The sequence below is a fragment of the uncultured Brachyspira sp. genome (assembly GCF_934747485.1).
Classification (GTDB): domain Bacteria; phylum Spirochaetota; class Brachyspiria; order Brachyspirales; family Brachyspiraceae; genus Brachyspira.
Window position 1 is genome coordinate 1 of sequence record NZ_CAKVGN010000019.1, and the last position, 42,639, is coordinate 42,639.

Annotated in this window: 34 protein-coding genes and 1 pseudogene; 12 read left to right on the forward strand and 23 right to left on the reverse strand. The window is 27.4% G+C overall.

The features are described 5' to 3' along the window. Nucleotides 1–151: 151 nt before the first annotated feature. On the forward strand, nucleotides 152–895 hold the full coding sequence (locus Q0H31_RS05060) for a PilZ domain-containing protein (RefSeq protein ID WP_295296150.1): 744 nt from the start codon (nucleotides 152–154) through the stop codon (nucleotides 893–895). An 11-nt stretch (nucleotides 896–906) separates the two neighbouring features. Further along, a complete protein-coding gene (locus Q0H31_RS05065; RefSeq protein ID WP_295296151.1) occupies nucleotides 907–1,488 on the forward strand; it encodes a 5-formyltetrahydrofolate cyclo-ligase in 582 nt (193 codons plus the stop codon). Here Q0H31_RS05065 and Q0H31_RS05070 read toward each other — a convergent pair. Continuing rightward, entirely contained in the window at nucleotides 1,485–1,994 is a 510-nt protein-coding gene (locus Q0H31_RS05070) for a chemotaxis protein CheW (protein ID WP_295296152.1), read from the reverse strand. The genes Q0H31_RS05065 and Q0H31_RS05070 overlap by 4 nt on opposite strands. A 315-nt stretch (nucleotides 1,995–2,309) precedes the next feature. On the opposite strand from Q0H31_RS05070, the gene Q0H31_RS05075 reads away from it, so the two are divergent. Next, entirely contained in the window at nucleotides 2,310–4,586 is a 2,277-nt protein-coding gene (locus tag Q0H31_RS05075) for a heavy metal translocating P-type ATPase (RefSeq protein WP_295296153.1), read from the forward strand. A 495-nt stretch (nucleotides 4,587–5,081) separates the two neighbouring features. After that, the gene (locus Q0H31_RS05080) at nucleotides 5,082–5,732 is read left to right on the forward strand and encodes a DUF4405 domain-containing protein (protein ID WP_295296154.1); all 651 of its coding nucleotides are present in this window, start codon (nucleotides 5,082–5,084) and stop codon (nucleotides 5,730–5,732) included. A 218-nt stretch (nucleotides 5,733–5,950) separates the two neighbouring features. Here the strand turns inward: Q0H31_RS05080 and Q0H31_RS05085 are convergent, their stop codons facing one another. The 6 genes from Q0H31_RS05085 to uxaC form a co-directional block, all read right to left on the reverse strand. Beyond that, nucleotides 5,951–7,846 (reverse strand): tetratricopeptide repeat protein, encoded by a 1,896-nt coding sequence (locus tag Q0H31_RS05085; RefSeq protein ID WP_295296155.1) that lies wholly within the window; start codon nucleotides 7,844–7,846, stop codon nucleotides 5,951–5,953. After that, nucleotides 7,818–8,345 (reverse strand): transcription antitermination factor NusB, encoded by a 528-nt coding sequence (gene nusB / locus Q0H31_RS05090; RefSeq protein ID WP_295296156.1) that lies wholly within the window; start codon nucleotides 8,343–8,345, stop codon nucleotides 7,818–7,820. The genes Q0H31_RS05085 and nusB overlap by 29 nt, the downstream gene beginning before the upstream one ends. A 323-nt stretch (nucleotides 8,346–8,668) precedes the next feature. Then, nucleotides 8,669–10,432, reverse strand: coding sequence for an RNA polymerase sigma factor RpoD (gene rpoD / locus Q0H31_RS05095; RefSeq protein ID WP_295296157.1), 1,764 nt, complete (start codon nucleotides 10,430–10,432; stop codon nucleotides 8,669–8,671). Then, nucleotides 10,422–12,236: a DNA primase gene (gene dnaG / locus Q0H31_RS05100; protein ID WP_295296158.1), complete on the reverse strand. Its 1,815-nt coding sequence runs from the start codon at nucleotides 12,234–12,236 to the stop codon at nucleotides 10,422–10,424. Before dnaG ends, rpoD begins: the two co-directional genes overlap by 11 nt. A 201-nt stretch (nucleotides 12,237–12,437) precedes the next feature. Beyond that, a complete protein-coding gene (locus Q0H31_RS05105) occupies nucleotides 12,438–13,070 on the reverse strand; it encodes a bifunctional 4-hydroxy-2-oxoglutarate aldolase/2-dehydro-3-deoxy-phosphogluconate aldolase (protein ID WP_295296159.1) in 633 nt (210 codons plus the stop codon). Nucleotides 13,071–13,175: 105 nt separating this feature from the next. Continuing rightward, the gene (gene uxaC, locus Q0H31_RS05110; RefSeq protein ID WP_295296160.1) at nucleotides 13,176–14,582 is read right to left on the reverse strand and encodes a glucuronate isomerase; all 1,407 of its coding nucleotides are present in this window, start codon (nucleotides 14,580–14,582) and stop codon (nucleotides 13,176–13,178) included. A gap of 214 nt (nucleotides 14,583–14,796) precedes the next feature. On the opposite strand from uxaC, the gene flgG reads away from it, so the two are divergent. Beyond that, nucleotides 14,797–15,591, forward strand: a complete 795-nt coding sequence (gene flgG / locus Q0H31_RS05115) for a flagellar basal-body rod protein FlgG (protein ID WP_295296161.1) — start codon at nucleotides 14,797–14,799, stop codon at nucleotides 15,589–15,591. Nucleotides 15,592–15,642: 51 nt separating this feature from the next. Here flgG and Q0H31_RS05120 read toward each other — a convergent pair whose 3' ends face one another. Continuing rightward, complete coding sequence (locus tag Q0H31_RS05120) at nucleotides 15,643–16,200, reverse strand: lytic transglycosylase domain-containing protein (protein WP_295296162.1); 558 nt, start codon at nucleotides 16,198–16,200, stop codon at nucleotides 15,643–15,645. A gap of 217 nt (nucleotides 16,201–16,417) precedes the next feature. Between Q0H31_RS05120 and Q0H31_RS05125 the strand changes: the two genes are divergently transcribed. Then, complete coding sequence (locus tag Q0H31_RS05125) at nucleotides 16,418–18,661, forward strand: tetratricopeptide repeat protein (RefSeq protein WP_295296163.1); 2,244 nt, start codon at nucleotides 16,418–16,420, stop codon at nucleotides 18,659–18,661. 5 nt (nucleotides 18,662–18,666) lie between these two features. Here Q0H31_RS05125 and Q0H31_RS05130 read toward each other — a convergent pair whose 3' ends face one another. From Q0H31_RS05130 to Q0H31_RS05145, 4 genes are all read right to left on the reverse strand, one after another. Then, nucleotides 18,667–21,258: an ABC transporter substrate-binding protein gene (locus Q0H31_RS05130; protein WP_295296164.1), complete on the reverse strand. Its 2,592-nt coding sequence runs from the start codon at nucleotides 21,256–21,258 to the stop codon at nucleotides 18,667–18,669. A gap of 293 nt (nucleotides 21,259–21,551) precedes the next feature. Further along, nucleotides 21,552–22,625: a mannonate dehydratase gene (gene uxuA / locus Q0H31_RS05135; protein WP_295296165.1), complete on the reverse strand. Its 1,074-nt coding sequence runs from the start codon at nucleotides 22,623–22,625 to the stop codon at nucleotides 21,552–21,554. 20 nt (nucleotides 22,626–22,645) lie between these two features. Then, the gene (locus Q0H31_RS05140; RefSeq protein ID WP_295296166.1) at nucleotides 22,646–24,274 is read right to left on the reverse strand and encodes a mannitol dehydrogenase family protein; all 1,629 of its coding nucleotides are present in this window, start codon (nucleotides 24,272–24,274) and stop codon (nucleotides 22,646–22,648) included. Between the two features lie 210 nt (nucleotides 24,275–24,484). Further along, nucleotides 24,485–24,946 carry a hypothetical protein gene (locus Q0H31_RS05145; protein ID WP_295296167.1) on the reverse strand — a complete coding sequence of 154 codons (462 nt, stop codon included), beginning with the start codon at nucleotides 24,944–24,946 and terminating at the stop codon, nucleotides 24,485–24,487. Nucleotides 24,947–25,217: 271 nt separating this feature from the next. On the opposite strand from Q0H31_RS05145, the pseudogene Q0H31_RS05150 reads away from it, so the two are divergent. Beyond that, nucleotides 25,218–25,922: pseudogene (locus Q0H31_RS05150) on the forward strand (B3/4 domain-containing protein). A gap of 108 nt (nucleotides 25,923–26,030) precedes the next feature. Here Q0H31_RS05150 and Q0H31_RS05155 read toward each other — a convergent pair. The 7 genes from Q0H31_RS05155 to Q0H31_RS05185 all read right to left on the reverse strand — a co-directional run bounded on the left by Q0H31_RS05155 (nucleotide 26,031) and on the right by Q0H31_RS05185 (nucleotide 31,617). Continuing rightward, a complete protein-coding gene (locus Q0H31_RS05155; protein ID WP_288685116.1) occupies nucleotides 26,031–27,044 on the reverse strand; it encodes an SIS domain-containing protein in 1,014 nt (337 codons plus the stop codon). A 27-nt stretch (nucleotides 27,045–27,071) separates the two neighbouring features. After that, complete coding sequence (locus Q0H31_RS05160; protein WP_295296169.1) at nucleotides 27,072–28,139, reverse strand: SIS domain-containing protein; 1,068 nt, start codon at nucleotides 28,137–28,139, stop codon at nucleotides 27,072–27,074. A gap of 13 nt (nucleotides 28,140–28,152) precedes the next feature. After that, a complete protein-coding gene (locus Q0H31_RS05165) occupies nucleotides 28,153–28,974 on the reverse strand; it encodes a PTS system mannose/fructose/sorbose family transporter subunit IID (protein ID WP_295296170.1) in 822 nt (273 codons plus the stop codon). Between the two features lie 25 nt (nucleotides 28,975–28,999). Next, on the reverse strand, nucleotides 29,000–29,776 hold the full coding sequence (locus Q0H31_RS05170) for a PTS sugar transporter subunit IIC (RefSeq protein ID WP_288685119.1): 777 nt from the start codon (nucleotides 29,774–29,776) through the stop codon (nucleotides 29,000–29,002). Nucleotides 29,777–29,779: 3 nt separating this feature from the next. Then, nucleotides 29,780–30,262 (reverse strand): PTS sugar transporter subunit IIB, encoded by a 483-nt coding sequence (locus Q0H31_RS05175; RefSeq protein ID WP_295296171.1) that lies wholly within the window; start codon nucleotides 30,260–30,262, stop codon nucleotides 29,780–29,782. 11 nt (nucleotides 30,263–30,273) lie between these two features. Then, nucleotides 30,274–30,693 carry a PTS sugar transporter subunit IIA gene (locus Q0H31_RS05180; protein ID WP_295296172.1) on the reverse strand — a complete coding sequence of 140 codons (420 nt, stop codon included), beginning with the start codon at nucleotides 30,691–30,693 and terminating at the stop codon, nucleotides 30,274–30,276. A 186-nt stretch (nucleotides 30,694–30,879) separates the two neighbouring features. Next, entirely contained in the window at nucleotides 30,880–31,617 is a 738-nt protein-coding gene (locus tag Q0H31_RS05185; protein WP_295296173.1) for a GntR family transcriptional regulator, read from the reverse strand. Nucleotides 31,618–31,748: 131 nt separating this feature from the next. Here Q0H31_RS05185 and Q0H31_RS05190 point away from each other — a divergent pair, with 131 nt between their 5' ends. Continuing rightward, the gene (locus tag Q0H31_RS05190; RefSeq protein WP_295296174.1) at nucleotides 31,749–32,717 is read left to right on the forward strand and encodes an SIS domain-containing protein; all 969 of its coding nucleotides are present in this window, start codon (nucleotides 31,749–31,751) and stop codon (nucleotides 32,715–32,717) included. Between the two features lie 143 nt (nucleotides 32,718–32,860). Then, the gene (locus Q0H31_RS05195) at nucleotides 32,861–35,272 is read left to right on the forward strand and encodes a TIGR03960 family B12-binding radical SAM protein (protein ID WP_295296175.1); all 2,412 of its coding nucleotides are present in this window, start codon (nucleotides 32,861–32,863) and stop codon (nucleotides 35,270–35,272) included. Between the two features lie 359 nt (nucleotides 35,273–35,631). Here the strand turns inward: Q0H31_RS05195 and Q0H31_RS05200 are convergent, their stop codons facing one another. Continuing rightward, nucleotides 35,632–36,267, reverse strand: coding sequence for a class I SAM-dependent methyltransferase (locus tag Q0H31_RS05200; protein ID WP_295296176.1), 636 nt, complete (start codon nucleotides 36,265–36,267; stop codon nucleotides 35,632–35,634). Between the two features lie 45 nt (nucleotides 36,268–36,312). Beyond that, nucleotides 36,313–37,311, reverse strand: a complete 999-nt coding sequence (locus tag Q0H31_RS05205) for an aldose epimerase family protein (protein ID WP_295296177.1) — start codon at nucleotides 37,309–37,311, stop codon at nucleotides 36,313–36,315. A 153-nt stretch (nucleotides 37,312–37,464) separates the two neighbouring features. On the opposite strand from Q0H31_RS05205, the gene glyS reads away from it, so the two are divergent. Beyond that, the gene (glyS, locus tag Q0H31_RS05210; protein WP_295296178.1) at nucleotides 37,465–39,552 is read left to right on the forward strand and encodes a glycine--tRNA ligase subunit beta; all 2,088 of its coding nucleotides are present in this window, start codon (nucleotides 37,465–37,467) and stop codon (nucleotides 39,550–39,552) included. A gap of 248 nt (nucleotides 39,553–39,800) precedes the next feature. Here glyS and Q0H31_RS05215 read toward each other — a convergent pair whose 3' ends face one another. Both Q0H31_RS05215 and Q0H31_RS05220 read right to left on the reverse strand, forming a co-directional pair. Further along, nucleotides 39,801–40,460, reverse strand: coding sequence for a DUF6198 family protein (locus Q0H31_RS05215; RefSeq protein WP_295296179.1), 660 nt, complete (start codon nucleotides 40,458–40,460; stop codon nucleotides 39,801–39,803). A gap of 3 nt (nucleotides 40,461–40,463) precedes the next feature. After that, nucleotides 40,464–40,856: a MarR family transcriptional regulator gene (locus Q0H31_RS05220; protein ID WP_295296180.1), complete on the reverse strand. Its 393-nt coding sequence runs from the start codon at nucleotides 40,854–40,856 to the stop codon at nucleotides 40,464–40,466. A gap of 334 nt (nucleotides 40,857–41,190) precedes the next feature. Here Q0H31_RS05220 and Q0H31_RS05225 point away from each other — a divergent pair, with 334 nt between their 5' ends. Both Q0H31_RS05225 and Q0H31_RS05230 read left to right on the forward strand, forming a co-directional pair. Then, a complete protein-coding gene (locus Q0H31_RS05225) occupies nucleotides 41,191–41,625 on the forward strand; it encodes a PepSY-like domain-containing protein (RefSeq protein WP_295296181.1) in 435 nt (144 codons plus the stop codon). Between the two features lie 137 nt (nucleotides 41,626–41,762). Further along, entirely contained in the window at nucleotides 41,763–42,497 is a 735-nt protein-coding gene (locus tag Q0H31_RS05230; protein WP_295296182.1) for a hypothetical protein, read from the forward strand. Nucleotides 42,498–42,639 lie beyond the last annotated feature (142 nt).

Sequence of the window (42,639 nt, forward strand, 5' to 3'; positions counted from 1 at the left end):
TTTAGTTAATTAAATTATAAGGAATACCTGCTTTTTTTAAACTAAAAAACGTGCAATATGTATGGCTCCTAAACAAATATTTTACTATAATAGTATTGTATAAATATTTAAATATGTTATAGTTAATTTAGATGTATATAAGGAGCAAAGAATGGATAAAGTAAAGGCTGTATTAATAGAAAGCGATTCTAATATTATAGAAAAATATAAAAATGGGCTTTCAGCATCTTTTGATATAAGCACTTTTAAAGATACTCATTCATCTATGTCATATATTATAAAAAATAATGTAGATATTTATTTCTATATGATTAGATATAATGAAAAAGATGAAAATAGTATTAGTTTTTTTGCTGATAAAATAAAAGATATTAATCCTCAAATAAAGTTAGTTATTATAGAAACAGAAGATAATTTTAATAAAGATAAATATCCTTATGCTATAGTTTTTAATAATAAATCAGAAATGGCTCATATTAATGATATCCTTTTACAGTATGTCAATAATAATGACAGCTCGCAGAGAAGACAATATTCAAGAGTAAATTGGCCTCTAAATGTTATAATAGCATATAAAGACAAAATGCGTGGAACTATGGAAAGAAATATATTATCTATAAGCGGTAATGGAGCATATATTCGTTCTGATATTAATATTCCAAGTAAAGGCGAGATGCTTGGCCTTACCATTTCTTTTAGAGATTTTAAATTGTTTACAGAAGCTAAGGTAGTTTTTATTAATAATGGTACAGAAAGACCTAATTTCCCTAAGGGGTTTGCTGTACAATTTATTGATATAGGAATGGCTTCTCAGAAGATTATAGACCAAATTATAAGAGATAAATTATTACAAGAAATATTGATAGAATATGAAGATGAACATTTCTCATCATAATTAAAATTAAAGTGGCTATAGAAGAAGAGAAACGAATTTTAAGAAAATCATTAAAACTTATACGAAGTAAGTTAGACAGCAAATTTATAGAGAGTAGGGCTATAGCAATTACTAATAAATTCTTTAGCATAGTGGATATAAATAAATTTAGAGAAGTTTGTTTATATATAGATTTTGCAAACGAAGTTCCCACAAAAAATATTATAGAAAAACTGCTGAATAAAAATATTAAAGTGTCAGTTCCTTATATAATAGATGACCATAATATGAAATTGAAATACATAGAAGATTATAATAAGGATATTAATTTTAATACAAAGTTTGGCAATGGGGAGCCTTTTTTACATTGTAAAGATTGTAATATAGAAGAGATATCTATGTTTATAATACCAGCTTTAGGTTTTGATGAACATTGTAACAGAATAGGCTTTGGAAGAGGGTATTATGATAATATTTTAAAAGAAAATAGAAACGCCTTAAGAATAGGGCTTTCTTATGATTATCAAATACTGCCAATATTGCCTAAAGATGATAATGATGAAATATTAGATATTATAATAAGTGAAAATAAAGTAATAACAGCAATATTTTAATTTTCTATATTTTCTTCTGTGTCGTCATCGTCTCCGACTATTAATTTCTCTAAGTCAAGAACAACTAATAATTTATCTTCTAATTTAGCAACGCCTTTAATGTACTTTTGACCTATTCCGGATAACATAGGAGGAGGAGGCTGTATATTAGAAGTAGCAATAGATACTACTTTAGAAATTGCATCTATAATAATTCCCATATCTACATCATCTATTTTTACGATAATGATGCCGGTATTTTTTTCTCCCTCATTTTCATCTAAATTAAATCTCTTTTTTAGATCGACTATTGGTATAATATTTCCTCTAAGGTTAATAACGCCTTCAACATAATCTGGAGCATTAGGTATAAGCGTGATTTTTTCCATTTTAATAATTTCTTTAGCCTGCATAATGTCTATAGCATATTCATTATTGCCTAATTTAAAAGTAACTAGGTTAATACTATTTTCTACATCAACCTTATTTTCATTATTTTCAACAGGTTGTTGTTCTATTTCAGCCATATATAACGCCTCCATATAATTTTTGCAGTTATTAGATTATCGGAAATATATTTGCAAAATTAATAAATATTGTTTTTATCATTGGTAGCATATTTTATTATGTTTTTATTAAAAAGTCAATGAATATACATGTAGATATAGTTGCTGTATATTTGTATATGGTTTTTAATAAAAATAAATTAAAACTTATTCTGTAAATATACCCCCCTATACCATACTTGAATTTTATTTTAAATATATTATAATTATATTGTTAGATTATTGTAACATTTTATAAAAAATAGTAAAATATGTTTTATATAGAGGTTTATATATATGAAAATGACATTAAAAATAGGAGGCATGCACTGTGCTGCATGTTCAAGAGCTGTAGAGAGGGCATTAAAAAAAACAGATGGTATTGAAGAAGCCAATGTTAATATAGCTACAGAAAAAGCTGTGTTTAGCTATAATGAAAAGAAGATTAAATATGATGATATAGTTAATGTTATTGTAAAAGCAGGATATCAGGTTTTGGGCAAAGAGGAAGACCCAGCCGTTGTAAAAGCAAGAGAAATAAAGGAACAGAAAATAAGGCTTATAGTTTCAGCAATATTTTCTATACCTTTATTTTATATATCAATGGCTCCTATGGTGAGTTTTGTTAAGTTTCCAATACCTAATTTTTTGGTGCATCATCTTAATCCGCAAGTTTTTTCTATAGTTGCGATATTTTTATGTGTACCTGTTATGATATCAGGTTATAAATTTTACACATTAGGTTTCCCAGCACTTTTTAGAGGAAGCCCTAATATGGACTCACTTGTGGCAATAGGAACAACTGCGGCATTTACTTATAGTATTTATTCTACTGTTTTGGCATTTATGGGGCTTAATCCTCATGGGGACAATCTTTATTATGAATCAGCTGCTGTTATAATCACATTAGTTCAGTTTGGAAAATATTTAGAAGCAAGAAGCAAAGGAAAGACAGGAGAAGCTATTAAAAAACTTATGGGGCTTCAGCCTAAAACTGCTACTATAATAAAAGATGGAGAAGAAAAAGAGATAAAAATTTCAGAAGTAAAAGTTGATGATATAATATTAGTTCGTCCGGGAGAGAAGATTCCGGTTGATGGTGAAATAATAGAAGGTTATAGCAGTGTTGATGAATCAATGCTTACAGGGGAGAGCATACCTGTTGAAAAGAGTGTAGGCGATAAAGTAGTTGGTGCTTCTATAAATAAAACAGGAAGTTTCAAATTTAAAGCTCAAAAAGTAGGGGCTGATACTGCATTAGCTCAAATTATCAAACTTGTAGAAGATGCTCAAGGTTCAAAAGCTCCTATTGCACATATTGCCGATGTTGTGTCATCATATTTTGTGCCTGCTGTAATAACTATAGCATTAATATCTGGTATAATTTGGTTTATAGCTCTTCACAATTTTGTATTTTCTTTAACCGTATTTGTATCTGTGCTTGTTATAGCTTGTCCTTGTGCTTTGGGGCTTGCTACTCCTACTGCAATAATGGTTGGTACTGGAAAAGGTGCTGAACTTGGAATACTTTTTAAAAATGCTGAAGCTTTAGAAGTTTCAGGTAAAATAAATGCTGTAATGTTTGACAAAACAGGTACTCTTACAGAGGGAAAGCCTTATGTTACAGATATTATTTCTGATGATAAAGATAAACTTCTCTTAATAGCTGCAAGTGCTGAAAATGGAAGCGAGCATCCATTAGGTGAGGCTATAGTAAGAGAAGCTAAAGAAAAAAATATAAAACTTCTTAACATAGAAAATTTTAAAGCAATAGCAGGTTTTGGAATAGAAGTATTTATTGATAATAAAAAAGTTTTAATGGGCAATGAGAAACTTATGAACAAAGAAAATATCAATATAGAAAATTATAATTCATATATGGATAAGCTTTCAAAAGAAGGTAAAACTCCTATGTATGTTGCCTATGACAATAAACTTTTAGGAATAATAGCAGTTGCTGATAAATTAAAAAATGAAAGCATTGAGGCAATAAAGAGACTTCATAAACTTGGAATAAAAACAGCAATGATAACAGGCGACAACAAAAACACAGCCAACTCAGTTGCAAAAGAAGCTGGAATTGATATTGTATTTGCAGAAGTTCTTCCAGAAGAGAAATCTAATGAAGTAAAAAAACTTCAAGATGAAGGATTTACTGTTGCTATGGTAGGCGATGGTATAAATGATGCTCCTGCTCTCACTCAGGCTAATGTTGGTATTGCTATTGGAAGTGGTACTGATGTTGCAATTGAGAGTGCTGATATAGTATTAGTAAAATCAAACACTAATGATGTTGTAACTGCCATAGAATTAAGCAAGGCTACCATGAGAGATATAAAACAGAACTTATTTTGGGCTTTTTGCTACAATGTAATAGGCATACCAATTGCGGCAGGAGTTTTGCATGTATTTAGAGAGCCTTTGATAGCTTCTTCTATAGGAGGATTTTTAACTGCTATTATGGGTAAGGATTTACTTCTCAATCCTATATTTGCTGCTCTTGCTATGAGTTTAAGTTCTGTTTCTGTGGTTACTAATGCTTTGAGATTAAACTTTTTTAAACCAAGCAAATAGGCTTTATTTTTTAATATATTTAGTTTTTTATTCATATTTTACTCCATTAATCCATGTAATTTTATAATTTACATGGATTATTTTTTTATAATTCTTTCAACGCACGCAGTGTAAAGCTAATAAACAATAATAGATTAAAATTCAAATTTTACTAAAAAATAAAATTTTATTTACCGTGCGTTAATTAATGTGCAAATTTAATTAACACTTGGGTGGGGGCTATAATTTCTAATATAGCAGTAAAAAGAAATGTAAGTGATAATTTTTAATTAGATAGAAGATATAAAGGGCGGGGATATAAATAAAATTTATTTGCAAAACATTAATGTAAACAACATGATTTTTTATACAAAAAATTATTAAAAAAATAAATTATCATAAACTTTTAACTTCCCAATTCGTCTAATAAAGTAAATAGCATGCTATATTATCTCAATAAAAAATTGCTTTGCAACATACAAATTAACTAATTTTGTAATGGGAGGTAAATTATAGATGAAAAATATAATAAAAATATTCATAGATATAATAATGACTATTCTTTTTTTTGTTTTATTAGCATATAACCTAACAGGCCGTACCATGCATGAATATTTGGGATTTTTAATTTTTGCTTTTTTTATACTTCATCATATACTAAACTTTAATTGGTGTAAAAATCTCTTTAAAGGTAAATATAATTTAACGAGATCATTAAATACATTCATAAATTTTATGCTTTTTATATGTATGCTTGGATTAATTATAAGCGGAATATTGTTTAATAGAGATGTAGTAGAATTTTTTAATCTTAGTAACATAAAAGTACTTAATAAAAAAGTGCATGTAATTTGCAGTTACTGGGGATTTATATTTATGTCTGCACATTTAGGAATGCATTGGGGTATATTTATAAATATGAGTAAAAAATTTATAAATATAAATAAACAAATATGCATAACAATAGCTTTATTAATAGCTATATATGGAATAGTTTCTTTTATAAAAAGAGATTTACACAACGTAATGTTTTTATTTACAAGACTTCCAGACTATGAAGAGCCGGCTATATTTTTCTTTATGGAGCATATTGCTATAATGGGGCTATTTATATTTATTAGTTATTATTTGCATATATTAAGCAATAGATTAAATAATACTAATTAATGAGCAAGAAATCTTTCAAATAAAGCAAATAGTATTATAAATTTATTTATATAATTTTTAGTAGATTTTATATTTTGTAATCTTTACTATTAGTTTTATTTTGAAAATGAATTAAAAGTTAATTTATTTAGGCTAAGCAAATAATTAGAAATTAATTTTTATATTATAGTTTCAAACTGCCATAAATATTTTTATGGCGGTTTGTTATTTTTTATAGCTTAAAAATTAAAATTATTCTTTTTGTTTAATACCTGTCTTAAGCCTTCTTTAGCCTGACTATCTCCGCCATTATAATTTAAAGCATTTCTATAACTTTCTTCTGCATTATCCAATTCATCTAATCTAAAATAGCATTTACCTAAAGCCAAATTAATATCAAACATCTCTTTTTTATCTTCTGCTATAGATAAAGCTTCACTATAAGCGTATATAGCATCATTATATTGAAGTCTTCTATAACAATAATTTCCATAAAGCATATAATTTTCTACTTTAGGAGACATTTCTATAAGTGATCTATAATATGAGCTTGCTTCATTATATGAGCGGATCTCTTCCATCATGGTAGCTAATGTTTTCCAAGCAGTTTCTCTTATAAATGTAGTGTTATTTTCATCATTAGCTGCTACCAATAGAGATTCATTTGCTTTTTTATATTCTCTATTTTTATAATACAGCATACCAGCTCTATATAAACTCTCTCTGTCGTCTGGATATTTTGATAATGTATAATTATAATAATTCAAAGCCTCATTATAATTACCTATGCTTTCATAATATATAGCTAAAGTTCTGCTAGGGAAAGCATTGCCTATAGATTCTTTTATTGAATTTTCAAGCAGTTTAATTCCTCTGTCTGAATTGCCGTAATATAATTCTAATTCTCCCAATCTTGGTTTAAATATTGCTTTATTAGTTTCTATAGTATATATCTCTTTGTAGTATCTTAAAGAAGTAGTAAATGATTTTTGTCTATAAGTAATATCTGCAAGTCTCTCTAAAGCAGTTTTGTATAAATCATCTTTTTTATCTAACATAATTATTTTTTTATAATTATCTTCAGCTTCGTCTAAATTATTTCCCTTATAGTAGGCGTTTGCAAGAAGTCCTATAGCTTCATAAGCATTAGTATAATTTTTTATTTTAGATAGTTTATAATAATATTTTACAGCCCTATCATAATCATTTTCTTCTTCATATAAATTACCCAAAGCTATAATAGTATCAATATCATTAGGATTCTGATTCAATATCTGCTCATAAACTTTTTTAATAGAATCATAATCTTCAACTTGTTCATATACCTTTACTAATCTCTTTACAGATTCTACCTGTGTTTTAGAATTAGCCAAGCTTTTTAAATACATTTCTATAGCACTATCAGTATCTCCAGCTATAACATATATATCACCAAGCACATTAGCAGCCATATCAGCATACTCATTATTGCTTTTTCTCACTAACTTGCTTAAAGTATCATAAGCCAAACTTTGCATTCCTTCGTTTAGGGCTATAATACCAACATTAAACATAGCCTCATCATTTTCTTCAAGTTTAAGCACTCTTTCATAATACCCTTTAGCTAATCGAGGTAAATCTCTGTCCATATAAAATTTACCTATAGTAAGCAGGGTAGGTACATAGTTTGAATTAATAGATAATGCTTCTTCTAATGTTACTAAAGCATCATCATACATCTCCATATTTAAATATGTAATTCCTATATTATGTTTTAATTCTTCATCGAAATACAAAGAATTGCTAACAGAACTAAATATTCTCAAAGCTTCTTCATAATTTTGTGTATCATTATATATTTTACCTAATAAAATATTTGCTTCATATTCTTTTTTTGGGTCTATAGTTGTTGCTATTTCTTTTTTTAATATTGATTTTGCTTTATTATAATCTTTTTTTCTATAGTATTCTTGTGCTAAAGTGTATTCATCTACTATTCTTGGGTTTAATTTTATTTTTCCTTGGTTAATAGCTACATTTAAAGATATTATAGAAATTAAGCCCAATGCTCCTATAGATAATATAAATACAAAGATTCGTATGCTTTGAAGTTTTTTTTCAATTTTTTTATTGTATATCTTCTTCTTGTATTGCATCTAAAATCCCATTAACAAATTTATAAGCATCTTTGTCGCCAAATATTTTAGCTATTTCCACAGCTTCATCTATTATCACAGATTTTGGTATATCTTTTAAATATATAAGTGAATATATAGACATTCTTATTATAGATTTATCTACGTATTGTATTCTTGAAATATTCCAATTTTTAGAATATTTCTCTATAATGCTGTCAATTTTTTGTAAATTATTTATAGTTCCTTCAACGAGTTCTTTAGTAAAACTATTATTAGCAGCTTTTTTATCATCATATTCAAAATTAAAAAGTTCATTTATATTTACTTTTTTTTCATTTATCTCGTATGAATATAAAGCCATAACTGCATATATTCTTGCCTGTCTTCTTGTTCCATATTTTGATAAATCTAAATCTTTTATTTTTTCTTTAGATTTTACAATTACTTTTTTCTTAATAGCTTTTTTAGGTGCTTCAGTATTTACTTCTTCATTATTGTTGTTTATTTCTTCAGACATATATTTCCTAGCCCAAATTAGTTTTCTGTAATTATTTTCGGCAATGATATGCTTAAAAAATAATTACAAATTGTATTTTTATATATATAATATTAATAAATATTTATAAAATTAGTAGCAGAAATTTTAATTATTTTTTGAAGTAAAAACTTAAAAGTTTATTTATAAATATTTTTATCAATAAACTTTATTATATATTAAGACTTATTTTAATTAAGTGAAAGCATTAAAATTTATAAAAGTTATAAAAAAAAAAATCTTATATTTTAGAATAAAAAATAAAGGGAGATGTTATAATAACAAACTCCCTTTTAATTTTTATGTTAAGAATCCAAGAACTCTTTTAATTCTTTCTTTTTGGAAGTTGCTCTTAATCTTCTTATTGCCTTAGCCTCAATCTGTCTTATACGTTCTCTTGTAACCTTAAATACATATCCAACCTCTTCTAAAGTATGATTGTATCCGTCATCTAATCCATAACGCATTCTAATAACTTTCTGTTCTCTTTCAGGCAAATTGTCAAGCAAAGAATCTATATGCTTTCTTAAGATTTTAAAAGTAGTGATATTTTGAGGGCTTTCAAACTCTTTATCTTCAATAAGCTCTCCAAGTATAGTGTCTTCTTCATCGCCAATAGGAGCATTCAAAGACACAGGGTCTTTAGCAACATTTCTTACACTTTTTACTCTGCTTTCCGGCCAGCTTAAAGCTCTTGCTATTTCTTGTATAGAAGGCTCTCTTCCATACTGCTGCATATATTGTCTTAATACCCTTGTTACTTTGTTTATTTGTTCTATCATATGAACAGGTACTCTTATAGTTCTCGCCTGATCGCTTATAGAACGAGTGATAGCTTGACGAATCCACCAAGTAGCATATGTTGAAAATTTGTATCCTTTTTTATATTCAAATTTATCAACAGCCTTAATAAGTCCAATATTTCCTTCCTGTACTAAATCAAAGAAATGAAGACCTCTGTTAGTGTATTTTTTTGCTATAGATATAACAAGTCTTAAATTAGCCTTAACAATATGGTCTTTTGCCTGAGCAATTTTTCTTCTTGAAGAATCGATTTTTCTTACCCATTCAACCAAAGTTTCTTTATCTGTGCGAACTTCGTCATAGATATCAGCCATACGAACTTGAGAATTATGAAAACTTGTTAATACTGCTTTTATAGCCTCTGGCGTAATATTAAACTCATCAACAAGTCTAGTATATATTTTTTTGTTTCCGCTTTCAATTTCATTGTAGTAATTTTCAAAATCACTTATCTCTTTACCGTATCTCTTTTTTAATTTCTCAAAATACTCTTCTATCTGATTAATTCTATGCAAATAAAACTTTAATTTCTCTGCTATTCTATCGATTTCCATTCTATTAAGCTTTACTTTGCCTAATAGTTTTACTATATTTTCTTTTATCTCATTTTGTTCATTTGTAAGAGTTTTTATAGTTTTTTGCGTAGTAGCTTTTTTTATTCTTTTATCTAAAGCTAAATATTTTTCTGCTAAATCAACATACTCTTTTTCAAAGTTTTTATACTTTCTCTCTAATTTTCTTTTTTCTTGTGTAGAGACATTATATATTCTTGGCGGTTCTAATATCTCATGTATAGATACTTTTCCATTTTTTACATATTTAATAGTGTTTAAAACTTCTCCTACTACTAAATGCGTATTTAATATAATAGACTCTATTTCAGATTCTCCGAGTTCTATTTTTTTAGAATATTCTACCTCATCATCATGAGTAAGAAGATCAACTTTGCCTATCTCTTTAAGATAAAGTCTTATAGGGTCATCATTGTTTCCAACTTTATCCTCTACATGTATAAATCTTGCAGCCTCATCAATTTTATTTTGATTTTTGGAAAGGCTTTCAAATTCTCTCTTGTCTTCAACAATGACAATCTTTCTAGCATTTAATAATTGAAAAAGTATGTCCATCACATCTGTGTCCATATTGTCTATGGCCGCATTTATCTCTTTGAACGTAAGATATTTGTTTGTGTTTCCTTTTTCGAGCAATTTTCTAATTTTTTCATTATTTTTAATTAGAAGATCGCAATCCTCTTCAATCATCATAATCACTTCCTTGATATAGTTTTTCCTTTTGCTTATTTAGTAAATGTATTTCACGGGCTTTATTACATATAGCTTCAAATCCTTCATTACTGTGGAGCGTTGCAGTTTTTAATACTTCCTCCCTCCTATAGTCTATATCCCCGCTTTTTATCTTTACAATAAGCTCGTCTAATTTTTCTTGTATATTATCTCTATACAACTTTTCCTTGCTTCTTATCTGATTAGCTATATGCTCATTGCCTAATACATTAAGAGCATCTTCAGCTGTTGCATCTTTATTAAGAGTTAAGAGCCTTATATAAAATTCTCTTGTGATATCTTTTTTAATAAGATCTACACCTATCTCTTTCTCTGCCTCTTTTATTAAAGATGGATTTAAAGCAAGTAAATATATTAAACTATTTTCATAGTAAAATTTATTGTCTTTTACAGTTTTTGGTGAAGCAGAAACAATTTTTGTGTTTTGAGCTTTATTAGTCAAAGTTCTTAAATAATCTCTATTGAAAGCATCTCTGTCAATAGAAAGTTCTGATGAAATATGAGAAATTATCATTTGTTTTTCTGTCTCACTTTTCAAAACATCTAAATACTTATAAAATAGCTTTACTATATATAGTTTTTCTTCTATAGTAAGTAAGCTTATATCTTTATTAACTGATGTTTTTAATAAAAAATCATACCAAGCAAGTTTTTTATTATATAGTATATCAAAACCATTAGCGTTATTGATAGTAAAAAACTCATCTAAATCTTTAGTAGATTCTATCAATAGTATAGTCAATTTTAAGTCAAACTTCAATAGTGTTAATATAGCCATTTTAGTAGCTTTTTGCCCAGCCTCATCATTATCCAAAGCTAAAACTACGTTATTTGTATATTTTTTTATTTCTTTTGCATGTTCTTCTGTGATGGCGGTACCCAAACTTCCAACTGTGTTTTTTATATTCATTTTGTGGCAAGCAATTGTATCCATATAGCCTTCTACCAGTATCACTTCATCTTTCTTCATTATATGTGTTTTAGCTATATTTATGCCGTATAGAGCAGATTTCTTTTTGAATATTAAACTCTCTTTTGAGTTTAAATATTTTGGCTCTTTTCCATCAATGCTTCTACCTCCAAAGCCTATAATCTCTTCTCTTTCATTGACTATCGGAAACATTATTCTATTTATAAATGTATCATAAAAATGATTTGGATTATTTTTGCTTATGCTTGCTAATCCTAAAGCATTTATATTATTTGTACTTATATTATTTTCGTTTAAAGCTTTAATCAAAGCATTCCAACTTGGAGGTGCATATCCTATTTTGAACTCTTTTATAATTGAAAATGGTATTTTCCTTTTTTTTAGATAATCTATAGCTTCTTTATAAAAATATTCTCCATTACTGTTTTTTAATAGAAGATTTTTACCAAAGAAGTTGCAGGCTATTTTATTTATTCTTTTACTTTCTAAAAATATTTGGTCTTTATGTTTGTTTTTTTGTGAAAAGAAATTACTAGTATCTATAGAAAACCTATTTCCAAGATATTTTACAGCCTCTTTAAAATCCATAGCCTCTTTTTCTTTTAGATATGTAAATACATTTCCTTTAGCACCGCATGTAAAGCATTTGTATATACCTTTAGAATCATCAACAGACATAGAAGGATTTGCCTCTTGACCATCTTTATGAAAAGGGCATTGAACGGTATACTGATTACCGCCTCTTGATATAACTTTATATCTGTCTCTTAATATATCTATAAGAGAGACACGGGATAAAAGCTGATTTAGTTTTTCTGTAAATAAAGTATCCACAATGTTTAAAATATAGTATAGTTTAATTTATTTGTGTATAAATATTATTAATATTTTAAAAAAAGTCAAGTATAATATTATGTTCTTTATTTATACTTTATTATAAAATATACAATAATCAATTAATTATATTTAATCAATTCATATGATTTTGTAAATTTATTTAATTAGGTTTTTAATTTAAAAGTATAAAATGTATCATTAGCTTTCTAATTCTTTTATTAGCTTAGAAGCTTCTTCAAATCTGTTTCTAATCTCTTTCCAATTTTTATCTTTTAATAAGTTTGTAGGGCATAACCAAGAGCCTCCGCATGCAAATACGTTTTTGTCTTGAAGATACTCTTTTACATTTTCAATATTTATTCCTCCTAAAGGCATAAATTTGACTCCAGTATGCTGGTAAACAGGGGCTATATTTTTAATCCAATTAATACCTCCGTAAAGACCAACATGAAAAAATTTTATATACTTATATCCGTAAGCCAAACATTGCTCAATTTCAGCAGGAGTTGCAGCACCTGGTATATAGTAATAATTTTTCTTTTTGGCATATTCAAGCATTGCAGGCTGAAACCCCGGGCTAATTATTATTTTTGTGCCTAAATCAAGTATTTTGTCAACTTGCTCAGTATTTAAAACCGTAGCAGCAGCTCTTGGAAGGTTAGGGTAGTATTTGGCTAATATTTCTAAAGCCTTGTATCCGTATTCTGTTCTAAGTGTTAATTCTATAGAAGGCAAAAACTCTAAGCAAAGCTCAGCTATATTTCTTATCTCCTCTTCATTTTCTACAACTACTACAGGTACAATTTTATTTTGTATGTATTTCTCTAACATAAAATTCCGTAAAAATTATTTTTTATTATAGTTTATAAAAAATACTAATTAAAGTTTATATTATTAATTTTATATTTATTATTACAATAGTTTAATCTATCATACTTAACCGTTAAAGTAAATATTGGCATTATTGAAACATATATTTTCTATTATATTTCCCAAATATTTAATATCATTAGGAATCTCGCCTTTTTCAGCCCATTCTCCTATAATGTTGCATAATATTCTTCTGAAATATTCATGTCTTGAGTATGATAAAAAACTTCTTGAGTCTGTAAGCATTCCAATAAATAAACCTAATGAAGCAGTATTAGCAAGAACTTTAATTTGCTCTTCTATTCCATCTTTATTATCTAAAAACCACCAAGCACAGCCGAGCTGCATTTTTCCCTTTATGATTCCGTCCTGAAAACACCCCATAAGAGTTGAAAGAGGGTAGTAGTCTTTATTGTTAAGACTATAAAAAATTATTTTTGGAAGTCCTCCTTCATTATTGGCTGTTGTTAATAATAAGGATAATTTTTCTATAATATTAGAATCCCCCACAGAATCATAGCCTGTATCAGCACCTAATTTTTTGAACATCGCTTCATTATTGTTTCTCATAGCAGATATATGTATTTGCATAACTAAATTTGATTCTCTGTATTTTTTTATTAACTTTATAAGAATATATGTTTTATATTTTTCTATCTCTTCATTAGATAACAATTCTTTATTCATTGCTTTTTTAAAAATATTATTTATCCTTTTTTCATTATCCAAATTAAACGGAACTATCGATAATGAACAGTCGCTTGATACACAACCTAAACTCTTAAAATAATCTATTCTTTTATATAATGCTTCAACTAATGATTTTATATCTTTTATATTTACTTTGCATACATTTTCTAACTTTTTTATATAATCATTAAAATCATTCATTTCTATATTTATAGCTTTATCCGGTCTAAAAGATGGAATAACTTTTGTGTCAATTTTTCCTATTTGAGCTTTACCTTCGTTTATCAATTTATGATATTCCAAATTATCTGTTGGGTCATCAGTTGTACCTATTGTATGAACATTAAATTTTTTAAGAATATCTTTAACTGTTATATTTTGTAATATTTCATTTGATTTCTGCCATATTATATCAGCATTATCTTCATTAATAATTTCATAAATATCAAAATACCTCTGAAGTTCTAAATGACTCCAATGATATAAAGGATTTCCTATTAAATTAGGCAGAGTTTTTACCCAAGCAATAAACTTTTCATAATCAGAAGATTTTCCTGTTATAAACTTTTCGTCTATGCCATTAGCCCGCATCATTCTCCACTTATAATGGTCTCCATAAAGCCAAATCTCTGTTATATTTTTAAATTTTTTATTTTCAGCAATTTCTTTTGGGTTTAAATGACAATGATAATCAAATATAGCACATTTATTAGCATAATTATAAAAAAGTGTTTTTGCTGTTTCATTATATAATAAAAAATCTTTATCCATAAAAGTTTTCATGATTTATCCTCTTTTTTAATTTATACTAAAGATTTTATGTTTTGTCAAAAAAAATTGAAACTTTTTATTATTTTTATATTTATTTCTTTAAGCATTATTTTATTACAGTGTGTTTGTTTTTATTAAATTTTAAAACATATAATAGCTAAAAAGTTATAAAGCGAATTTTCTATATACCGAAAATATAATATCATAAATAAATGGAGTAATAAATATGTTACGTTCTCTATGGACTGCTGCAAGCGGTATGAATGGTATGCAATTTAAAACTGATACAATAGCAAATAACCTTGCTAATGTTAATACAATAGGATATAAAAAAGTAAGAGCAGATTTTGAAGATTTAATATATCAAAATTTAAAAATACAGGGTACTCCTGCAACAGAAGACACTGTAACCCCTGTTGGACTTCAAACTGGTTTGGGTGTAAAAAGTGCTGCCACACAAAAGATGTTTGACCAAGGTTCATTGCAGGCTACTGGAAACAAATTAGATTTAGCATTAGAGGGAGAGGGATTCTTTCAAGTGTTGATGCCTGATGGAAGCGTATCATACACAAGAGATGGTTCTTTTAAAGTAGATGCTAACGGTCAGCTTGTAACTTCTAATGGATACAAATTAGTTCCTGAAATTATTTTTCCAGAAAACTTTCTTGTAGAAAAAATTAGCATATCAAGAGAGGGTGTTGTTTCTGTTACAATAGGCGATGAAAATGAAGCAGTTGAGCTTGGAAATATTACATTACATAGATTTATAAACCAAGCTGGACTACTCTCTATAGGTGATAACTTATATAAAGAAACTATAGCAAGCGGACCTGCTTTTGAAGGCGAGGCTGGTTCTAAAGGTTTCCCTAGAATACATCAGGGTTTCGTTGAAATGTCTAATGTTAAAGTAGTAGATGAAATGGTAGATATGATAGTTGCACAGAGAGCTTATGAAATGAACTCTAAAGCTGTGCAAACTAGCGATAACTTGTTAGCTACTGTTGTAAATTTAAAAAGATAATTTAATTATTTAGTTAAATAATATTAAAAAATAAAGAGAGTTTTTAATTTTTTAAAAGCTCTCTTTTCTATATATATCACCATAAGTATCTTTTTTAGCGGCATAAAGTGATGTAAGCATATCATATTCTTCTTTAATGTCTTCAGAATAAGAAAGCTTTGTTTCATCATAATTACTTCCCGCATTATAATACCTAAGACTCTGTATTATATCGCCATTAAATCTATTTAAAAGTTTAGCTATAAATCTAGTACCGAGTATAATATTTTCTCTGTAATTATACCTATTAAGAGTAGGATCAACATCTTTATTTGCTATAGGAGTAATTTGACAATAGCCATAAGCATTTTTCTTAGATAATGCTGTTGGTATAAAATCACTTTCTATTTTTATTAATGCTATCATAAGTAATGGGTCTATATCATAGCTTTGAGAGATATCAAAAACATCTTTAATAAACCAAAAATCTTGATTATAATGATTAGAAATGTCTTGTATTAAATTAACCCAACTATTTGTTACAAAAGAATAATTGTTAATATTGAAACTATGCGTCTCTAAATTGCCGGCACACAGTATTAAACTAAAAATTATAATAACTCTTTTCATAATTTTACCCCCAATAAAATTAAAGTTTTTTCGCTCCTTTAACTATTAAAAAATAGTAGCCATAAATTAAAAGTCATAAAATTATATATTATTTTTCATATAAATCAATACCTTATTAGATATTTAATACATATAAAAAATATATTTTTAGTTGACATAATATACATATATATTATACAATATAGTATATTATTTTATATATTTTGAGGTTTTATGTATGCAAAACTCTATGGATAATATTTTAAATCATATATCCTACAATATAAAAAATGAAGATTATGAAGGCACTTTAGAAGCATTAGATAATATTTTAAAAAAAGTGCCAAAAAATTATAGAGCCAACTTATACAAAGGACAATTATGTGTTGAAATAAAAAAATTTGATGATGCTATTAAATTTTTTGAAGAAGCTAAAAGAGTAGATGTAAATACATTTAAATCTTACAATTTACTTGGCATAAGCTATCATGCAATAGGAAACTATGATAAGGCTATAGAATGTTTTTATGAAACATTAAAAATACTTCCAAAATCTTACACTGCATACAATTTACTCGGCATAAGTTATTACAAAAAAAATGAACATGATAAAGCTATAGAATGTTTTAATAAAGCAATAGAGATTAATCCTAAATATGATAAAGCCTATAACAATTTGGCATTATATCATTATAGAAGTAAAAATTATGAAGCAGCTATAAACTTTTTTGAGAACTCAAAAAGTATGGATGAGATGACTTTTAAAGCCTATGATATGCTTGGAATGTGTTATTATAATATTGGAAATTATGATAAAGCGATAGAATGTTTAAATAGATATTTACAAAATAACAGCCGCTCCTACAAAATATCAAATACATTGGGAGCAATATATTCATACTTAAAAGATTATGATAAAGCAATAGAGTATTTTAATAAAGCAATAGAAATTAATCCTAAATATGCTAATGCCTACAACAATCTTGCATTAATATTTTTTAACAAAAAAAACTTTGATAAAGCAGCATTATATTTTGATAAAGCAAGAAAGTTTGATTTGGATTCTTTTACAGATTATTACAAATTGGCAATTAGTTATTATTCAAAAAAATACTATTATGAAGCAATAGAATATTTTAGCAAGGTAATAGAAAGAAATCCTAATTCATATAAGGCATATAATTTTATCGGGCTTTGCTACTCATCAAATGAAGAATATGATAAATCTATAGAATATTTTAATAAGGCTATAGAAATAAATGATATGTATTATAAGGCTTATAATAATTTAGCTAATGCATATTTAAATTTAAAAGATTATGATGAAGCTATAAAATATTTTAAATCATCTATAGAAATTAATGATAATGATGAGGCTTATTATGGAATAGCTATTTCTTATTATAATAAAGGTGAAAAAGAGACTGCGGCATATTATCTAAATAAAAATATTGATAATATAAACGATAATTATATAGATATGCTTTTTAATATTTATATAGATTTGGAAGATTATGATAAAGCGTTTGTATGCGTTAGAAAAAATAATAAATATTATGATAAGCTTATAAATATTTTGTATGATAAAAAAGAATATTCAAAAATAGTAACTTTATTTGAAGAAAATAATAATACAGTTAATAATAACGAGATTATAGCCAATTCATATTTCTACACAAAAAATTATGATAAAGCTATAGAGTATTATAAAAAACTTTTAGAAACAAATAAAGATAATTTTATTTATTATAATAATCTTGCTATTTTGTTTTTCTTAAAAAATGATTATTCTTCTATTGTTGAAACTTATTTAAAATATTTAGAGAATAATAGTTTGGCAAGTTACAATATATTTTTACTTTCATACAGCTTACTTGCAAATAAAAAAATTAGCTATAATGATTTTTTAAAACTATCAGATAAATGTTTAGAAAAAAGCATTACATATACAAATTATTCAAAAACAATATATCAAACTCTTAAATATGACACCAACACTTTAAAAACCATATTTGAAAATAGGATACAATTTTGTGATTCTAATACTATATTAAAAGACAAGTTTACAGAAAATCATTTAAGAGCATTAAAACCTATATTAGAAAAGACAAATATAATTTCATTTTATAAAAGCATAGATGATATTCATAATTGGAATAGCGACGATATATGTGTGGAGTATGAACTATTAGATTCCAATATATGCATTGCTTATAGAAATGATAACACTAATGTATATGGCAAAAAGGCTAAATTTTTATCATCTAATGAAAATATAGAATATGGTAATTTGCTTTCTATTTTTTATAAAGATAGAGATAAAATTGTGTCATATAAAAAAGAATTACAGTTAAAAGTAAAAGCGGTATATTTATCATACAGCTTTGATGATTCTGATATAAACCTTATGAGATGCATATTAAAAAATGAAAACATAAAACTATATAAAATGAATAATGATAATTCATATAATGAGATTTAAAATATTTATTGCAGTATAAAGTTTCTTGTTTCTATATAAGGCGTTTCATCAGCTATATAGGACTCTATCACAACAATATAATTACCCTTTGGAAGAGATGCTAATTCTTCTTTTGTTATAGTGAGCTTAAACACATCATTTTCTAAAACAGCATTATACTCTCTTTCGCTTCCATTTTGTAATTGAAGAAGTACTTTTACTTTTGTATTAGGGTCTGGCATCTCTAAAGCATTATTAGGATAATTGTATGATGAAACATAAATATCTATATTCATGTTGTTGTTTCTGTTTACTATAGCAGGCATTTCAATATCTTCTATTCTGCTCATTTTTGTTGATAATTTTTCTATCCAATATTCAGCAGTGTAAGCATAATCTTTAAAAGCAGTTAATTCTATATAATTAGCCTTTGAATCTATTCTTGAAATAAAGAAAGGTCCATTTGATATATAAGCATGCCCGTATTTATCTATAAAGTCAATAGCAGCCTGATATCTTTTAACAGCCTCTTCTTTTGTAATAAAATCTTCTATTCCAGCAGGTATATATTCACTGTCTCTCATTTCAATTAATTTTTCTTTTATGTCAGCTACACAAGTAGGATTTTTTACATCTATAGCAGTCAATGATTGGTCTTGAGAAATACTATAAACATTACCAGATTTAGAGCCCTCAAGAACCATTTTAATTATAGCCTCATTTATCTCGAAAGGAATAACAGTGTTTCTATTTGGGTTTCCTATTTTAGGACTAACTGCCGCAATAGCAATTTGCCTATTCATATCCATTGGCCAATAATAGTTTCCATAGAGAGTAAAACTTCCATCTTCATTTATTACACTTCCAACAGCATTATCCATAGCAGACATATATCTTCCAGCCATAGCAGAATCATAATACTTATCATTTTCATTTGTCTTTGTTATTATGTTTGCAATAAACACACTTCCATACATCAAATCAACTAAAGATGAATCTATGCCATGATGCCATTTAAAACTTTTAGGCTTAAAATCACATTTTACATAAGCAGTAAGATTATTAGCATTTTTATAAATTATCTCACCATTTTCAACTTTTGTAGTTAAACCCTCTTCCCATTTTTGAGTATAAGGATTGTACATCTTAGCATTATTAGGAACTTTTACAGTGCCCACCGGTATGCCGTTATCACCAGCCCTAACACCTATCTCCAAACTATTAGTATCAGCCTCCCCAAGTATAAACTCTGTCTTTGCTGTGGAAGGCGATTCAAATGTAGCACCAGCATCAGAGCAAGGACCTATCATTATAGCAGAATAGGCATCAGAAAATCCTCCTACTCCCACAGGGTCCCATGGGCTTATAAATAATGAACCTTGTGCAGAATGCTGAAGAACTCTTAATACTTTTTCACCATTACGATTTGGCTTTATATCGGCACTTCTTATAGACCAATCATTAACACCGTCGCCTACTCCATAAAGCATTCTTCTTTTAAATCTTTCTTTGTTTGCTACAAAAAACTGTGTTTGAGAGTTTAAATATATTCGCACAGCATCTTCAAGCCCAATCTCCTGCAAACGCATATTGCCGCTCCAATACTCATCAGCAGTTAAAAACCAGCCGTTTGAATTTTTATCGCTTATTCTTGAAGCTTCTTTATTGTCATAATTCCAGAACTCAGCAATATTGCCTCCGGGCATGTAGTTGCCCTCTCTTACATACATTTGTCTAAGTGTAACGTCCCACCAAGCTCTTGTTGCTCCTGCCCCCCAAGCTTCTGTTATAATATTCCATTCATAATCTTTTGGGTCAGAGCCGTATACAACTTGGGTGGATTTGTTTCTGTCGTATAATAGTTTTTCTACTTTTATGCCTGTCTTTTCTATTAAATCTGATATTGCATTGCCTGCAGGAAGTCTTCCTGTGGGGTCATCTACTCTTATAACAAATTTAATAGTTACTATTTCGCCATTATATTTCCACCAGCCATTTTCTTTTCTTAGCTTTCCTTTGTTTTCTGGAAGATTAGCTGCTTTTTCCATAGCTTTATTTATATCATTAATTGCTTTCTCTTCATTGCCGTTTGCTGTCATACCCATTTTTGAAGGAATGAGATTATATCTATAAGTGCCGGGCTGACCGGGTGTTGCCTGAGTAAATGAAGGCTCCCCTGCACCTCTTAAAATTTCATCAACAAGCTTTTTTCTGTCTATTAAAAAATTCATTGCAAACCTTATTTCTTTTATAGCTAAAGGATTAAAATGAGTTTTTCCGTCTCTTGTAGTAACTGTATAAGGAGCTTTATTTGGCACGGGGTTAAACAATAAAGACCAAGAACCAGATGGTACAGCATAAGTATCGAGTTTTTCTAAATCACTTTCGCTTAATGATAAATATGTGCTTCCATCTATTCCGCTAGCCATTAAATCAGCACGTCCGTCGGCCACATCTTTAATTGCTATTGTCATATCGGTTCTCACTTCATATATTATCTTATCTATTAATGCTCCGCCTCTATCTATTTCTCTTATTTCTTCTTGGCTATTATTAGAACATGAAAATAATATTAATAAACTAAATATTGATAGAAAAAATTTATTCAAAAATTTCATTAAAAGCCTCGTATATGCAATAAAATACTACTTAACATAATAATCTTATAAATAATAAATGTCAATATAAGTATATATATGAAATGAGAAGTTAACTGTATGAAATTTTTATGGCTTTTTTGAAAAACATATTTTATATCAGTTATTATATTTAGTTATTTTTATAAATATGTGTATTAAAAAATTATAATATAAAAATTATAAAATGAAATTATTTTATAATATATAAAGTTTATAAATAAATTGCAGCACTTTTATAAAAATAAAATTAATGCATAAAAAATGTATATGTATTAATTATTTTTACTTGTTTTGTCTATAGCTTCCCATAAACCTTGCAAATAAACAGCACCTAATGCTCTGTCATAAAGTCCGTAACCGGGCATAGATACTTCGTTCCAAATAGCTCTTCCATGGTCGGGTCTAAATGGGCCTTCAAAACCTATATCATAAAAGGCCTTCATTATTGCAAACATATCCATTGAGCCGTCGCTTGACAAGTGTGCTGCTTCTTGGAATTTGCCCGGTGCTGTATGCTCTAAGTTTCTCACATGAGCAAAGAAAATTTTTCCTTTTAAACTTTTTATTATATCAGGTATATCATTTTTAGGGTTAGAGCCTAAAGAACCCGCACATAATGTTACTCCATTACAAGGGCTATTAACACTATTAACCATTCTTAAAATATTTTCTTTATTAACTATTATTCTTGGAAGTCCAAATACAGGCCATGCAGGGTCATCAGGGTGTATAGCCATTTTTATATTATATTTCTCACATGTAGGCATAACAGCACTTAAGAAATATTTTAAGTTTTCAAAGAGCTTTTCATCATCAACATCTTTATACATTTCAAAAAGTTCTTTTAATCTGCTTAACCTTTCAGGCTCCCAGCCGGGAAGAACAAAACCATTAGAATTAGAATCAATTTGCTCAAACATTTTCTCTGGGTCTATTTTATCTATTATTTCTTGGTCATAAGATAATACTGTAGAACCGTCAGGTCTTACTTTTGCTAAATCGCTTCTTGTCCAGTCAAATACAGGCATAAAATTGTAGCATACTAAATTAATTTCATTTTTACCTAAAACCTCTAATGTTTTTATATAATTTTCTATATATTTGTCTCTGCTTGGAAGCCCTATTTTTATGTCATCATGTATGTTTACACTTTCTATACCGTATATTTTAAGCCCTGTATCTTCTACTTCTTTTTTTAGTTTTTTTACATCCTCTTCTTTCCAAGCTTCTCCTACTTTGCTGTTATATAATGTTGTTATCACTCCTTTTACTCCCGGTATTTGTCTAATCTGTTTTAGAGTTACAGAGTCAAAATTTTTTCCAAACCATCTTAAAGTCATTATCATAATAGAATTTTCTCCTTAAATTATTTTATATATTTTTCTAAGCATTCTTTTACAGCATTTTCTTTGCTTATCATTTCACTAAAATAATTTTCTATTTTGCTTCCTAAGTTTATTTTTTCATCATATAAATCAACAGCAAATATAGTTTTGTTTGATAATATGGGTTTTAGATTATTTCCTAAGTTTTCAGGTTCTTTGAATTTTATATTTTTTATATGTTTTTGTAATTCTTCAAGCATAGGGTCTGGGCTTATTTCCATAGGATTTCCATTATCATCAATACCCATTAAATATCTAATCCAAGCAGCTATTGTTAAAGGTATGCCTATTAGAGAAGAAGCATCAAGTCCATTTTTTGCATAAGATTTTAGGGTTTCTCCGTATCTTATAGGTATTTTTTGAGAAGTGTCTGTTGCTATTCTTTTTGGTGAATCTGGTATATAAGGATTTACTAAACGCTCTTCAATTACTTCTTTTATAAAATCTTTAGGGTTCAAAATTTTAGGATTAACTGCAACTTTCATTCCTTCATCATAACCTATTATTTCTACTAATTTTTTTAATGTATGATTTCTCATCTCTTCATAAATAAAATTATAATTTAATAAACAGCCAAATATTGCTAAAGCTGTGTGCAGAGGATTTAAGCATGTAGTAACTTTCATTTTCTCTGAATTCTCAACAGTTGTTCTATCTGCTATATATATTCCAGCTTTTTCAAAATATGGTCTTCCATTAGGAAATAAATCTTCTATAACTAAATATTCAGCTGCTTCAGCATTAACGAAAGCAGCCATATTATTATTTCCTATTTTGAAAACCGACATTCCTTCAAGCCCTATACACTCTAATTTTTTTGATATAATCTCAGAAGGTCTTGGAGTGATTTTATCAATCATACTTAAAGGAAAAGAAACTTTTTTACTGTCTTCAAGATACTCTATAAATCCATCATCGGAAAAACCTTTTTTTACCCATTCTTTAGCTATCTCAATAATAGATGATTTTAATTTATCTCCATTATTTGAACAGTTATCTATACTAAGCATAGCTATAGGAAAGGCACCATTTTTGTATCTTTCTAAAAGCATAGCAGCAGCAATGCTCATAATATTTTTTGCTTTTTTAGGCTCATTATTAATATCTTCTTTTACTATATTGTTGTAATTTCCATTTAAATCTTTTATTGAATAACCTTTCTCTGTAATAGTAAAACTCACAACTTGAAGAGAACTTGATATAAATATTTTTTTTAATGCTTCATAGTTATTTATAAAATCAGCATGAATTATTTTTGCTATGCTTCCTATAACTTTTTTCTCTATATCTCCATTGCTTTTTATAGAAGCTAAAAGAGTGAGATTATCGAAAGGCTTATAAACTTTATTAATCATATCATAATCATTGTCTCTTCCAGCGGCATGAGTATCTACTGCTATTATACCAGTATCAATGATATTATCATTTAAAAGTCTATCTGCCGCAGCAGCAATAAACCCTCTGAATATATTTCCTGCTCCAAAATGAATCCAAGTAGGATTTTTATTAGTATTTTCTATAATTTTTTCTATATTATATTTAGGAATTTTGATATTAGCTTTTTTAAAAAAATCTTTATTATTATTTAATGTATCTATATTTAATTTCATTTAAGGAATTCCTATTTCTATAATAATGTTTATTAATTTTATAAAAAGAATATAAACTGTCAATATATTATTAACTTTATTTAATATAATAAATTATCAGCAATTTTTGAAATTATTTTTTATAGAATTTTTATATGTGCAATGTTTTTAACAAAATAATTATAAAAAAATTATTAATAAAAGATGAAATAAAGCTATTATTATAATTTTTTATTTAAAATTTCTATCTATTTCCAAATTTCTTAAAGTTTCCATCATCTGTATTTGCATCTGTATTCTAAAATTGTCATTAACAGCACTATTTACAGCATTATTATTTGGTGATTTTTGATATATTTCTGATAGTATTTTAGAATTATTTACTCTCATTTTGTCTTCAAGCATTCTAATTCTTGGAGAATATCTGCCGTCTATTGCTTTTAATTTCTCTCTTTCTTGATAAGTCATATATCCGTTTCCAAATTTATAGAATCTGCCATTTCTGTAATATGTTTTTGTGTATCCGTAATTTTTATATCTTTGATTATATAAGTCATAACGAGGCTGGTATAATGGTATTCTTTGATTTGGTATTAATGGCTTTACATTGCCTACTCTTGGCGTTGGAGAATAATGATATTGTGAAAACAAATTAATTGATAGTATAAAAAATATACAAAATAATTTCTTCATTGTTTTACCTCCGTATATATTAATTATACAAATAGTAAAAATAAATTCAATAACTCCGCATAATGAAAAACATTACATGGAGTTTCTGAGTAAATTATGAGTAATTATTCTTAAGTTGTGTATTATATTAGACGATTGATATTCAAAAAAGTTCCCAAAAAAATTATTTTTTTTATATTTTTTATGTTTTTTACTACTTTGACAAATGAGGCATTTTATTATATCCTTTATAAAATTATAAATAATATAATTACATAAAGGAATTAATATAATGAAATTCAAAATAGAAGAAAAAGTATTTAACACTTTAGACAATTTATGCATAGCATTTGTTGTAGCTAAAAATATAGACAACAGAGAAAATGATAAGTATGTTATGGATTTGCTTGATAATAACCTCTCAAAAGCCCAAAAAGAATTAGAAAATATAAAGATAAAAGAATATAGTGAAATATTATGTTATAGAAATGCTTTTGAAAAATTATCTATTAACCCTAATAAGTTTTTATCTTCTATAGAGGCTATACTTACAAGAGTGTCAAAAGGTAAAGGATTCCCTCATATAAACAAAATAGTAGATTTAGTTAATGCTTTATCTATAAAATATAAACTTCCTATGGGGTCGCATGATATTGATTCTATGAATGATGATTTTTGTGTAAGATATTCTGTTAAGGGGGATAAGTTTTTGCCTTTTGGGGAGACTGAAATAGAATTATTAGAAGACAATGAGCTTGTATATACTTGCGGTAATGATATAAGAACAAGAAGATGGATATGGAGGTAAAGCGAGTATGGAAAGATTGTAGAGACTACAACTAATATTATTTTTCCAATAGATGGCTTTGTTGGAGTTAACGATAAAAAAGTAATAGAGGCAAGAGATGAGCTTGAAACAATTTTAAAAGAGTTATTTAATTGCACTACTATAAAAGGTTTTTTAAGCAAAGAAAATAATGAGTCTGAAGAGTTTTAATTAAATGCTATTGATAAATAATAATTAAATACGCAATGTAACAACTATAATAAAAAACGTATGCATATTTATTGTATACATACGTTTTTTTATTAATAAATACTAAAATTAATACTCTAATTTTCTATAGTACCTTCTAATATTTAAATCATGATTTTTCTCTTTAGATAAATGATTTGCTATTCTATCAGAGCATAATATAGACATAAATGCAGGAGATAAAAGAGAATAAAATTTTTCATTTATTGTATTTGAAATATATTCTTTTAAATCTAATACAAATAATTTTTCTGTAATATTTTTCAAAAACCTTTCTGCTCTTTCATCCAAAACCCTAGTTTCATCCATATTTTTAACGAGTCCTACAAAAGTATCCTTTTCTACTATTTCCAATGTTCCATGGAAGAATTCTTCAGAAGTTATAGACTTAGTTCTTATCCATAACATCTCTTCCAAAATACACATAGCAAACAAATATACTTCGTCAGTTACATTTCCTGTACCTATCCATAATTGATAAGTTTCATTGCTATATTTTTTTGCCAATTCTTCAGCTATAGGGTCAAATTTCTTCTTAGCATTAATAAACTCTGTTGAAATTTTAGACATATCGCTTACAAACTCATCATAATATTTAAATTCTCCTGTATGATACGCCAATCTCAAATTAAATAATAATAACATTATATACATTAATTCAGAACCAACTTTTTGAGGATTCACTACATTACAATAAGATAATTTAGCGATAGGACTATTTGAATCGCCTGTAATAGCAAATATTCTTATATTTCTTGATTTTAAAATACTTGCTGCTGCTAATGTTTCCTTAGTATCGCCTGATTTTGAAATCATAATTACACATGATTTTTCAGTTAATCTTTTATTGTCTGAAACTCCGACAAAAGCGGCACTCTCTGCAAAAAAATCAATTTTAGCAGATACCTTTCTCATTATATTGGCAACTCCTTTCATTATAGATAATGATCCTCCCACTCCCAAGAAAAATACATTATCATATCCTTCAGAAGCAATTTTATCTGCCATAGACATAATTTCTTTACTTAAAGAAACCCCTTTGTCAATTGTCTCCTTATAAATAACCTCATCAAAATTTAACATATACTCTCTCCTTAAAAAATTAAAATATTATAAAGTTTTTCTTCCAAGTTTTTCATCCATATCAGGAAACATTTTAATATTTAAATCTATCCCCTTATATTCCGTTATTTTATAAGAAATATATTGTATAGGTATTAAATATAAAATAGCTGATAAATACTCATCTATTTTAGGCAAAACTAAATGATTATCTCCTTCTAAACATCCAAAATAATAACTTTTCTTAGCATATTTATCTAAATATTGCATAATAGAAATTAATCTATCATTTAGAAGTTTATTATTAGGAGCTAAATAAATTATAACAGAGCTGTCATTTTTTAGTTCATAACAAGGTCCATGCAAAAAATCTTCCATTTCAAAAAACGATACCGGTATTCTAACTGTTTCTGTAATTTTTGTTTGTGCTTCTGAGGCAACACCTAAACCGCTTCCATAAGAAACCAATATTATTCTATTAGCATTTATCAAATCATTTTTGTTTTTTTCAACCCAATCAATAGAAACTTCTATAACTTTATTAATATTTAATATAGCATCCTCTATTTTTTTTAATTCTTCATTATATTTATCTAAAGTTATGTATGAATTCATTACTGCTAATTCTAATGCTAATAACATTAAAGTTAATGAAGTTGTTAACATACCTTTAGTAACAAATCCTATTTTCTCTTCACCGCAATCTATTTTTATAAAATGTTTAGAAATTTTAGCTAATGGAGAATCTTGTGAATATGTAACAGCAAAGGATCTTTCATAATTATTAGCTTTTTTTATTGCTTCTATTGCCGAAGCACTTCTTCCAGTCTGCGATATTCCAAAATAATAAACATTATCCTCATAACATTTATTTGAATAAGAAATAAACTCTGAAGGATTTTTATATTCTATTTCTATATTAGATATTTTTTCAATATATAGTTTAGAACATAAAAAAGCATTTAAAGAAGAACCTGTAGTAAATACAATTATTTTTTTAGGTTTATCAATACTATATGAATCTAAAAAGTCTTTAAGAATATTTTTTCTATTATTAAAGACATTCATACAAATATCTTGTTCTTCTTTTATATAAGTGAACATATTTAAAACCATAAACACCTCTAAATCAAGCTAATATTCCAAAGAAGCATCCTATTATACCGACAGCAATAATACCAAAAAGCATCCAGTTCACAGAAATGTTTTTTCCAAGTAAATAGAATATAAGTAAAGTAATACCTAATGATAATGTTTTAGGCATAATACTATCTAAAATATTTTGTATAGTCATAGGAGCATCTGCTGTACCTATATTAAATGCTACATTAATATTAACAAAATCAGCTGTCATTCCGCCTATTACCATTAAACCAACTATTGAAACACCATAAGTTATAGAAGCCATAATGCCGCTTTGATCTGCTTTCTTTATAAGATTCATACCCATATTATATCCCATAAAAATACCAAGATATCTTATAACATAGTTAGGTATATTAAAAACTAATAGGAATAAAACAGGACCAACTATACTTCCTTTAAGACAAAAATCTATAGCAATACTTGTAGCAATGATTCTCAATGAAACTAATACTATAGCATCTCCTATTCCAGATAAAGGTCCCATTAGCGCTGTTTTTATAGATCTTATAGCTGTATAATCATCGCTGTTTTTATTTACTTTTTCCTCTTCTAAAGCAATTGTAACTCCCATTACAAATGTAGACATAGCCTGTGTAATATTAAAAAATTCTAGATGAGTTTGTAATGCTTTTGTTATTTTTTGTTTACTGTCCCCATAAAACTTTTTTAAAATAGGTATCAATGCAAAACAAAAGCCCATATGCATTTGTCTTTCATAATTCCAAGTCCATTCCATAAGCATTGATCTGAAAAAAACATTTATTAAATCTTTCTTTGTTATTTTTTTATTATTATTATTTTCCATAGCCAAAATCCTTTTATATTATTAATTAAAAATCATCTTCTTCTGAGGTTGAAGAAGCAGCAGCTTGAGCTTGATTTCTATTAGAAATTATTATTATAGCAATAATAAAACCTAATATAGAAATAGCTAAAGATGGAAGTTTTAAATAAGCTGCTAAGATAAAACCTAAAATATAAAATACTGCCATTTTTTTGTTTATCATCATTCTAATCAAAATAGCAAAACCTAAAGCCGGCATAATTCCTGTAGAAATAGTCATACCTTTTTTAACAAATTCTGGTATTGCATTAAGTAAAGCACTTATAGCACTGCTTCCAAAATAATATGAAAATCCTATAACCAAACCTATTGGTAAAGCTCTAGTAAAGAAACCGCAAATAAACTGAGTCCAACCAACTTTATCTGCTTCTCCTTCATTTGCAAATCTATCAGCTATTTTAATAACAAAAGGATAAACAAATACAAACACTGCATTTTGTATAATAACCATTAAAGTTGCTATTGGAAGTCCTAATGTAATAGCATTTTCTATTCCAGTACCCTGATCTATAGAAAATGCAGCTGCCAATACTGTTCCTGTTATAAATTCAGGAGGCATTGCTGCACCAATAGATACGTTTCCTAAAAAAGCTAACTCTAATGTTCCTCCGATAATAACTCCTGTAGGTATATCTCCCATTACTATACCTGTAAGAGCTCCTACAACTATAGGTCTCATAAACATACTAACGCCTGTGAAACACTTTTCAACAGCCATTATGAAAAAACCTAAAAAACCTAAAGATATTGCTGTAATTAACATATTTTATCTCCTTAAATTATCTTTTAATATAATTTTTTGTTCACTTGGCAATCCTCTTACTTCTAACTCTATTTCTGGAAATTCATTCATAAATTCTATTAATTTATTCTGCTCTTCTTCTGTTAAAGAAACTGTTTTTGATATTTTTTTAGCACCTTCTGTATGTTTTATGCCGCCTAAATTTATACTCTTTATAACTTTTGTTTCTCTAGCTAATTTTATAGCATCATAAATGTTTTCAAATATAATAAAAAGCTTATATTGATCTGTAACACCTGATAATATAGCTTTAATAGAATCATCAACTGTTTTAAATATTAATTTACAGTTGTTAGGCCTAGCTAATTTTAAAGTAGTTTTTCTTATCTCATCATTAACAAGTTCATCATTAGCTATTAATATGCAATCTGTATCAATAGACTGCAGCCAAGAAACTGCTACTTGACCATGTAATAATCTATGGTCTACTCGTACATGTTTTATCATTATTCTTCCTCCTAAAAATCATCATTATCTATATTTAAATCTAAATCATTGCAAAAAATGATAGATTCTCTAGCTAAATTAACAGCATCTCTAATTACATCATTAATATCATTTGAAGAATCCGAATTAGATAATACCTCTATAATTAAACAAATATTCATACCAGCTATTATTTTAACTCTGCTATCTTTTATAAACTTCATAGCCTCATTATTTACACTTCCCCCAAATAAGTCTGTAAAAATTATCAACTCATCATTATCATTAAATTTAGATAAAATATTTTGTATTTCACTTTCTATACTTAATTCATTATCATTAATATAAGCAGATTTAGCTGCTACATCATCTATATTACCTAAAAGCATATTTAAAGTTGATTTTATACCGGAACTCATATCTCCATGCGACATAATTAAAAATTTTCTCATACATATAACCTCATATAATATTATATAACATATTATAACGTATTAAGTATATCAAATAAAAATTTATTTGTCAAGAAATAATGTTATTTTTATAAACTAAATTTCATATTTATGAAAATTTATAATATTTAGATAATAAAATCAGATTATATTAAAAAGAAATGATAATATGCAAAAACAAATATTTTATTCTAAAACGAATTTAAATTTGCTGGCAATAAAATATTCCTCACTAAAATGAATAGGTATAAGATTTTTATCAGATATTAATGTTTTATAAATAAGTAATGGCTCTCCATATCTAATAGATAATAAATTACCAATATCTTTTGCTATATCAGCTTCAAAACTCCAGCGTAAAATACAAGAAGGCTCAACATTATTTTGTCTTAAAATTTTATATATAGAATCTAATTCATCTAATTTACAATTCATAATAAATCTATTCTTCTCATAACTTAAATTATTCCTTTCAAATAACATTGGAATGCCGTCTATGTATCTTATTCTCTCTATAACAATAACTTTATCTTTATCTGATAATGATAAATTAGAAGATATTTCTTCATTAGGTATTTCAACTTTTAAACTCAAATTCTTTGAACTGACAGTATAACCTTTCGATGTGAATAATTCTGTAAAAGAAATAGGGTTATTTTTCTGATTATTAAATACAATTTTTTTTTCAATCTTTGGTCTTATAATAAAAGTTCCCTTGCCTTGTTTCTTTATTAATAATTTTTCCTGTATTAACTCATTAACCGCTTTTCTAATTGTAATTCTGCTTACATTAAATTGTTCTATAAGTTCCAATTCTGTGGGTATTTTATCTCCATGTTCTAAATTATTAATATATTGCTCTTGTATAAAATGTTTTATTTGTATATATAAAGGTGTCATTTTATCATCAAATTCTTTTTTCATAAATAATCCCCCTCTATTATTTTTACTAATTATACAACAAAAATAAATATTTATAAATATCTATGTTGACAAAATATTATGATGATATATAATATAACGTATTATAACATTATATAAAAGGACTATTAATTATGGAATTAAAAGAAATTATATCAAAAATTAAAGAAAAACAGCCTAAAATTAAATCTGTTTTTTTTGTTGGATGCGGTGCTTCTAAGGCAGAATTATATCCTGCTAAATATTTTTTAGAAACAAATGCTAAAAATTTAAGAGCTTCACTGCATACTGCTAATGAATTTAATTATGCAACTCCTGTTTCTGTTGATAATTCAGCAATAGTTATAACTTGCTCTTTAGGAGGAAATACTCCTGAAACCGTACAAGCTACAGCTTTAGCTAAATCTTTAGGAGCACATGTAATAGCTGTTACACATGTTGATGGATCTCCTATAACTGAAAAACCTGATTTTGTTGTATTGCATAGATTCCAAGAAAGTTATTCTGCAAAACAAGAAAAAATGACAAAAGTATTAACTCTTGCTGTTGAAATATTAAATCAATTTGAAGGATACCAGCATTATGATAAAATGATAGATGGACTATCTAAAATATATGATTTAGTAGATAAATCTGTAACAACTGTTTTACCTAGAGCTATAAAATTTGCTGAACAGTATAAAGATGCTCCTGTAATATATTTAATGAGCAGCGGAGCAACATTAGAAGTTTCTTATGCATTTTCAATATGTTTAATGATGGAAATGCAATGGATTAATTCAGGAAACTTTCATGACGGTGAGTTTTTCCATGGACCATTTGAAATAGTTGATAAAGATGTTCCATTTGTATTATTAATGAATGACGGAAGAACTAGGCCTATGGACTCTAGAGCTTTAGATTTTTTAAATAGATTTGGAGCATTAACTACTGTTATAGACGCTAAAGATTTCGGTCTCGGCTCTCATATTAGTAAAGAAGTTGTAGATTATTTCAATCCTATGTTAATAAATTCAATTCTTAGAGTATATGCAGAACAAATGGCAATTATTAGAAATCACCCTTTAGCAACTAGAAGATATATGTGGAAAATAGAATACTAATATAATTAAGCCATAAAAATTAACAAAAAAGAGGTTCAAATTATTTTTGTGCCTCTTTTTTTTATACTTATTTATTATTTGTATTATATCAGCCTATACTATATAATCATTAAGCAGAAATAAAAATAGGATATATTTAAATAATGAAAAAAAACTTAAAAAATGAAATACTAAAACTTGTAAAAAGCGAGGACATAGTAAAACCTACCAGATATTTAGGCGGCGAGATAAACGCTATAATAAAACCTAATATGCCTTTTAAATTTGTTATGTGCTTTGCGGATATGTATGAAGTAGCAATTAGCAATTTGGGGCTTTCTATACTTTATGAGGTTATTAACTCTATTGAATATGCTTCCTGCGAGAGGGTGTATGCTGTTGCTGAAGATTTTGAGAAACTTTTAAGAGAAAAAAATATACCGCTTTATACTTTAGAGACTTTCAGCAGAGTAAAAGATGCTGATGTTTTGGGATTTACTTTGCAGTATGAGCTTATATATACAAATATACTTCAAGTGTTGGAATTAAGTCAAATACCTATACATAGAGAGAGTAGGGGAGAAGATGTGCCTATAATAGCAGCAGGCGGACCAAGTGTGTTTAATCCTTTCCCTTTAGCTGATTTTATTGATGTGTTTTTGTTTGGCGAGTTTGATTTTGAGATGAAAAATTTTGTAGATATAATTTATAATCTCAAAAAAAACGGAGCTAAAAGAGATGATATATTAAAAGAGCTTTCAAAACTTGAATATGCTTATGTGCCTAAATACAAAAAAGAGAATGTAAAAAGAATATTTGTTGAAAACATTAATGAAATGCCTTATGTTAAGAAGCCTTTAGTTCCTCTTGTTGAAGGCATACAAAATAGAATATCCGTTGAAATAGCAAGAGGATGTACACATAGCTGCAGATTTTGTTTGGCGGGTATTACTTATCGCCCTGTAAGAAACCGCACTATAGAAAAAATTGTTGATATAGCAATGGAGTCATTAGAAGCAACAGGGGCAAATACTTTAAATTTATTTTCTCTTTCTGCTGATGATTATCCGCATATTGGAGAATTAATAGAATATTTACAGACTCTCGGAGAGCATAAAGGTTTTTCTCTTTCTCTGCCTTCATTAAGAATAGATTCATTCGATAAAGAAAGTGCTGAAAGAATTGCACAATTTAGAAAAACAGGCTTAACATTTGCATTAGAAGTAGGAAGCCATGAGCTTAGAGAAAAGATAAATAAATCAATGGACGAAGATGCAATTTATAATATACTTGCTGATGTTCAGAAAATGGGTTGGAAGATAGTAAAAATATATTTTATGATAGGATTCACCGATAACCCAGAAAAAGAAGCAGATGAAATAATAGAAGCATTAGAAAAAATGCTCGAAGTATCAAAAAAGAAAGTAAAAATAAATGCCGCTATCAATGTTTTTATACCAAAACCTCATACACCTTTAGAAAACAATAATCAGCTTACAGATGAAGAAGCTATTTACTATATAGGAAAGGTGAGAGACCATTTTAGAGGAAGTAAAGTAGCTATAAAATATCACCCTCCAAGAATGGCAGAAATTGAAGGAATAATATCCAGAGGCGATGAAAAAATTGGGGATATAATCTATAAAGCATATAAAAAAGGTGCAAGATTTGATGCTTGGGTTGAGCATTTTAAATATGATGTATGGAAAGAAGTGATAGAAGAAAATGGATATACTATAAAAGAATTATTAAGCAAAAAAATTAATATGCCTTGGAAATGCATTGACACTCTTGTAAGCCAGCAATTCTTTGAGAAAGAATATGAAAGATTTCAAAATGGAAAGTTTACCGACTACTGCTTTACAGGTAATTGTCAAAACTGCGGTATAGATTATAAAAAATATTGCTACAAATACAAAAAAGAAGTTTTAAATACAAACTTTACCCAAATGGTTGAAGAATTAAAAACTTTAAAGAAAAGAGATATATTTGCTGTAAACTACAAAGTATTTATGAAGTTTAAAAAAGAAGGCATATCATCTCTTTTGGGTATGCATGATTTATCGCGTGTAATGGTTTGTGCTTTTAAAATCGCAGGGGCAAACATATCTTTAAGCAGAGGTTTTCACCCTCTTGAAAAAATGGTTTTTACGCCTCCTACTCCTTTTGCCTGCGAAAGTGAGGCTGAATATATGGAAGTAAGTTTAACTGATAATATAGATATAGATTTATTAAAAAACAAAATTAATAACTTGCTATCTCATATAGGAATAGAAATATTAGAAGCTAACTTTATAGCCGCAAACATAAAAAAAATACAAACTCTTCCACAAAATATTTTATATAAAATAAATACTAATAATAATGATAAAGCATTTAATTTACTTTCAAATAAAGAAGATTTAAAAGAAACTGAAGAGCGTTTGGGCGATTATATATTAAACAAAAAAGATAATGATATATTTATAACTATACTACAGAATGATAATAAACCTATAAGAATTAGAGATATTAAGAGCTATCTTTTAAAGAATACTATTAATATAAAAAATATTAGAAAGCTGAAGTTAGTATAATCATTGTTTTTATTGGGGTATTAATTTTTTATTAATATTTCACTGTATAATAAAAAGTAATATGTGCTTTTGCAACTTTTGCCACGGGAAAAGTTGATATAAAATTACATACATAAACAGCTACATTTTGTCAAAAATAAATTTATATTCTTGTTTTTATATCTGGGGCTTTGCCCCCTGCGAAGCGTACCCATAGGGTAAAAACTTTTTGACGAAGTCCTTCAGGGCGACCGAAGGAAGTGCCTGCGACAGAAGGAAGTACCTTTAGGTATGGGTGTGAGTGCGGCAAAAAGTTGATAATTCTATTAAAGTGCATCAATTGATAAACTTAAAAATTTTTACTATAAAATAGCTTTAATTTAATAATCTATAAATACAGAAAAATCGTTTTGTAAATATTTATCTTCTATATGTATTTTATAATTTAAATTAAGCTTTTTTAATATATCTTGAGTAAGTAAAAGTATATCACCTTTTTTATAATAATAATATTTATCTCCATATTTTTCTTTACAAGATATATCAAGCAAATTAAAACAAACACCCTTTCTTGCAGCAAGTAAAAATGCTTCTATAGCTTCTTTTAAAAATGCTTCATTGTTTCCTAAGTTTAAATTAAAAATACCGGAAGTATATATATAATCAACATCATCTTTTATATCAGTCTTTTTAAAGAAATCCATAGTCATAAATTGAGGGCTAATATTTTTATAAGTTTTTGATTTAGCTCTCTCAACCATCTCAGGCATAATATCTATACCTATGTAGTATAAGTTAATGTTATTTTTATCTATATATTCTGCCAAACTTCCAACCCCGCATCCAACATCAAGCAAAACATTGCCGCTCATATTAAAATGCTCTATTAATGCCTTAAATCTTAAATTCTGTGCCTCTTCAGATTCCCAGTCTACTACTTTATAATCAGGTATATTTAAATCATTCACTCTGTTTATATAATGATCAACTATTATAGATTTTCTGCTTTCTTCCATAAGAATATAATCTCTCTTTAATTATTAATTTATCAATTTATATCATTATTTATTTACACTTAATTTATATATAGTTCTCTCTTTATAATCCCTGTCAGGCGAATATATTATACTAGGAAAATGTAAAAAATTCAAAGCACCAGCCAAATACTCACTCTCAAAACAAAAAGCCATATGTTTGTTTAATACAGTGTTTCTCACTTCTCTGTTATCAAGCATGTTTCCAGAATAAAAATGCATAGCAGGCTGTGTTGTATAAAACTCTAAACTTATGCCTGTTTTTTCACTATAAGCCTTAGCTTTTAATTTGTTTATATCATTATTAGCAAATATAAAACAATTATCATAGCCTCCGCATTTTTCTATGTCTAATCCTATTTTTTTGTTTTTTGTAAAGTCAAAAGGAGTGTTTTCTGTTTTTAAAATCTCCCCGGTAGATACACATTCATCTGTTACAGGAAGATAATATTTTGAATCTATAAATAATTCATGCTCATATATAGTGCTCTCTCCATTTAGATTCCAATAAGCATGATTAGTAAAGTTTAAAGGTGTTCTTTTATCTGTCTTTGCAAAATAATCTATTATTATCTCATTATCATCAGTAAGAGTGTAAGTGATATCAATATTTACGTTTCCGGGATATCCCTCTTCACCGTCTTTTGAAAAATAAGAAAATAATACAGTTTTATCATTAATGCATTTAGAATCAAATTTCTTAAAAGATATACCCTCAACACCTCCATGAAGATGATGTTTATTATTATCATTTTTAGCTAATTTATATGTTGTTCCGTCTAATGTAAACTCTCCATTTATAGTTCTATTAGCAACTCTGCCCACAGAAGAGCCTATATAATCATGGGCTTTAAGATAAAAATTAATATCATCGCTTCCAAAAGAAACCTGAATATCATTATTGTTTTTATCTTTTATAAACACTCCAACTATTGAAGCTCCAATATCTGTGAGTTTTAATACCATATCATTTTTATTTTTTAATTCATAAAGTAAATAGCCGTTATTAAAGTTTTTTATTTGCATGTTTAATATTCTCCGATTTTTTTATAAAGAAGATTATATAAAAATTTTAACTAGTTTTCAACTTAATTTCAGTCATATTTGCAATAAAAAATATTGTTTTTTTTATATATAAATATAAAATATAAAGCATAATTATTTTTAAGGATTATAGAAGTGAAAGATTTACTTATTGAAATATTAGTTGAAGAAATACCTGCAGATTTTGCCTATCCTGCAAGTATGAGTTTTAAGAAAATTATGGAAGATATGCTAAAGAATAACGGTATAAGTTTTAAATCCATAATAGCCTATACAACTCCAAGAAGATTATCTGTTCTTGTTGAAGAGGTGGAAGAAAAGTCAAAAGATGAAGTTGTAGAGTCAAGAGGTCCTTTATTAGAAAGTGCTATAAAAGACGGCAGCTTAACAAAAGCAGGAGAAGGATTTTTAAAATCTCATAATATTGAAAATATTAAAAATATAGATGAAAAAGAAGATTTTAATAAAGCATATATAAAAGAAGTTGGCGGAAAAAAATATTTATTTGTAAAGAAAGAAAAAAAAGGCGTAGACACTAAAAAATTATTTGAAGAAGTGTTGGAAGATATTGTAGCTAAAATAGATTTTAAAAAGAAGATGAGATGGTCAGATAAAGATTTTGCATTTGTACGCCCTATTAGAAATGTACTTGCTTTATTTGGAAATGAAGTGATAAAAACTACTGTTGCTGGAATAGAGACAAACAACAAAGTAACTGGGCATAGACTACTTTCTCCAGAGTTTAAAGAAATTAATAATCCTAAAGATTATGAAAAGACTTTAGCTGAAAAGCATGTAATTGTTTCAAGAGAGAAAAGATTAGAAAATATAGTTGGTCAATTAGAAAAAATAGAAAAAGAGCTTGGTTTTGAAGCTGTATCAAAGAAAAAAGTTTCTGAAATAGTTGTAGATTTAGTAGAAGAGCCTTATTTGCTTACTGCTGAGTTTGATTCTAAATTTTTGGAAGTGCCTAAAGAAGTTTTAACAAGCGAAATGATTGAGCATCAAAAATACTTCCCATTATGTAAAAAAGACGGTTCTTTAACTAATATATTTGTAATTACAGCTAATCAGCCTAAAACGCCTCAAATAATAGCAGGGAACATAAGAGTATTAACAGCAAGACTTTCTGATGGAAGATTCCTTTATCAAGAAGATATTAGAAAGGGTATGGACGAAATGAATGAAAGACTTGAAATGCTTATGTTTAGAAAAGAGCTTGGAAGCGTTGCCGATAAAGTAAAAAGACTTGAGAGAAACTCTGAGCTTTTAGTAAATCTTTTGGGTTATGAAAAGAATAAAGAAAATATACTTAAAGCTATAAAATATATGAAATCAGATTTGGTAAGTAATATGGTCTACAACTTCCCAGAGCTTCAAGGTATAATGGGCGGTTATTTTGCTAAGTCTATGAATCTTAATGATGATGTGGCTTTGGCTATAAATGAACAATATAAACCTTTATTTGCTGCTGATGAAATACCTTCAAATGATACTGGTAAGGCTATAGCTATACTTGACAAGATGGATAATATTGTAGCTGGTTTCTATGTTGCTGATATACCTACTGGCTCTCAAGACCCTAATGCTTTGAGAAGACAGGCACTTGGTATTGTAAACATTCTTATAAAATCTAAAAAGCATGTTAATCTTAAAAAATTAATAGAAGATTCTATTAACTCTATGCCTAAAGATGCTAAAGTAAATAAGAGTAATGATTTATTGAATGATATATTTGAGTTCTTTAAATCTCGCTTTGAAAATGATATTGACTTTGCAAAAGATTCTGTTGCAGGGGTTCTTTCTACTGGCATAGATGATATGTATGATGCTTACTTAAAGATAGAAGCTATTGATGCGTTTAGAAAGAAAAATGAAGAATTATTCTCTAATCTTTTATTAGTATTCAAAAGAGTTAAAAATATGATTAAATCTGCTAAAGAAGTTAATTTAGATGAATCATTATTAAAAGAGGAAGCAGAGAAATCTTTATACAACATTTATAAAGAGAAATTAAATGAAGTTAATAAGCTTATGGAAAAGAGAGAATATGAAAAAACATTTGCTTTATTAGCAAGTCTTTATGAGCCATTAGATAAGTTCTTTAAAGATATTATGGTAAATGTAGATGATGAGAAAATCAAAAACAACCGCATAGCTTTGCTTTCTTCAGTAGATAAGATTTTTAAGAATATGCTTGACTTCTCTAGTTTGGTAAAATAATAATAAATAAGATTATAAATTAAAGGGGCTTTATTAATAAAAATAAAGTCCCTTTTTTATATAAAAAATAATTGATTAGGATAAATTGGATTATATTTTATCAATTTTTATTTTTATAAACGCATTGTCAACTTTTCCCGTCGTACACGCTGTGGACTTCGTCAAAGTTTTTATCCTTTGGATACGCTTCGCAAAAGTACAAATATTTTAACTTTATATAATATTAATAAAATATAATTTTAAAAATTTTATGATAGCAAATATTTCTCTTCTAAGGCTTTTAAAGGCTTACTAAATTGCTTAGTTAATAATCCAACAAATACAGCTCCCGCAATAGTACCCTCTCTAACACCTTCTAAATGTCCTAAAAATGATAATACTGTTACAACTGCTATTATTACTAACAATGTGTAAAATGCCATTTTAGTGTTGCCAAATTTGAAAGGAAATATTTTACAAATAGCTAAAACAACTCCTTCACCGGGTGTAGTAACTAACTTTGCCATTACTTCTATGCTTACTCCTAAACCAAGCAATATTATTCCTAATATACATAAAGCCCATTGCTGAATATAATTTGTGTATGTTATATCTTTTATTAAGTATCCAGAAAAATCAATCATAAGCCCAAATAAAATAAGTGCTGGTATTTGAAAAAGCTGAAATAAATCATACTTTTTTCTGAGCAGCAATATTTGTATTAATATAAATACAAGATTGATGATAATAGTTGTTACTCCTACTGATAAACCTGATATTGAACTTGCCACATATGGCACGCTTGAAATAGGAGAAGTACCAAGTGCTGCTTTAATAGAAAAAGCTATACCCAAAGACATAGTAGCAAGACCTATTACTAATATTATACATCTTTCAATAAAACGATTTTTAAAAATTTCTCTGTTCATAAATTAAACTCCCTTAAGCGACTGACACATTTTCATTAACAGTTCTTTTAATTTTTCTTCATCTTCTTTTGATATCTCATTTGTAGCAATGCTTTCTATATCCTCAAAAACTTTCTCCATATAATTTGAAGCCTCTGCTCCTTTTTCTGTTAGAGAAACATAAAGAGAACGTCTATTGCCATCATGCTGCTTTCTTGAAATAAGCCCGGCATTTTCCATACCTAATAATATGCTTCCTACAGTTGTCTGCTCTATTTCTAAGTAGTTTGCTATAGTTTTTTGGTCTGCCTCTTTAAATTTAGACAAAAAATATAATATTTTAGGCTGACCAGATGTAAGCCCTATTTTGTTTGCTTCAAGCATTACTCTTTTTGCAAACATAGAATTAGCTTTCATTAGTAAATAGTGCAGATTCTCCAATGTGAGTATCCTTATAATAAGTATTGTTATAATGATATAGCTTATTATATATCTATTAAAAAAAATGTCAAATTAATTACTGTTAGTTTAAATGTGTTATATAATTTTCTAATATTTTCTTAGTACAAAGTTATATATTAGATTATAAATATATTCTTTTAATTTAAATAAGGTGTTTTTATATGAATGAGACAGGTATTTTGTAAAAATATTTTACTTATTTACAAAAATAAGTAAAAAAACTTGACAAATATTAAACAATATACTATACTATTATTATACTTATAATAAAACCGTTAAGGAGAGTAAAATGAAAAAACAAGTAAAACAAATTATTCTAATTGCTTCTATTATGATGCTATCTATAGCTACGGTATTTGCAGCAGATATGCCTATACAGGCTAATCAGCTTCCCAAAAAAGCACAAGATTTCATCAAAGCTAATTTTGCAAACGACCAGATAGTTTATGCTGAGCAAGACAGAAATAGTTTTAAAGCAGAATTAGCTAGCGGAGTTGAGATAGATTTCGATAAAAACGGAGATTGGACTGATGTATCTGCTAAAATGCCTTTGCCTACAAATTTTATACCAGCAAATATAATGAAAGCAGTAGGAGCTAAATATCCTCAAGTTCCTGTTTTAGAAATAAGCAAAGAGTATAATAGCTACAAGTTAAAATTGGGAAACAATAGAGAGGTTTATGTGGATAATAGCGGTAAAATTGTAGGAGATAAATTAGATTAATAAAAAATAGAAATCAAGTTTTAAAAAAGAGAGAGGTATTTTTGTGCTTCTCTCTTTTTTTGTTAGAATTCCAAAATATTTTATTTTTTTTGTATATAGTATATAATTAATGAAAAATACATAAAAGGATAATATTTATGAAACATTTAATCATTTTAGCACTCGCTATTTTCATTATTTCCTGCGGCGGCAATACTGAAACAAATAAAGAAACCGCAGCAGAACCAGCAACACTTACTATAGATTTTCAGGCTATATTCGGTGAAAAGGCCAATGATGATAATACTATAATGCAAAACTCATATTTAAAAGTTACAGGCAATTATGGAGATATTGATGCTAAAGTAGATGCTGTTACAGGTGCTTCTACACCTACAGGAGCTACAAAATCTTGGGATTCATACAGATATGAGAACAAACAATTTGCAAACAATAAAATTGAGAGAGGCTTAGGATTTTTTGTATTATACGGAGTTGCACCTGCAAAAACTTACAATTTTGACGGTATGACAGGAACTGGTATATCACAAAAAACTTTAGACGGCACTAATGGTCCTCAAGTTACAGGAACAGGGGTTACAAAAGATGAGACTGGAGTTATCACTATTAGATATGCACATGCAGGCGGTCCTACTGTTTATCCTTGGGCTTATGAATTAAAGTCAGATACTAATGGAATATTTAAAATTGGTTATGGTTCAGAAAATAATAAAATGAGCAAATTACAAATTTCTAATGATATTGATTTTGCAAACATAGAAATGGTTACAGATAAAGCTAAAGATGGAATAGGTTATTGGCAGGGAGATTTACAAGGTACTTTTGAAAATGATGTTCTCACATTAAAAGGTACTTTAAAAGAAGTTAAATAAATTAAATGCTTAATAGGGGATTTTATCCCCTTTTTTAATAAATTATAATTATATCTTTTATTTTTTAGATGTTTAGGAGCCATACATATTGCACGTTTTTTAGTTTAAAAAAAGCAGGTATTCCTTATAATTTAATTAACTA

What these genes read in the sequence shown, in the direction of transcription:
- flgG (WP_295296161.1), top strand. Translation starts at nt 14,797, where the DNA reads ATGTTACGTTCTCTATGGACTGCTGCAAGCGGTATGAATGGTATGCAA.
- Q0H31_RS05190 (WP_295296174.1), top strand. Translation starts at nt 31,749, where the DNA reads ATGGAATTAAAAGAAATTATATCAAAAATTAAAGAAAAACAGCCTAAA.
- Q0H31_RS05130 (WP_295296164.1), bottom strand. Translation starts at nt 21,258, where the DNA reads ATGAAATTTTTGAATAAATTTTTTCTATCAATATTTAGTTTATTAATA.
- uxaC (WP_295296160.1), bottom strand. Translation starts at nt 14,582, where the DNA reads ATGAAAACTTTTATGGATAAAGATTTTTTATTATATAATGAAACAGCA.
- Q0H31_RS05200 (WP_295296176.1), bottom strand. Translation starts at nt 36,267, where the DNA reads ATGGAAGAAAGCAGAAAATCTATAATAGTTGATCATTATATAAACAGA.
- Q0H31_RS05175 (WP_295296171.1), bottom strand. Translation starts at nt 30,262, where the DNA reads ATGATAAAACATGTACGAGTAGACCATAGATTATTACATGGTCAAGTA.
- Q0H31_RS05075 (WP_295296153.1), top strand. Translation starts at nt 2,310, where the DNA reads ATGAAAATGACATTAAAAATAGGAGGCATGCACTGTGCTGCATGTTCA.
- Q0H31_RS05205 (WP_295296177.1), bottom strand. Translation starts at nt 37,311, where the DNA reads ATGCAAATAAAAAACTTTAATAACGGCTATTTACTTTATGAATTAAAA.
- uxuA (WP_295296165.1), bottom strand. Translation starts at nt 22,625, where the DNA reads ATGATAATGACTTTAAGATGGTTTGGAAAAAATTTTGACTCTGTAACT.
- Q0H31_RS05070 (WP_295296152.1), bottom strand. Translation starts at nt 1,994, where the DNA reads ATGGCTGAAATAGAACAACAACCTGTTGAAAATAATGAAAATAAGGTT.
- nusB (WP_295296156.1), bottom strand. Translation starts at nt 8,345, where the DNA reads ATGTCTGAAGAAATAAACAACAATAATGAAGAAGTAAATACTGAAGCA.
- Q0H31_RS05060 (WP_295296150.1), top strand. Translation starts at nt 152, where the DNA reads ATGGATAAAGTAAAGGCTGTATTAATAGAAAGCGATTCTAATATTATA.
- Q0H31_RS05180 (WP_295296172.1), bottom strand. Translation starts at nt 30,693, where the DNA reads ATGAGAAAATTTTTAATTATGTCGCATGGAGATATGAGTTCCGGTATA.
- Q0H31_RS05230 (WP_295296182.1), top strand. Translation starts at nt 41,763, where the DNA reads ATGAAACATTTAATCATTTTAGCACTCGCTATTTTCATTATTTCCTGC.
- Q0H31_RS05085 (WP_295296155.1), bottom strand. Translation starts at nt 7,846, where the DNA reads ATGCAATACAAGAAGAAGATATACAATAAAAAAATTGAAAAAAAACTT.
- Q0H31_RS05145 (WP_295296167.1), bottom strand. Translation starts at nt 24,946, where the DNA reads ATGAAGAAATTATTTTGTATATTTTTTATACTATCAATTAATTTGTTT.
- Q0H31_RS05195 (WP_295296175.1), top strand. Translation starts at nt 32,861, where the DNA reads ATGAAAAAAAACTTAAAAAATGAAATACTAAAACTTGTAAAAAGCGAG.
- Q0H31_RS05155 (WP_288685116.1), bottom strand. Translation starts at nt 27,044, where the DNA reads ATGTTAAATTTTGATGAGGTTATTTATAAGGAGACAATTGACAAAGGG.
- Q0H31_RS05185 (WP_295296173.1), bottom strand. Translation starts at nt 31,617, where the DNA reads ATGAAAAAAGAATTTGATGATAAAATGACACCTTTATATATACAAATA.
- Q0H31_RS05225 (WP_295296181.1), top strand. Translation starts at nt 41,191, where the DNA reads ATGAAAAAACAAGTAAAACAAATTATTCTAATTGCTTCTATTATGATG.
- Q0H31_RS05105 (WP_295296159.1), bottom strand. Translation starts at nt 13,070, where the DNA reads ATGTTAGAGAAATACATACAAAATAAAATTGTACCTGTAGTAGTTGTA.
- rpoD (WP_295296157.1), bottom strand. Translation starts at nt 10,432, where the DNA reads ATGATGATTGAAGAGGATTGCGATCTTCTAATTAAAAATAATGAAAAA.
- Q0H31_RS05125 (WP_295296163.1), top strand. Translation starts at nt 16,418, where the DNA reads ATGCAAAACTCTATGGATAATATTTTAAATCATATATCCTACAATATA.
- Q0H31_RS05160 (WP_295296169.1), bottom strand. Translation starts at nt 28,139, where the DNA reads ATGGTTTTAAATATGTTCACTTATATAAAAGAAGAACAAGATATTTGT.
- Q0H31_RS05165 (WP_295296170.1), bottom strand. Translation starts at nt 28,974, where the DNA reads ATGGAAAATAATAATAATAAAAAAATAACAAAGAAAGATTTAATAAAT.
- Q0H31_RS05080 (WP_295296154.1), top strand. Translation starts at nt 5,082, where the DNA reads ATGAAAAATATAATAAAAATATTCATAGATATAATAATGACTATTCTT.
- Q0H31_RS05220 (WP_295296180.1), bottom strand. Translation starts at nt 40,856, where the DNA reads ATGAAAGCTAATTCTATGTTTGCAAAAAGAGTAATGCTTGAAGCAAAC.
- Q0H31_RS05140 (WP_295296166.1), bottom strand. Translation starts at nt 24,274, where the DNA reads ATGAAATTAAATATAGATACATTAAATAATAATAAAGATTTTTTTAAA.
- Q0H31_RS05215 (WP_295296179.1), bottom strand. Translation starts at nt 40,460, where the DNA reads ATGAACAGAGAAATTTTTAAAAATCGTTTTATTGAAAGATGTATAATA.
- Q0H31_RS05170 (WP_288685119.1), bottom strand. Translation starts at nt 29,776, where the DNA reads ATGTTAATTACAGCAATATCTTTAGGTTTTTTAGGTTTTTTCATAATG.
- Q0H31_RS05120 (WP_295296162.1), bottom strand. Translation starts at nt 16,200, where the DNA reads ATGAAAAGAGTTATTATAATTTTTAGTTTAATACTGTGTGCCGGCAAT.